The 55,948-nt window shown below is 62.7% G+C and carries 50 protein-coding genes, 1 tRNA gene and 1 pseudogene; 32 read left to right on the top strand and 20 right to left on the bottom strand.

The genetic code is table 11. From position 1 onward, the window contains the following. Positions 1–21: 21 nt before the first annotated feature. Positions 22–732 (bottom strand): GntR family transcriptional regulator, encoded by a 711-nt coding sequence (locus RMO23_RS06975; protein ID WP_405041578.1) that lies wholly within the window; start codon positions 730–732, stop codon positions 22–24. Positions 733–1,243: 511 nt separating this feature from the next. Between RMO23_RS06975 and hydA the strand changes: the two genes are divergently transcribed. The 10 genes from hydA to RMO23_RS06925 are packed head-to-tail and all read left to right on the top strand — an operon-like array spanning position 1,244 to position 11,329. After that, positions 1,244–2,695 (top strand): dihydropyrimidinase, encoded by a 1,452-nt coding sequence (gene hydA / locus RMO23_RS06970; protein WP_309679833.1) that lies wholly within the window; start codon positions 1,244–1,246, stop codon positions 2,693–2,695. Next, the gene (locus tag RMO23_RS06965; protein WP_309679831.1) at positions 2,692–3,438 is read left to right on the top strand and encodes an aspartate/glutamate racemase family protein; all 747 of its coding nucleotides are present in this window, start codon (positions 2,692–2,694) and stop codon (positions 3,436–3,438) included. Before hydA ends, RMO23_RS06965 begins: the two co-directional genes overlap by 4 nt. 53 nt (positions 3,439–3,491) lie before the next feature. Continuing rightward, complete coding sequence (locus RMO23_RS06960; RefSeq protein WP_309679829.1) at positions 3,492–4,502, top strand: TRAP transporter substrate-binding protein; 1,011 nt, start codon at positions 3,492–3,494, stop codon at positions 4,500–4,502. 29 nt (positions 4,503–4,531) lie between these two features. Then, positions 4,532–5,056 carry a TRAP transporter small permease gene (locus RMO23_RS06955; protein WP_309679827.1) on the top strand — a complete coding sequence of 175 codons (525 nt, stop codon included), beginning with the start codon at positions 4,532–4,534 and terminating at the stop codon, positions 5,054–5,056. After that, positions 5,053–6,333, top strand: coding sequence for a TRAP transporter large permease (locus tag RMO23_RS06950; RefSeq protein ID WP_309679825.1), 1,281 nt, complete (start codon positions 5,053–5,055; stop codon positions 6,331–6,333). The genes RMO23_RS06955 and RMO23_RS06950 overlap by 4 nt, the downstream gene beginning before the upstream one ends. A 16-nt stretch (positions 6,334–6,349) precedes the next feature. After that, positions 6,350–6,907, top strand: coding sequence for a nucleoside deaminase (locus RMO23_RS06945; protein WP_309679823.1), 558 nt, complete (start codon positions 6,350–6,352; stop codon positions 6,905–6,907). Further along, positions 6,900–7,973: a TRAP transporter substrate-binding protein gene (locus tag RMO23_RS06940; RefSeq protein WP_309679821.1), complete on the top strand. Its 1,074-nt coding sequence runs from the start codon at positions 6,900–6,902 to the stop codon at positions 7,971–7,973. The genes RMO23_RS06945 and RMO23_RS06940 overlap by 8 nt, the downstream gene beginning before the upstream one ends. Then, positions 7,970–8,620, top strand: a complete 651-nt coding sequence (locus RMO23_RS06935) for a TRAP transporter small permease (protein ID WP_309679819.1) — start codon at positions 7,970–7,972, stop codon at positions 8,618–8,620. The genes RMO23_RS06940 and RMO23_RS06935 overlap by 4 nt, the downstream gene beginning before the upstream one ends. Then, complete coding sequence (locus tag RMO23_RS06930) at positions 8,617–9,909, top strand: TRAP transporter large permease subunit (RefSeq protein ID WP_309679817.1); 1,293 nt, start codon at positions 8,617–8,619, stop codon at positions 9,907–9,909. The genes RMO23_RS06935 and RMO23_RS06930 overlap by 4 nt, the downstream gene beginning before the upstream one ends. Positions 9,910–9,919: 10 nt before the next feature. Next, the gene (locus RMO23_RS06925) at positions 9,920–11,329 is read left to right on the top strand and encodes an amidase (RefSeq protein WP_309679816.1); all 1,410 of its coding nucleotides are present in this window, start codon (positions 9,920–9,922) and stop codon (positions 11,327–11,329) included. 155 nt (positions 11,330–11,484) lie between these two features. Here RMO23_RS06925 and RMO23_RS06920 read toward each other — a convergent pair whose 3' ends face one another. The 3 genes from RMO23_RS06920 to RMO23_RS06910 form a co-directional block, all read right to left on the bottom strand. Further along, on the bottom strand, positions 11,485–12,255 hold the full coding sequence (locus RMO23_RS06920; RefSeq protein WP_309679814.1) for a fumarylacetoacetate hydrolase family protein: 771 nt from the start codon (positions 12,253–12,255) through the stop codon (positions 11,485–11,487). Positions 12,256–12,430: 175 nt separating this feature from the next. Beyond that, a complete protein-coding gene (locus RMO23_RS06915) occupies positions 12,431–13,195 on the bottom strand; it encodes an ATP-binding cassette domain-containing protein (protein WP_309679811.1) in 765 nt (254 codons plus the stop codon). Continuing rightward, positions 13,192–14,151: a tripartite tricarboxylate transporter substrate binding protein gene (locus RMO23_RS06910; protein WP_309679809.1), complete on the bottom strand. Its 960-nt coding sequence runs from the start codon at positions 14,149–14,151 to the stop codon at positions 13,192–13,194. Before RMO23_RS06910 ends, RMO23_RS06915 begins: the two co-directional genes overlap by 4 nt. 83 nt (positions 14,152–14,234) lie before the next feature. Between RMO23_RS06910 and RMO23_RS06905 the strand changes: the two genes are divergently transcribed. The 7 genes from RMO23_RS06905 to RMO23_RS06875 all read left to right on the top strand — a co-directional run bounded on the left by RMO23_RS06905 (position 14,235) and on the right by RMO23_RS06875 (position 21,390). Beyond that, the gene (locus tag RMO23_RS06905; RefSeq protein ID WP_309679807.1) at positions 14,235–15,497 is read left to right on the top strand and encodes a beta-propeller fold lactonase family protein; all 1,263 of its coding nucleotides are present in this window, start codon (positions 14,235–14,237) and stop codon (positions 15,495–15,497) included. 23 nt (positions 15,498–15,520) lie between these two features. Beyond that, entirely contained in the window at positions 15,521–16,708 is a 1,188-nt protein-coding gene (locus tag RMO23_RS06900; RefSeq protein WP_309679805.1) for a branched-chain amino acid ABC transporter substrate-binding protein, read from the top strand. Further along, entirely contained in the window at positions 16,690–17,526 is an 837-nt protein-coding gene (locus tag RMO23_RS06895; protein WP_309679803.1) for an ABC transporter permease, read from the top strand. Before RMO23_RS06900 ends, RMO23_RS06895 begins: the two co-directional genes overlap by 19 nt. Before the next feature lie 283 nt (positions 17,527–17,809). Then, complete coding sequence (locus tag RMO23_RS06890) at positions 17,810–19,528, top strand: PQQ-dependent methanol/ethanol family dehydrogenase (protein WP_309679801.1); 1,719 nt, start codon at positions 17,810–17,812, stop codon at positions 19,526–19,528. A gap of 140 nt (positions 19,529–19,668) precedes the next feature. Continuing rightward, the gene (locus RMO23_RS06885) at positions 19,669–20,001 is read left to right on the top strand and encodes a c-type cytochrome (RefSeq protein WP_309679799.1); all 333 of its coding nucleotides are present in this window, start codon (positions 19,669–19,671) and stop codon (positions 19,999–20,001) included. Beyond that, positions 19,998–20,552, top strand: a complete 555-nt coding sequence (locus RMO23_RS06880) for a hypothetical protein (protein ID WP_309679797.1) — start codon at positions 19,998–20,000, stop codon at positions 20,550–20,552. The genes RMO23_RS06885 and RMO23_RS06880 overlap by 4 nt, the downstream gene beginning before the upstream one ends. A 13-nt stretch (positions 20,553–20,565) precedes the next feature. Continuing rightward, positions 20,566–21,390 (top strand): tetratricopeptide repeat protein, encoded by an 825-nt coding sequence (locus RMO23_RS06875; RefSeq protein WP_309679795.1) that lies wholly within the window; start codon positions 20,566–20,568, stop codon positions 21,388–21,390. A 96-nt stretch (positions 21,391–21,486) separates the two neighbouring features. Here the strand turns inward: RMO23_RS06875 and pqqE are convergent, their stop codons facing one another. From pqqE to pqqA, 5 genes are all read right to left on the bottom strand, one after another. Continuing rightward, positions 21,487–22,626: a pyrroloquinoline quinone biosynthesis protein PqqE gene (pqqE, locus tag RMO23_RS06870; protein ID WP_309679793.1), complete on the bottom strand. Its 1,140-nt coding sequence runs from the start codon at positions 22,624–22,626 to the stop codon at positions 21,487–21,489. Further along, entirely contained in the window at positions 22,619–22,912 is a 294-nt protein-coding gene (gene pqqD, locus RMO23_RS06865) for a pyrroloquinoline quinone biosynthesis peptide chaperone PqqD (RefSeq protein ID WP_405041577.1), read from the bottom strand. The genes pqqE and pqqD overlap by 8 nt, the downstream gene beginning before the upstream one ends. A 59-nt stretch (positions 22,913–22,971) precedes the next feature. After that, positions 22,972–23,742, bottom strand: coding sequence for a pyrroloquinoline-quinone synthase PqqC (pqqC, locus tag RMO23_RS06860; RefSeq protein WP_309679789.1), 771 nt, complete (start codon positions 23,740–23,742; stop codon positions 22,972–22,974). Positions 23,743–23,763: 21 nt separating this feature from the next. Next, positions 23,764–24,681 (bottom strand): pyrroloquinoline quinone biosynthesis protein PqqB, encoded by a 918-nt coding sequence (gene pqqB, locus RMO23_RS06855; RefSeq protein WP_309679787.1) that lies wholly within the window; start codon positions 24,679–24,681, stop codon positions 23,764–23,766. A gap of 112 nt (positions 24,682–24,793) precedes the next feature. Beyond that, positions 24,794–24,868 (bottom strand): pyrroloquinoline quinone precursor peptide PqqA, encoded by a 75-nt coding sequence (gene pqqA, locus RMO23_RS06850; RefSeq protein ID WP_068167214.1) that lies wholly within the window; start codon positions 24,866–24,868, stop codon positions 24,794–24,796. Between the two features lie 90 nt (positions 24,869–24,958). Here pqqA and RMO23_RS06845 point away from each other — a divergent pair, with 90 nt between their 5' ends. Next, a complete protein-coding gene (locus tag RMO23_RS06845) occupies positions 24,959–26,086 on the top strand; it encodes an alpha/beta fold hydrolase (RefSeq protein ID WP_309679785.1) in 1,128 nt (375 codons plus the stop codon). An 85-nt stretch (positions 26,087–26,171) separates the two neighbouring features. On the opposite strand, the gene RMO23_RS06840 is transcribed toward RMO23_RS06845, so the two are convergent. Continuing rightward, complete coding sequence (locus RMO23_RS06840) at positions 26,172–28,211, bottom strand: sigma-54-dependent Fis family transcriptional regulator (protein WP_309679783.1); 2,040 nt, start codon at positions 28,209–28,211, stop codon at positions 26,172–26,174. Positions 28,212–28,604: 393 nt separating this feature from the next. On the opposite strand from RMO23_RS06840, the gene pedF reads away from it, so the two are divergent. After that, on the top strand, positions 28,605–29,099 hold the full coding sequence (gene pedF / locus RMO23_RS06835; RefSeq protein ID WP_309679781.1) for a cytochrome c-550 PedF: 495 nt from the start codon (positions 28,605–28,607) through the stop codon (positions 29,097–29,099). A 75-nt stretch (positions 29,100–29,174) separates the two neighbouring features. Beyond that, positions 29,175–30,086: a transporter substrate-binding domain-containing protein gene (locus tag RMO23_RS06830; protein WP_309679779.1), complete on the top strand. Its 912-nt coding sequence runs from the start codon at positions 29,175–29,177 to the stop codon at positions 30,084–30,086. Between the two features lie 105 nt (positions 30,087–30,191). Here the strand turns inward: RMO23_RS06830 and RMO23_RS06825 are convergent, their stop codons facing one another. The 4 genes from RMO23_RS06825 to RMO23_RS06810 form a co-directional block, all read right to left on the bottom strand. After that, on the bottom strand, positions 30,192–30,590 hold the full coding sequence (locus tag RMO23_RS06825) for a DUF779 domain-containing protein (RefSeq protein WP_309679778.1): 399 nt from the start codon (positions 30,588–30,590) through the stop codon (positions 30,192–30,194). An 83-nt stretch (positions 30,591–30,673) separates the two neighbouring features. Continuing rightward, positions 30,674–32,194: an aldehyde dehydrogenase family protein gene (locus tag RMO23_RS06820; protein ID WP_309679776.1), complete on the bottom strand. Its 1,521-nt coding sequence runs from the start codon at positions 32,192–32,194 to the stop codon at positions 30,674–30,676. Positions 32,195–32,688: 494 nt separating this feature from the next. Further along, the gene (locus RMO23_RS06815; RefSeq protein ID WP_309679774.1) at positions 32,689–33,696 is read right to left on the bottom strand and encodes an FAD:protein FMN transferase; all 1,008 of its coding nucleotides are present in this window, start codon (positions 33,694–33,696) and stop codon (positions 32,689–32,691) included. Then, a complete protein-coding gene (locus tag RMO23_RS06810) occupies positions 33,693–35,777 on the bottom strand; it encodes a 4Fe-4S binding protein (RefSeq protein WP_309679862.1) in 2,085 nt (694 codons plus the stop codon). The genes RMO23_RS06815 and RMO23_RS06810 overlap by 4 nt, the downstream gene beginning before the upstream one ends. A gap of 616 nt (positions 35,778–36,393) precedes the next feature. Between RMO23_RS06810 and RMO23_RS06805 the strand changes: the two genes are divergently transcribed. Further along, positions 36,394–36,469 (top strand) — tRNA-Arg (locus tag RMO23_RS06805). Positions 36,470–36,502: 33 nt separating this feature from the next. Here the strand turns inward: RMO23_RS06805 and RMO23_RS06800 are convergent. The 3 genes and pseudogenes from RMO23_RS06800 to RMO23_RS06790 all read right to left on the bottom strand — a co-directional run. Beyond that, a pseudogene (locus RMO23_RS06800) lies at positions 36,503–37,802 on the bottom strand (GMC family oxidoreductase); the annotation flags it as partial. Between the two features lie 17 nt (positions 37,803–37,819). Continuing rightward, positions 37,820–39,262, bottom strand: a complete 1,443-nt coding sequence (locus RMO23_RS06795) for an FAD-dependent oxidoreductase (RefSeq protein WP_309679772.1) — start codon at positions 39,260–39,262, stop codon at positions 37,820–37,822. 26 nt (positions 39,263–39,288) lie between these two features. Next, positions 39,289–39,690 carry a nuclear transport factor 2 family protein gene (locus RMO23_RS06790; RefSeq protein ID WP_309679770.1) on the bottom strand — a complete coding sequence of 134 codons (402 nt, stop codon included), beginning with the start codon at positions 39,688–39,690 and terminating at the stop codon, positions 39,289–39,291. A 120-nt stretch (positions 39,691–39,810) separates the two neighbouring features. Here RMO23_RS06790 and RMO23_RS06785 point away from each other — a divergent pair, with 120 nt between their 5' ends. From RMO23_RS06785 to RMO23_RS06770, 4 genes are all read left to right on the top strand, one after another. Then, positions 39,811–41,349, top strand: a complete 1,539-nt coding sequence (locus tag RMO23_RS06785; RefSeq protein WP_309679768.1) for a PLP-dependent aminotransferase family protein — start codon at positions 39,811–39,813, stop codon at positions 41,347–41,349. Between the two features lie 239 nt (positions 41,350–41,588). Further along, a complete protein-coding gene (tauA, locus tag RMO23_RS06780; protein WP_309679766.1) occupies positions 41,589–42,590 on the top strand; it encodes a taurine ABC transporter substrate-binding protein in 1,002 nt (333 codons plus the stop codon). An 81-nt stretch (positions 42,591–42,671) separates the two neighbouring features. Continuing rightward, positions 42,672–43,460: an ATP-binding cassette domain-containing protein gene (locus RMO23_RS06775; RefSeq protein ID WP_309679764.1), complete on the top strand. Its 789-nt coding sequence runs from the start codon at positions 42,672–42,674 to the stop codon at positions 43,458–43,460. Continuing rightward, positions 43,453–44,277: an ABC transporter permease subunit gene (locus RMO23_RS06770; protein ID WP_309679762.1), complete on the top strand. Its 825-nt coding sequence runs from the start codon at positions 43,453–43,455 to the stop codon at positions 44,275–44,277. The genes RMO23_RS06775 and RMO23_RS06770 overlap by 8 nt, the downstream gene beginning before the upstream one ends. Positions 44,278–44,576: 299 nt before the next feature. On the opposite strand, the gene RMO23_RS06765 is transcribed toward RMO23_RS06770, so the two are convergent. Genes RMO23_RS06765 through RMO23_RS06755 form a run of 3 tightly spaced genes read right to left on the bottom strand, consistent with a single transcriptional unit; the run spans position 44,577 to position 48,134 of the window. Continuing rightward, on the bottom strand, positions 44,577–46,304 hold the full coding sequence (locus RMO23_RS06765) for a cobaltochelatase CobT-related protein (protein WP_309679761.1): 1,728 nt from the start codon (positions 46,302–46,304) through the stop codon (positions 44,577–44,579). Positions 46,305–46,308: 4 nt separating this feature from the next. Then, positions 46,309–47,289, bottom strand: coding sequence for an AAA family ATPase (locus RMO23_RS06760; protein ID WP_309679758.1), 981 nt, complete (start codon positions 47,287–47,289; stop codon positions 46,309–46,311). A gap of 26 nt (positions 47,290–47,315) precedes the next feature. Continuing rightward, complete coding sequence (locus tag RMO23_RS06755) at positions 47,316–48,134, bottom strand: IclR family transcriptional regulator (protein ID WP_309679757.1); 819 nt, start codon at positions 48,132–48,134, stop codon at positions 47,316–47,318. A gap of 169 nt (positions 48,135–48,303) precedes the next feature. Between RMO23_RS06755 and xsc the strand changes: the two genes are divergently transcribed. The 7 genes from xsc (at position 48,304) to RMO23_RS06720 (ending at position 55,842) form a co-directional block, all read left to right on the top strand. Then, the gene (gene xsc / locus RMO23_RS06750; protein ID WP_309679755.1) at positions 48,304–50,130 is read left to right on the top strand and encodes a sulfoacetaldehyde acetyltransferase; all 1,827 of its coding nucleotides are present in this window, start codon (positions 48,304–48,306) and stop codon (positions 50,128–50,130) included. Between the two features lie 62 nt (positions 50,131–50,192). Continuing rightward, positions 50,193–51,179 carry a bifunctional enoyl-CoA hydratase/phosphate acetyltransferase gene (locus tag RMO23_RS06745; protein WP_309679753.1) on the top strand — a complete coding sequence of 329 codons (987 nt, stop codon included), beginning with the start codon at positions 50,193–50,195 and terminating at the stop codon, positions 51,177–51,179. Positions 51,180–51,214: 35 nt separating this feature from the next. Continuing rightward, positions 51,215–52,231: a putative sulfate exporter family transporter gene (locus tag RMO23_RS06740; RefSeq protein WP_309679860.1), complete on the top strand. Its 1,017-nt coding sequence runs from the start codon at positions 51,215–51,217 to the stop codon at positions 52,229–52,231. Between the two features lie 82 nt (positions 52,232–52,313). Further along, on the top strand, positions 52,314–53,543 hold the full coding sequence (locus tag RMO23_RS06735) for a sulfite oxidase (RefSeq protein WP_309679751.1): 1,230 nt from the start codon (positions 52,314–52,316) through the stop codon (positions 53,541–53,543). 37 nt (positions 53,544–53,580) lie between these two features. After that, positions 53,581–53,940: a cytochrome c gene (locus RMO23_RS06730; RefSeq protein WP_309679748.1), complete on the top strand. Its 360-nt coding sequence runs from the start codon at positions 53,581–53,583 to the stop codon at positions 53,938–53,940. A 217-nt stretch (positions 53,941–54,157) separates the two neighbouring features. Further along, on the top strand, positions 54,158–55,255 hold the full coding sequence (locus RMO23_RS06725) for a 3'-5' exonuclease (RefSeq protein ID WP_309679746.1): 1,098 nt from the start codon (positions 54,158–54,160) through the stop codon (positions 55,253–55,255). A gap of 299 nt (positions 55,256–55,554) precedes the next feature. Then, positions 55,555–55,842 (top strand): hypothetical protein, encoded by a 288-nt coding sequence (locus RMO23_RS06720; RefSeq protein WP_309679744.1) that lies wholly within the window; start codon positions 55,555–55,557, stop codon positions 55,840–55,842. The last annotated feature ends 106 nt before the right edge of the window (positions 55,843–55,948 follow it).

Genomic DNA, 55,948 nt, shown 5'->3' with positions numbered 1-55,948 from the left:
CAACGCGTGGCTGTATGGCGCTCAGAGTCCGAATAGAGCTTCCAGATCGACCTCTTCGGTCGAGCTGTCGAGCTTGAGGCTGCTTTCGATGTGGTCCAGGTGCGCCAGCATCAGGCGCTCGGCGCGCGCGGTGTCGCGTTTCGCGATGGCATCAATGATCTCGGAGTGCTCGTCGGCGCGGCAACTGGAGGCCGTCGGGGCGTCGTACAGAATGATGATCAGGCAGGTCAGCGTCGACAACTCGCGCATGCTGCGCGCCAGTGCGGCGTTGCCGGCCAGCACGCCGACCAATTGGTGGAACTCGCCGGAGAGACGGACCACCGCGCGCTTGTCGTCGCGCCGCCGCGCATCGAGTTCGAGCTCCTGGTGCTGACGCAGGCGCGCCACTTTCTCGGAGGTCAGTGTGTGAATCAGGCGCCGCAGCAGGGCGGGCTCGATCAGGCGACGCGCCTCAAACACATCAATTGCCTGCTCCGGCGAGGGCTTGGCGACAAAAGCGCCGCGTTGCGGGTAGAGGTTGACGATCTGCTCGTGCGCCAGCCGCGCCAGCACTTCGCGCACCCGCGCCCGGCTGACGCCAAAGATATTGGCCAGACGGTCTTCCCCGAGCTTGGTGCCCGGATGCAGCCGATGTTCGACGATGGCGCCGTAGATTCGCTCGTAAATGTCGTCGTTTGCCGTTTCGCGCTCTAGGCGCACCTCGGGGGGGGAGTTTCGCGCGGTGCGGGGCATGGCTGACTGTGTGAGGTTTGGCAAGGGGTCAATGGGCGCCGGCTTGCCTGAACAGTGGCCGGCATCCGGGTGCCCGGTCACCGAGTTGCAGCGGCAGGCCATTCTATCAAGCGGTTCCGGGTCAGCTTGCATGCCCAGCGCGGCTTCGAGCGCGGGACTGGAAGAAGGCGTCAAAACGCCGAGGCCGGCAGGTTCAATCATGGCATGTTCCTCACGAAAGCGTGATCAAGGGGCTAGGGCACGCGGCGTCTGCACTCCGCTTATTCCGAACTTTATCGCATAAGTGTCGACATTAGTGTAAACACTACTGTCGTCAATATCTGAATGAGAGACATTATGGCTACGGAGCGAAAGCTTGTGAATATGGCAGGCCCGAAATTTGCTGAACGAAGGCTGTTCCCGATAGGAAAACGACGATGCATCAAAACAAAAACTCGATACAAGTGTCAACAAGCATGTATGCATTAAAAATGACAACAAATCCCCGAACTGGTGCGCAGCAGGAGGGCGCATGAGCCGGGCACCACTGGATCTCGTCATCCGCCATGCGCGTGTAGCGACCGCCAGCGATAGCTTCAGCGCTGACATCGGTATCAGCGGCGGGCGCATCGTTCAACTGGGGGCGAATCTGGAGCGCGGGCAGCGGGAAATTGATGCCGCCGGTCGCGTGGTCACGCCCGGTGGGGTCGACGCGCATTGCCATCTCGACCAGCCGATGGCGCCGCCGGTGCGCATGGCCGACAACTTCGACACCGGCACGCGCGCTGCGGCCTGCGGCGGCACCACCACCGTGATTCCGTTCGCCGCGCAGGAAAAGGGCCAGTCGCTGCGCGCCGCCGTGGCCGACTACCACCAGCGGGCCGAGGGCCGCGCGCACATCGACTACGCCTTCCACCTGATCGTCAGCGACCCGACGCCGCAGGTGCTGAATGTGGAACTGCCGGCGCTGATCGCCGAGGGCTACAGCTCGTTCAAGATCTACATGACCTACGACGACCTGAAGCTCGACGATGGCCAGATCCTCGACGTGCTCGACGTGCTCGACGTGCTCGACGTGGCACGCGCCCACGGTGCCATGGCCATGGTGCATGCCGAGAACGCCGATTGCATCGAATGGCTGACCAAGAAGCTGGAGGCCGCCGGCCGTACCGCGCCGCGCTTTCATGCGCACAGCCGCCCGATGCTGGTCGAGCGCGAGGCGACGCAGCGTGCGATTGCGCTGTCGCAACTGGTCGACGTGCCCATTCTGATCGTGCATGTGTCGGGCCGCGAGGCGGTCGAGCAGATCCGCTGGGCGCGCGGCCAGGGCCTCAAGGTGTTTGCCGAAACCTGCCCGCAGTACCTGTTCCTGACCGCCGAGGACCTTGGCATCGATGACAGCTATAAGGGCGCGCACTGCGTCTGCAGCCCGCCGCCGCGCGACAAGGCGAATCAGGAGGTGATCTGGGACGGCCTCAACGACGGCCTGTTCACTGTGTTCTCGTCCGACCACGCGCCGTTCAACCTCGACGGCAGCGAAGGCAAGAAGCCCGGTGGCAAGGAAGTTGCGTTTCGCCATATCCCGAACGGCATCGCCGGCATCGAGACGCGCATGGCGCTGCTGTACTCCGAAGGGGTGCTGGCCGGGCGTATCACGCTCGAAAAGTTCGTCGAACTGACCGCCACCAACCCGGCCAAGGCCTACGGCCTGCACCCGCGCAAGGGCAGCCTGGCCATCGGCTCCGATGCCGACCTGGTGATCTGGGATGAGCGCGAGTTTGTGCTGCGCAACACGCAGCTGCACCATGCCGTGGACCACACGCCCTACGAAGGCATGACCTTGAAAGCCTGGCCCGGCCTGACGCTGTCGCGTGGCGAGGTGGTGTGGGATGGCCGTGAATTCCACGGCCGCGCCGGCCGTGGCCGTTTCCTGCCCAGCGGTGCGCCCTCGCTGCTGCCGCGCCAACCCGGAAGGCCCGCATGAAGCTGCTGCTCATCAATCCCAATATCTCGGACAGCGTGTCCGAGCTGATCCGCAGCGAGGCGCTGCGCAGTGCTTCGCCCGGCACCGAGATCGAGGTGCTGACGGCGCCCTTCGGCGTGGCCTACATCGAAACCCGTTTCGAGGCGCTGATCGGCGCCTACGCGGCGGCCCAGCTCGCGGCCGAACACCATGCACGTTTCGATGCGGTGGTGGTGGCGGCCTTCGGCGACCCGGGGCTCACCGGCTTGCGCGAAGCCTTGCCGGTGCCGGTGACCGGCCTTACCGAAGCGGCGCTGGCCAGCGCCTGTTTGCTGGGTCACCGCATCTCCATCATTGCCATCTCGCAGCGCATCCAGGCCTGGTACCGCGAAGTCGTCGAGTCTTATGGCCTGGGCTCGCGGCTGGCCAGCATACACGCGCTGGACCGGCCGCTGGCCAGCATCGGCCAGGTGCAGGACGAACACGCGCAGCAACTGAAGGCACTGGCAGAGCGCGCCGTCGATGAAGATGGCGCCGACGTCATCGTGCTGGCCGGTGCGCCGCTGGCCGGGCTGGCGCGTGCGCTCAAGGGGCAGCTGCCGGTGCCGGTGGTCGATGGCGTCTCCAGCGCGGTGCGCCATGCCGAGACGCTGGCCGCGCTGCAACCAGGCACCGCTCGCCGCGGCAGTTTCGCAGCGCCGCCGGTCAAGCCGAACCGCGGCTTGCCGCCCGCCATCGCGCGACTGCTTGACCGCATCGCCTGAACTTCTGCCCGCCAACTTTCATTCCAAAACTTCCAACCTTACGAAAGACCACCATGGCCCATCGCTCTATATCTCCCTTGATCTCCCGCCTGCTTGCCGCTGCGGCTTTGACCTTCGCTGCAGCCGCGGTGCCCGCCTTCGCGCAGCAAAAGCTGCAGATCGCCGGCAATTTCGCTTCCGAGCACCCGAGCAGCGTGGCTGTGGACCAGGTTTTCAAAAAGGAGGTCGCGCGCCTGACCAACAACCAGCTGCAGGTAGATGTTTTTCCGGCCATGCAACTCGGCGGTGCCAAGGAAAATGTCGACGCAGTGCGGTCTGGAACACTGGCCTTGACCTGGGTTGGCGGAGCTTTCCTGTCGCGCATCGCACCGGAGCTGGAGGCGGTCAGTCTGCCCTTTGTCTTTAGAAACCGCGAGACGGCGTTTCGCGTCATCGACGGCCCGGTCGGCGCGGCCATCGACAAAAAGCTGCAGGACAAGGGCTTTCTCACCCTTGGCTGGATGGAGCTCGGCGCGCGTCACATCACCAACAGCCGGGGTCCGATCAAGAGCATGGCGGACCTGAAGGGACTGAAACTGCGCCTGCAACCCAACGAAACGCATCTGGCCACCTTCCGCGCGCTGGGTGCCAATCCGGTGGCGATGGACGTCAAGGAGCTGTATTCGGCGCTCGAGCAGCGGGTGGTCGATGCCCAGGAAAATCCGTACACGGTGATCAGCGCCAGCCGCTACAGCGAGGTGCAAAAGCAGCTGAGCAACTCCAGCCATTTTTTCGATTTCATCGCCGTGGTGGCGAGCAAGAAGGCTTTCGAGCAGCTCAAGCCGGAGTACCAGAAGGCGGTGCGTGAGGCGATGACCTCGACCATCGCCTTCCAGCGCAAGCTCGCCATCGAAAGCGAGGCCAAGGCCCTGGCCGACCTGAAGACCCGGATGACGCTGACCGAAATTCCGCCCGGGGCCATCGAGGAGATGCGCAAGGCCACGGCCCCGGTGATCGAGGACGTCAAGAAGCGTGCCGGGGCCGATCTGGTGAACCAGGTGCTCGCTGAAGCGGCCAAGCGCTGATTCGCGGCATGCAAAGCAGGAGCCCCGAGATGAATGCACAAACAATGACCGCCGAGCGCCCGCTGCTGTGGCCAGACCGCGCGCTGCGCGGGCTGGACCAGCTGGTCACTGGCGCGCTGCTGGCCGCAGTGGCCGCGATGGTGGGCGTGGTGTCGGCGCAGGTGGCGCTGCGCTATGGCTTTAACCGTTCAATTGACTGGGCCGACGAGATCGGCCGGCTGGCTTTTGTCTGGTCGATCTTCCTGGCTATTCCACTGGGTGTGCGCCAGGGTGCGCACATCGGTATCGACGTTCTGGCCGACAAGCTGCCCGAAAACTGGCGCGACGCGCTCAAGCGTTCTGGTGCCGCGCTGTGCGCCCTGATGATGGCAGCCATCGCCTGGGCCGCGCTCGGTGTCGCGCGCGAGCAATGGGACGAGCTGATGGCCACTGTCGACTGGAGCGTGGGCTGGTTCATTGTGCCGGTGGGTATCGGTGCGCTGCTGTCCGCCCTGCACCTGCTTCGCATTGTTGTCGTCGGTCCACCGGCTACGCAGCCGGGAGGTGCCGAATGAGCGCGCTGGTGGTTGTCGGATTCATGGCGCTGGCCCTGCTGGGTCTGCCGATCGCGTTTTCGATGGGCGTTGCCTCGCTGGTCGCCTTGTGGCTGAGCGGGGTTGATCTGTCCATGGTGCCGCAGCGCATGATGCACTCGGTCAATTCGTTTCCGCTGATGTCGATTCCGTTCTTCATGCTCGCGGGCGAGCTGATGATCAAGGCCGGCATCGTGGAGCGGCTGATCGCGCTGGCCAACACGCTGGTTGGCCGGGTGCGCGGCGGCATGGCGCATGTCACGATGCTGGCGGGCGCCGGCCTGGCCACGGTCTCCGGAGCGGCTGTGTCGGACGCGAGCGCACTGTCGTCGATTCTTGCGCCCTCGCTGACCAAGATCTACGACAAGGGCTTTGCCGCCGCCATCGTTTCTGCCGCGGCCAACCTGGGGCCCATCATTCCCCCGTCGGGCGCGATGATCGTCTATGCCTTCATGGCCGGCTCGTCGGTGTCTGTGGGCGGCATGTTCATGGCCGGCGTGGTGCCGGGATTGATCATTACCTTTGGGTTCATCGGGCTGTGCTCATGGATTTGCACCCGGCGCGGCTGGGCCGTCACCGGCGAACCGTTCCGAATTGCCACGGTGCTGGCCGAACTGCGCCGCTCGCTGATTGTGCTGGCCATGCCGGTGCTGGTGATAGGCGGCATCGTCGGCGGCGCCTTCACCGCCACCGAGGGCTCGGCCATCGCGGTCGTGTACTCCATGCTGCTCGGCTTCTTCGTGACCCGAACGCTCAAGCTGGCTGACCTGCCGGGGCTGGTGGTGCGCGCGGCGATCACCTCGGCCGTGGTCGGCGCGCTGATCGCCTTTGCCTCCATCATCACCTACCTGATGACGGTCGACTTGCTGCCGCAAACGCTGTCGACGCTGCTGCGTGCGCTGACTACCGATCCGCTGATCTACATGGCGCTGGTCGCGCTGCTGCTGTTCGTGGTCGGCATGTTTCTCGAGTCGAACGCGGCCTACATCATGCTGGTGCCGCTGCTGCATCCGATCGCGCTGCAGTACGGCATCGACCCGCTGCACTTCGGCTTCCTGTTCGTGCTCAACCTCGTGATCGGCATGCTGACGCCGCCGGTCGGCGTGGTGCTGTTCGTCGTCTCCGGCGTCACCGGCGTGCGCATGCGCGAACTGGTCGCGAACGTCTGGCCTTTCATCGCGCTGATGTATGCGGTGCTCGTGCTGTGCATGCTGGTGCCGCCCATCGTCACCGCGCTGCCGCATGCGCTTGGCTACTGATCCCGGGTGGCCCAAGATGTCCGAAGCCGCATTGACCGACCAATATTTCATGGACCAGGTGCTGGAACACTGCGAGGTGGCGCTCTATCGGGGCGACTGCCCGGTGGCGGCGCTCGTGGTGTGCGATGGCGAGGTCGTTGGTGTCGGTTCGAACCGGGTTGCGACCCGCCACGACGCGACCGCCCACGCCGAGACCGAGGCGATTCGCGACGCCTGCGCGCAACTTCGTACCAGTCGTCTTGAGGGCTGCACCCTGTATTCGGCGATGGAGCCGTGCCCGATGTGCTGCTGGGCGCTCAAGGAGGCCGGCATCGCCCGCCTCGTGCTGGGCGCCAGGCACGCGGGCATGCATCGCACCGACTATGGCGACTACGCGGTCGAGAACCTGCTCGGCATGACGCGTGCGTCGCTCGATATTACCGCTGGCGTGCGGGGTGCCGAGTGCGAGGCCATGCGCAGGCGCTGGTCCCGCTGGACCGAGCCCGGCCCGCCCGTTAATCCCGAGCCCAAATCTACTCACAGTTTCTCCCGTTCCCCCGACCAACCCACCTCACAGGAGCATCTCCATGACTAAACCCACCCTTTCCCGTTCACGGCTGGGACGCTTGCTGGCCGCCGCTGCCATCACCACTGGCGTCTTGTTTTCGGGCCCTGTTCTCGCGCAGGACCGACTCAAGTTCAAAATCATCGGCCAGCCGCTGGCTACCGGCCTGATCCAGAAAAACAAGGAACAACCGTTTTTCGAAAACTTCGCGGCCAAAACCGGCCTGCCCATCGATGCCGACTACAAGCCCATGGACACGCTGGGCATCAAGGACACCGAGCAGCTGCGCGTGATGAAGGCCGGCCTGTTCGACATCGTGTCGCTGCGCGTCTCGCAAAACTCGCGTGACGAGCCCACCATCCTCGGCCTGGACCTGGTCGGCGCCAGTCCTGACTACGCCACCGGCCGCAAGGTCGCCAAAGCCTACTTCGATACCGCCGACCAGCGCCTGCAAAAGCAGTTCAACGTCAAACTGCTCGGCGTCTGGCCGTTCGGCCCGCAGATCCTGTTCTGCGCAAAGCCGATTACCAAGCTGGCCGATGTGAAGGGGCTGAAGGTCCGTGTCTACGACCAGAATCTGGCCAAGTTCATCGAGATGGTGGGCGGCACGCCGGTGCCGGTCTCGTTTGCCGACACCCACCAGTCGCTGTCGCTGGGCGTGGTCGATTGCGCCATCACCGGCCCGAGCTCGGCCAACTCCGCCGGCTGGCCCGAGGTGACGACACACCAGTTGCCGCTCGGTTTTCAGATGGCGCTCAATGGTTATGCGATTTCGATGAAAGCCTGGAACCAGCTCAAGCCCGACCAGCAGGTCAAACTCAAGGCCGCCTTCGATACCCTGACCGACGACATCTGGAAATACTCGGAAGAGTTGTTCCTGGACGCGCTGAACTGCAACGCCGGCAAGGAATCCTGCACCACCGGCAAGAAGTTCAAGCTCATCAACGTGGCCGTAACGCCGGCTGACGGCGAGCTGGTACGTGGTGCCGTCAGCAAGGTCAGCCTGCCGGTCTGGGCCGAGGTCTGTGACAAGTCCAACCCGGGTTGCTCGCAAAAATGGAGCAGCACGGTGGGCCCGGTGCTGGGGCTGAAATGAGCGATAGCATCATCATCAACCGGGGCCGGCCTGCGGCGGCCCCCATCCCGAAGGGTGTCGCCATGAAGGACCACATCGAGAATGTGCTGGCCACGGTGTTCGGCGGCATCTTTTTGCTGCTGGCCTGCGTCGTTGCGGTCGAGACCGTCTCGCGCAAGGTGTTCAACGTGTCGCTGCAAGGGGCTGACGAGCTCGGCGGTTACGCGCTGGCCGTTGGCTCGACCATTGCCTTCAGCCTGGCGCTGATGGGCCGCAACCACATTCGGGTGGATGTGTTCCACGAGCGGTTTCCGCGCGCCATGCAGGCCTTCCTGAACTGGTTCTCCATCGTCACGCTGGCTTCCTTCGGGACCTTCGTGGCCTGGATCGCGACCAAGGTCATCACCGATACCCTGCAGTACGGCAGCACCGCGCAGACGCCCTGGGCGACGCCGCTGATCTGGCCGCAGGCCGTCTGGTACGCCGGGCTGGTGATTTTTGCGCTGGTGGCCATGGGTTATGCCCTGCGCGCCAGCTGGCTGCTGGTGACGAAGCGTGTCGACACGCTGAACCACGACTTTCACCCGAAGAGCGCCAAGGAAGAGCTGAAGGAAGAACTCGACGACCTGGCCCAGCGCCAGTCCGTTGAACAAGGAGCACAAGCATGAGCATAGGATTATTCGGACTCGCCTTCGTCGTGATGCTGGGCATGATGCTGGTCGGCATCCCGATCGCCGTGTCCATGGCGGCGGTGGGCATCGTTGGCGGCATCGCCGCCTATGGCATGCCCTTCATGGACTCGATCGCGCCCGTGGTCTGGGGCGTGCACAACGAGAGCCTGCTGACCTCGATTCCGCTGTTCATTCTGCTCGGTGAGCTGTTGCTGCGTTCGGGGATTGCCGACCGCATGTACATCGCCCTGTCGGCCTGGCTCGGGCGCCTGCCCGGCGGGCTGCTGCACACCAACATCGGCAGCTGTGCGCTGTTTGCCGCCACCTCGGGCTCGTCAGTGGCGACTGCAGCCACGGTCGGCACGGTCGCGTTGCCCTCGTTGCAAAAACGAGGCTACCCGATGCGCGCCTCGCTCGGCTCGCTGGCGGCCGGTGGCACCTTGGGCATCCTGATTCCGCCCAGCGTGAACATGATCGTCTACGGCTCGCTGACCAACAACTCGATCGGCAAGCTGTTCATCGCCGGCATCATCCCTGGCCTGTTGCTGACGGGTTGCTTCATGCTCTACATCGCCGTGTCGGCGCTGATGGGTGGCAACGCCATGCGCGAGCCCAAGGTGCCGATGGCCGAGAAGCTGCGCTCGCTGGTGCACCTGGTGCCGCCCATGGTGGTGTTCGGCATCGTGATGGGCAGCCTTTATTTCGGCATCGCCACCACCACGGAAAGCGCGGCCCTGGGTGTGATCGCGGCGCTGGGCTTCGTCGTGCACTCGGGCAAGATGAGCCGCGAGCTGCTGCGCACCTGCTTCATCTCCACGGCGCGCGTCAGCGGCATGATCCTGCTGATCATGACGGCGGCCTTTATCCTCAACCTGACCATCAGCCTGACCGGCGTGGCCGAGGCCATGACCAAGTGGGTGGCCGGACTGGGCCTGTCGGCGACCGGGCTGATCCTGGCGCTGATCGTGTTCTACCTGATCCTCGGCATGTTCATGGATGTGCTGTCGATGCAGGTGGCGACCATCCCGATTACCTACCCGATCGCAACGGCGCTGGGCGTGGACCCGATCTGGTTTGGCATCTTCATCGTGCTGATGTGCGAGCTCGGACTGATCACGCCGCCGGTGGGTATGAACCTGTTCGTGGTGCATGGCATCCGGCCCGACAAGGGCGGCATCGAGGACGCGATCTGGGGCGCCTTGCCTTACGCGGCCATCATGATCCTGTTCACCTTGCTGATCATGGCGATCCCGCAAATCGTGACCTGGCTACCAGCACACATGTGAGGCCCATGCCATGACTGAATCTTCTGAACTCTGGCGCCTTTCCGCCGTGGAGCTGCGGCGCCGCTTTCGCGAGCGCTCGTTGACGCCACTGGCGGTGGCGCAGGTCTGCCTGGCGCGGCTGGAAGCCGTGAACCCGCGGCTGAACGCGGTGATTGCACGGCGTGACGCGCGCTTTATGGAAGAGGCGCTTGCTTCCACGGAACGCCATGCGCGCGGTCAGCCGCTGTCCGCGCTCGACGGCATTCCGATCACGGTTAAAGACAGTTTGTTCACCGCAGATCAGCCGACGACCTGGGGAACGCCGGCCCTGCGGCACTACCAGAGCCAGCACGACGAACTGGCGGTGGCCCGCGCGCGCGCGGCCGGTGCGCTCATCATCGGCAAGACCAACGTGCCCGAGTTCGCCCTGGAGGGCTACACGGCCAACCCGCTGTTCGGCGTCACCCGCAATCCCTGGCAGCCGCAGCTCACCCCCGGTGGTTCCAGTGGCGGCGCCGTGGCGGCGGTGGCCAGCGGTATCGCGCCGCTGGCGATTGGGCAGGACGGCGGCGGCTCCATTCGGCGGCCGGCCTCGCACGCCGGCCTGGTCGGCCTCAAGCCTTCCCTGAGCGCGGTGCCGCGGCAACATGTGTTGCCCAGCCTGCTGCTGGACTTCGAAGTCATTGGCCCGCTCGCACGCACGGTGGCCGATGCACGCGTGCTGTTCGATGTCATGAGGGGCCCTTCGCCGGTTGACCGGTTGTCACTGGCCGCCGCACAAGCCACGACGCAGCCGCGGCGCACCGCCCCCTTGCGCGTGCTCTATGTGGAGCGCCTCGGCCCCGCACCGCTGGATTCGCAGGTGGCGGGAAGTGTGGCTAGCGCGGTGCAGAAGATCGCAGCACTGGGGCACCAGGTCGATGCAGGTCCGCTGCCTCTGGACCTGGACTTCTTCGCCGATGCGTGGCCGCAGGTCGGCCAAATCGGCCTGGCCCGGATGTTTGAAGCCCACCCTGAGTGGGCGGCACAGGCGTCGCAGAAATACCGGGACATGGCGGCCAACGGGCGGCGCCTGCCGGCGGCTCGGCTATGGCAGATTCTGGAGCGGGTCGCGCAGTTGCGGCGTGACACCGTGAAGCTGTTTGAAGCGGTGGATGTCATCGTGATGCCGTCCGCAGCCGCGCTTCCCTGGGCGGCCGAACTGGCTTACCCGACCCATATCGACGGCCAGGAGGTGGGTCCTCGTGGTCACGCCATCTACACCGGCTGGGTCAACGCCGCGGGCCTGCCGGGTCTGGCCTTGCCCTGCGAGCCATCGCGCGAGGGTCTGCCTATCGGTCTGCAAATGATTGGCGCTTACGGTACTGACGATATGCTGCTTGAGCTTGGTGCAGACTACGAGGCCGTTCATCCTTGGAGCGACCGCTGGCCTGCTCTGTGAGTCTGCGGATCAAGAGGAAAGGGCGGCAAACGCGACCGGGCGCGAGGGCGCTGCGGCAACCCCCGCAGCAGCTCTGACGGTTCAGCATGCAGGCAACGGCTGGCGGGGCTACGCGCCCTGGTTGTCCGAGCGAGGCACCACCTGTATTCAGAGACCTAGAGCTGAACTGTCGCTTCGCCCAGGCCCTCGAAACGTGCCAGCACCCGCTCGCCCTGCGCGGCGGGCAGCATGCCACACCAGGTGCCGGTGGTCACGACAGTGCCAGCGGGCACTGTTTGTCCATCGCGGGTGGCATGTTGCAGCCACGCCGGCAATACCCAGGTCGGGTCGCCCATGGAATGGGTTCCGCGCCATTCAACCGCAGGTCGTGAGCCGATCTGAACCGTGCATGACTGAGCTTTCCAGTCGCGCTGGGCAAAGGCAATCCAATTGCCCAGCACGAGGGCTCCATGGGATTGCAGGTCAGCCAGTTTTAAAAGGGCTGGCGCGTCCACGGACTGGTGCCAACGCGAATCCACCAGTTCAATGGAAACCGTCATCGCGTCGACCAGCGCGATCGCTTGCTCGTGGCTCAACGCCGCGGCCTCGGCTGCAGTGACCGGCTTGCCAAGGCGCAAGGCGACTTCCGCTTCGATCAAACATATGTTGAACGGCCATGCGCCAGCCTGGGCAGGGCTGCGCCAGATTCCTTCAGGGGGCAGCGCTGCATGGGTGGCCAGCGCATCTCTCGAAGGCCCGCCGGTCTTCCAGAAGACAGGAAAAGGAGCGTTCGGTCCCTGCATTGCCTCCGCGACCAAGGCCTGTACCGCATAGGCGTCTTCCGGCGCAGCCAGCTGATCGGCAAATGGCCGTGCATCAATAGGGCGGTTTTGGCGCCGTGCATCCAGAATGGCCTGGGCGACTGCGCTAGCGTTTTGCGAAGACATGGGGTGGTTTGTCGAAGTGGATTGTCGGCCTATTGTCGCCATGCAAGCGCCACTGTCGATGGGCGCAGTACTCATAACAGTTGTGACTAATTTGCCATCAACTGGTCTTCAAAAGCAAGAATATTGATGGACGCTAGCTGGATCCGAGAGTCAGACTTCGGAATATCTTCCCTCGTCAATCATCAGACAGTTGCCCGGTAAATGCAGCCCTGATGCCGTCAAATTGCAAGGTGCCGTTCTTCAAAACCAGCAGACGGTCTGACACATCAATTTCTTCCATCAGGTGAGTCGCCCACAGCACTGCTACCTGGCTTTCCGTGACCAGTTTTCGCACGCCCTGAAGCAGTTGCAGGCGCGAGCCGGGGTCAAGGCCCACGGTGGCTTCATCCATCAGCAAAACACGGGGCCGGTGCAGAAGCGCCCGAACCAGTTCGACCTTGCGGCGAGTGCCGCCCGAGAGGCTGCGTACTGTGGCGCCGACCTGACCCGTCAGACGCATCTGCGCGAGGCCCTCTGCAATTCTTTCCCGTGCGTCGCCGCGCGGCAGGCCGTGCAGGTCGGTGTGGAAAAGGAGGTTGGCCTGCACCGACAAGTCAAGGTCCAGAGCGGTTTGCTGGAACACCACGCCGAGACCGGCTAGCGCCGCGCTGGCATGGGTACGCATGTTGTGGCCGAGGACCTCAATATCGCCACGGTCGGGGCTGAATAGCCCGGTCAGCAATTGCATCAGCGTCGATTTGCCCGAACCATTGGGACCTAGCAGGGCGACCATTTCGCCCGGGAAGAGGGTCAGGCTGAGTCCGGTCAATGCAGGCTTCCCGGCATACGATTTGTGGAGATCGCGCGCCCGCAGTACCGGTGCGTCGGCGTGTTTTGCCTCGAGCTGAGTTGATTGGCTAACGGAGTCGTCGATAACGTCGCGGATGTGCGTGGCAGTCATGTGGCGGGCGCGGTCAGGAGTTTCATGCGACGCAGCAAGATTTTTTCATGCCCCACAGTTTGCAGTACGGCACGCTTGTAAGCGTCGGTATCGAGATAGTCGAGATGCTGGTCGTACCGGGCCAGCGCTGCGGTATGCCGTTCGCTGTGCATGGCCTTGTAAAACGCGTCATGCAGCCGCTTGATGATGGCGGGAGGCGTGCCGCGGGGCGCAGCCAGGCCCCAGGGCGATGAATAGACGGATTGAGTCAATCCCAACTCGCGCAGGGTAGGCACGTCGGGCCAGCGCTTGCTTCGCTCGGCGCTGAAGATCGCCAGCAGCCGCATCTGCCCCCTGTCAAGCCAGGGTGCAAAGCCGGTTGAGTTGACGCCAGCCATGAGTTGCCCGGAGGCCACCGCCAGCATCTGGTCGGCTGTGCCCTTGTAGGGCACGTGAACATACTCAATGCCCTGCTTTAGCAGTATTTCCTCCATGGCCAGGTGCGCGGTGGTGCCAATGCCGGTTGAGCCCATCAGCAGTTTGCCGGGGTTCAGGCGCGCCCAGTCCAGCAACTCGGTCACAGCGCTCCACGGGCTGTTGGCTGGTATGAGCAAGCCGAACGTGGTACCCGAGACTTGCACGATGGGGGCAAGGTCTTTGACCGGGTCCCAGGGTACGGCGTTCATCAGGGCATGGCGAAATACCGTGATGGGCAACTGGCCCAGGGTGTAACCGTCAGGCTCGGCCGACTTCAGCGCAGGCGCTACCAATGTACCGGCGGCGCCTGGCCGGTTCAAGACGATGATACGCTGGCCCAGCAGCGGCTCGGCCTCTTCACACAGAACGCGCAGTGTGAGGTCGGTAGCGCCGCCCGCCGGCCAAGGTACGATCAGTTGCAGCGGTTTGGCGGGCCAGCCGGCGGGCAGCGCGGGCAACAGGTTCGGTACGGCGGAATGGCTGGCCCTGGCCAGATTCAAGGCTGCGGGACCGAGCAGGCCTGCCGCGAGATTCTGGCCTAGCCATTGCCGCCGATTAAGGCACTGCGGGTGGTCCGGCCTATGTGATCGATCAGCACCTTCAGCTTCAATGTGCACGCTTGGCGATGGTGACAGAGGCATGGTTTCAGTCGGTGGGGTTTTGGAAACTGAAGCACTTTGCAGCAGTAGCCACCGTAGAAGCAAAAACAGTGCCGTTTTGTCCGGCACTGTTTTTGCTTAATGTGTCGTTGCAAAACAAAAACTCGGGTTTTGCCCTTACCGGAGACATAGCGTTGACCAATTCAAAGCCTTTCGATTCCTGCGGCGCTCCCCCCCGGGGTCTTCTTATGCGAAATGCCCTCGCAGTGCAGGGACTGCTGCTGGCGATTGGCCTGTTGGGCGGGTGTCCGGCGAGCGCACAGGCTCCGCGCCCGGCGCTCATCGCTAACCGCGTGTATGTTTCCAGTGAAAAAGACAACAGCATTTACGTCTTCGATACGCAGGGTATGCGCGTCGGGGTCATTGAGGTGTGCAAGCGTCCGCGCCACATGATGTTCAGCCCCGATCATCGGCAAATTTATGTGTCCTGCGGAGATAGCAACCAGCTTGGCCTGGTCGATGTCGCCGGATCCAGAATGACAGGAACGATGGCGTTCGGCGACAGCCCGGAGATATTTGACCTGAGTCCTGACGGCAAGACTGCTTACGTCTCGATCGAGGATGAAAATGTGATGGCTGCTTATGACCTGCAAAGCAAATCCAGACTGTTCGAAGTCAAGACCGGGGGCGAGCCTGAGGGCGTCTTGGTCATGCCCGACGGCAAGCGCGCCTACGTCGCTTCCGAGGTAGCCAATGTGGTTCACCTCGTCGATCTGTTGGGGCGCAAGGTGGTAAAAAACATTCGGGTCGGCAATCGGCCGCGCCGTTTTGTGCTGGCTGACGGTGGCAAGGAGCTGTGGGTGAGCAACGAGCTGGGCTCGAGTGTGACAGTCTTGAGCACTGAGGACCACGGCGTCAGGCACACGCTGGAATTCAAGATCAAGGGCATGCGCGCCAGTGACATCACCCCGGTAGGCATGGTGCTGAGCCCCGACGGCAGGACGGTTTGGGTCGGGCTGGGTAAGGCCAACCACGTGGCCGAGGTAGACCGTGCCACGCGCCAGGTGCGCAATACCATTCTGGTGGGCAAGAGGGCCTGGGGCCTGACGCTGCACCCGGACGGCAAAACGCTTTACGTCGCCAATAGCCAGTCGGACGACCTTACACTGATTGATACGGCCAGCGCCAAGGCCGTCCGCACGGTGGCGGTGGGACGGGTGCCGCATACGGTGCTGGTACAGCCCTGATGTCCCTTCGATCTGCTCCCCTGGTGACTGCGCTGCTTGCGGCGCTAGTTTTTGTCACGGGGCTGCTGCCGGTCATGGCAGCGGCTGCCACTGTCACTGTTACGGTAGCCGTGATGGGCCTGTCGGACGATACGCGCTACGCGTCGCGGCGGCTTGAGCAGGCCTTTCCCGGCCATCCGCACGGGCGCGCGCTCGATGCGGCGCGGCTCGCCGCTGACGAGGCCGCCGTGGAGCTTGAGGTGCTGGGCGTGGAGCTGAAGATTCGGGAAGTGCAAGTGGCCGATGCGCAGGGGCTGCCGGCGGCGCTGGTGCAACTCAAGGCCGCTGGCGTGCATCACGTGCTGGCCGACCTTCCCGCCCCGGCATTGCGCCTGCTGGTGCAGTTGTCACCCACTGCGCTCGGCGGCGCCATGGTGATCAACGTCGGCCTGGATGACGACGCCCTGCGCGGCGAGCAGTGCGCAGCCCATTTGCTGCACACCTCGCCCAGCCGGCAGATGCACAGCGACGCGCTGGCCCAGTACCTGGCCGCGCGCAACTGGCGCAAGCTCTTGCTGTTGCAGGGGCCGCTGCCACAAGATGATTTGCAGGCCCAGGCCTTGAGCCGGTCAGCGCAGCGCTACGGCCTGAAAATTGTTCAGACCCGGTCCTTCAAGATGAGTACCGACCCGCGCGAGCGCGATCTTGCCAACACGCGTTTGCTGACTGGCGACCGCGAGCATGAAGTGATTGCCGTGGCCGACAGCATGGGCGAATTCGCGCGTACCTTGCCCTACGCCACGCAGTGGCCGCGCCCGGTGGCGGGCAGTAGCGGTTTAATGGCGCTGGCCTGGCACCCGCAATGGGAGCGCCATGGCGGGCCGCAGTTGTCTCGCCGCTTCTTCAAGCTGGCCCGGCGGCCCATGCAGGGGCAGGACTGGGCGGCCTGGGCGGCCGTCAAAGCGGTGGTGGCCGTCCTGGCGGATGACCCCAAGGCGGGCATGGCGCAGCAGATCAAGCGCCTGCGCAGCGGCGGCATCTATGTGGATGGCGCCAAGGGGCCACGCCTGTCGTTCCGGCCTTGGGACGGGCAGTTGCGCCAACCACTGTTTTTGACGCACGGTGACGGCGTGGTGGGCGTCGCGCCGCTGGAGGGCGTGCTGCACCCCACCGAGGTGTTGGACACACTGGGCATGGATGAGAAGGAATCTGCATGCAAACAGCGCCCCTGAGTACGGCGCCCGCCCATCTGCCGCACCTGGCGCGGGCATTGCGCGCCGTGGTCGGCCGAGAGATCAACAGGTTTTTGCGCCAGCCCTCACGGCTGGCTTCAGCACTGGTGCGGCCGCTGTTATGGTTTGTGGTGTTTTCGGCGGGCTTTCACAACGTGTTTGGCGTGTCCATCGTGCCGCCTTACGAGACTTACGTCGAATATCAGGTGTACATGGTGCCGGGCCTGATGGCCATGGTGGCCCTTTTCAACGGCATGCAGAGCTCGCTTTCCATGGTGTATGACCGCGAGATGGGTGTCATGCGGCTTTTGCTCACTGCGCCCTTGCCGCGCGGCTGGCTGCTGGCTTTCAAGTTGCTGGCGGGCACCTGCCTTTCAGTATTGCAAATGGCGGTGTTCCTAATGATTGCGCTGGCCTTTGGCGTGACGCTGGCGTGGCAGCATCTGCCGCTTCTGCTGTTGGCGATGGTGAGCGGTGCCACGCTGCTCGCCGCGCTGGGTTTGATGCTTTCTGTCTACATCAAGCAACTCGAAAACTTTGCCGGCACCATGAATTTCGTGATCTTTCCCATGTTTTTCATCAGCCCGGCGCTGTATCCACTCTGGAAACTCGAGGAATCAGGCGCTTGGTGGCTGCTCAAGCTAGCCCAGTTCAACCCGTTTACCCATGTGGTTGAGGTGTTGCGTTTTGCCATGTACGGGCAGGTCAACGGCCTGTCGTGGGTCGTAGTGCTGGCCGGAAGCGCTTCTTTCTTTGCGCTGGCTTGGTGGGGCTATGACCCACAGCGCGGCTGGATCAAGCAGCGCGGTGCGGCCTGAAGCCGGATCCAGCGCTTTCCTTGCCACAGGAACGCTGGCGAGGTGCTTCATTTCTGAACACTGTGACACGACCCGGCTGTTGCAAATGAGCACGTGGCCTGATGCTGGAGCAGTTCAGGTGGCCGATCTGGAAGCTGAATCATGCGCACGCAGTCGCGAAAAAGGATGGCACAGAAGTTGCCCTAACTGCTTTGTGATTCCGAACCACGTGGGCTCGGGATCATGACCACCGTGCATGCAGCACGGCCGGCATTCAGCTCACAACGATTCAGGAGACTAAAACGTGAAACGACAACTTCTCAGCATTCTGGTCTTGGTGGCTACCGCTCACGTCGGCGCGCAAGTGACCGACGCGATGATAGGCAGCGACGCCACCTCCACCAACAACGTGCTGTCCTGGGGCATGGGAACTCAGGGCCAGCGTCACTCGCCATTGTCTGACATCAACCCCAAAACCATCAGCCGCCTGGTGCCCGTGTGGTCCATGTCGTTTGGCGGCGAAAAGCAGCGCGGCCAGGAATCGCAGCCGCTGGTGCATAACGGCAAGATGTTTGTCACGGCGTCGTACTCGCGTATTTTTGCGCTCGACGCCAAGACCGGCGAAAAACTCTGGAAGTATGAGCACCGCCTGCCTGAAGGCATCATGCCCTGCTGCGACGTGGTCAACCGCGGCGCTGCGCTTTATGACAACCTAGTGATCTTCGGCACGCTGGACGCGCAGCTGATCGCGCTCGACCAGACTACCGGCAAGATTGTTTGGCGCGAGAAGATTGACGACTACAGTGCGGGCTATAGCTACACCGCCGCGCCGCTGATTGCCGAAGGCTTGCTGCTCACGGGTCTGTCGGGGGGCGAGTTTGGCGTCGTCGGCCGTGTCGAAGCACGTGACCCGAAAACCGGCAAGATGGTCTGGTCACGTCCGGTGGTTGAAGGCCATATGGGCTACCTCAACGGCAAGGAAAACGGCATCACCGGAACCACCAACGCCAGCTGGCCAGGCGAGACCTGGAAAACCGGTGGCGCCTCGCCATGGCTGGGCGGCACCTATGATGCCAAGACCGGCCTGGCTTACTTCGGCACCGGCAACCCGGGCCCCTGGAACAGTCATGTCCGCAAGGGCGACAACCTGTACTCGACCTCCACCGTGGCGCTCGACGTCAAGACGGGGAAGATTGTCTGGCACTACCAGAACACACCGAACGACGGCTGGGACTACGACGGTGTCAATGAGTTCATCACCTTTGATATGGACGGCAAGCGCATGGGAGCAAAGGCCGACCGCAACGGTTTCTTTTACGTGAACGACGCGACCACCGGCAAGCTGGTCAATGCGTTTCCGTTCGTCAAGAAGGTCACGTGGGCCACGAGCATCGACCTGAACACGGGCCGTCCAAACTTCGTGGCGGACAACCGTCCTGGCGACCCAACGGCGGCCGGCGGCGACGGCCTGAAGGGCAAGTCAACTTTCTCGGCACCTGGCTTCCTCGGCGGCAAAAATCAGCAGCCTATGGCCTATAGCCCGAAAACCGGTCTTTTCTACGTGCCCACCAACGAGTGGGGTATGGAAATCTGGAACGAGCCGATCAGCTACAAGAAGGGCGCAGCTTACTTAGGCGCGGGGTTCACGATCAAGCCGCTCTTTGACGACCATATCGGCTCGCTGCGCGCGATTGATCCGAAGACCGGCAAAGTGGCCTGGGAAGTCAAGAACGTCGCACCGCTGTGGGGTGGCGTCATGACCACGGCTGATCTGGTGTTCTGGGGCACGCCCGAAGGTTTCCTGAAAGCCGCTGATGCCAAGACCGGCAAGGTGGTCTGGCAGTTCCAGACTGGTTCGGGTGTGGTTGCTCCTCCGATTACCTGGAAAGAAGGCGGCGACCAGTACATCAGCGTGGTGTCCGGCTGGGGCGGCGCCGTGCCTCTGTGGGGTGGTGAGGTGGCCAAGAAGGTCAACTTCCTTGAGCAGGGCGGCGCTGTCTGGACCTTCAAGCTGGCGAAGTAATAGCCGCAAGTCCCCTGGTGCGCGCACCCTTGTGTGCGTGCCGGGGAGGTGGATCTGCGCCAGTGCATCCCACGGTGCCGGGCGCATATCCGATCCTTTGATTCGTGATTTTGATCGGATTTTTCCGAGGATGACCTGACATGCGAACCTTTTTGATTGTTGGCCTCGTATTTTTCAGCGCCGGCTGCCTGGCCCAGGCCGGTAAGGGCATTGACGTCGCTGCGGCCACCGAACTGGCCAAGGCCAGCGGCTGCTATTCGTGCCATGCGACCGCCGAGAAAGTGGTGGGTCCGGCCTTCATTGACGTCGCTGCCAAGTACAAGGATGAAAAAGACGCTGCGGCAGCTTTGGCCCAGTCCATCCAGAATGGCTCCAAAGGCAAGTGGGGACGCATTCCCATGCCGGCACATCCAAGCCTCAGTGCGGCGGATATCAAGACCCTCTCGACCTGGGTGCTCACGGTCAAGCCATGACCGCATGGTGTGCCGTCGTGCTGGCTTTTTTGCTGAGCGTAGGCAGTGCCAAGGCCTTTGACTTCTCCGGAAACAAGTCATTGATCGCCGTGACCCGGGACGGTGGGCGTACACGCATTGGAAGCGTGTCGTTCGTTCCCGCCATGGCTGGTAGCGCGAGCTTTCGGGTGCAGATGGATTACAGCGTGATGCGCGACTACTTTCTTTCCATGAAGGAGTTCAAGTGCTTGCCATCGGCAGTAGAGGTCACTTGTCATGTGGCCTACCCCTACCGCCAGCCGGCCACTGCAAGCGCCTCGGATCCGGCGTGGCTGGAGCACAACTTGCTGTTTCTCTACAAGCAACCCGCCGATTTCGGTGCGAAGCTCTGGAACGGCCTCATCTTCAGTTTCAGCGTCACTCCCAACGCTTTGGTTGGTAGACCCCAGGCAGTGGACCTCAATCTCGTCAGCGCACCGCCCGACAAGCTGGACAGCCCGCCCTTTGGCCCGATGGACCGCAACGACGTTGCGCCGGGCGAGCGCTGGCTGAGCGAGCTGCGCATTGAGTAGAAACGCCTTTTTCATGAAGCCGCAACATGCTTGGCCGATGGTCGCCCTGCTGGCGCTGGGCAGCAGCATCCGTGCACAAGACAGCGACCGCAGCGATTGGCTGCGCAACCCGGCCATGGGCAATTACAAAGCCTATGCCGAGTTCAAGATGGCCCACTACGCGGCGGCCCGTGCGGTCTGGGAAACGCTGGCCGGTGTCGGCAACGGCGACGCCCTGTTCAACCTCGGCATCCTGGCGGAAGACGGCCTGGGCGAGCCGCGCGACATGGCCAGGGCCGAAGCCCTGTATACCAGCGCCGCGCAGGCAGGCAATTTCAAGGCCCGCTATCGCCTGGGCATGTTGTACAGCGCTGGCAGCTTGCTGCCCCAAGACACAGCTAAAGCCCGTATTTACCTGACTTTGGCCGCACAGGATGGCGACAAGGAAGCGCTGGCCATGCTCGCTGGGCTGGACCAGCCCGGGCGCACGCGCTCATCGTTTGAGGAGGCCGAGTGGCTGGGCGCGAGCGGCCAGCACGGTGAAGCGGCCGCCTTGTACCGCCAGCTTGCAGCGGCCGGAGATCAGCGTGCGCAGACCCGGCTGGCATGGATGCATGAAGCGGGTCAGGGTGTTTCGCGCGATTTGCAAGAAGCCGCACGACGCTTCGAAATTGCCGCCGTCGCAGGGGAGGCAGAAGCGCAGTACGCGCTGGCAGTGATGATGCGAACCGGCAGGGGCCGAGAAAAGGACTTGGCCGAAAGCGAGGTGTGGCTTCAGCGGGCGGCCGATCAGCGCTATCCGGCGGCCGTGGCGGCATTGAAATCAAACCGCAGCGCCGCAACGGACGGAGTCCGGTAAAGCCTTCGTTCGGTAGTCGAAACTTGCTCTCACGGCAAGGCCTGGACAGCGCCGAAGGATTCCCGCTTTCGCAGGAATCCTTGCCAGAATCCGGGTTCAATCTTGCGGATGCAGGGCCCGCGAAGCCGCATCAGTCCTGAACACGATGGGCTGCTCACGCCGGCTGGGCGCCTGTCTCACCAACTGCACCACTTTGTCATGGTGCGGTGACTTGCTGCACACCGGGTCAGCTTGCGCCGCATCGCCGGTAATCTGGAAAGCCTGGCAGCGGCAGCCTCCGAAATCCTTGTGGCGCTCGTCGCAGTCGCGGCAGGGCGGCTTCATCCACGCTTCGCCGCGGTAGGCTTTGAAAGCCTGGCTGTGCGCCCAGATCTCGCCCAGCGACTGGTCCTGCACGCGGGGCAGCTGCAGGCCCGGCAGGTTGCGAGCGTTGTGGCAGGGCAGCACCACACCGTCGGGCGCCACCGCCAGAAACACCGAGCCCCAGCCGTTCATGCAGGCTTTCGGCCGTTCCTCGAAATAGTCGGGCACGACAAACAGAATGCGGCAGTGGGCGCCGATCTGCGCGCGGTAGCGCTGCACCACCGCCTCGGCTTCGATCAGCTGTTCGTGGGTGGGCATGAGCTGGTCGCGGTTGGTCCAGGCCCAGCCGTAGTACTGCGTGTTGGCCAGCTCAAGAAATTCGGCGTCCAGCGCTATCGCCATCTCGATGATCTTGTCCACGTGCGGCAGGTTATGTCGGTGCAGCACGCAGTTGAGCACCATGGGCCAGTCGTGCTGCTTGATCAGGCGTGCCACGCGCTGCTTGAGTTCGAAGGTTTTGGTGTGGCTGAGGAAATCGTTGAGCTCACGGGTGGAATCCTGAAACGACAACTGGATATGATCCAGCCCGGCGTCTTTCAGTCGCACGGCGCGAGCTTCGGTAAAGCCGACGCCCGAGGTGATCAGGTTGGTGTAAAAACCGAGGTGGCGCGCCTCCTGCACCAGTTCTTCGAGGTCTTCCCGAAGCAGCGGCTCGCCGCCTGAAAAACCCAGTTGCGCCGCACCCAGCGCGCGCGCCTGGCGCATCACATCGACCCACTGAGCCGTCGTCATTTCGGCCTGCAGCCGCGCATGCTGGGTGGGGTTGTAGCAAAAGACGCAGTGCAGCGGACAGCGGTAAGTCAGTTCGGCCAGCAGCCACAGCGGCGGCGCTAGGGTTCCCGCCGGCTTTTCAGTGGGGGACACTTCAGGCAATCCAGCCTCGGCGCATGCTTTCCTGCAGCATGGCCCGCACCTGCGGCGCTATGCCTTGGGTTGCAAACAGGATTTCGAGGTCGGCAACGATGGTCTCGATACTGCGCTCACCATTGCAGCGGCGCAAAATTTCCGCGGAGCTTTGGTTGAGCTGAACCATGCCTTCCGGGTACAGCAGCACCCAGGCGGTCTGCACCTGCTCGTACTGCAGCCGATAGAGACGCGAGAGCTTGGGGCGCTCTGGCAGGGCGACTTCTGAGGAGGTATTGGTCGAGGCAGCATGCATCGCGGGCGTTTCAGTTTCAGTCACGAGGGATGGGCTTGAGGTGGGTGCAGAGGAGGCATTCATGACAGTCCTTTCGGTGTACGGTCAGGGTCAAGGCAGACTTTTTCGATCGCGTCGAGCATGGTCCACAAAATGTCCAGCTTGAACTGCAGGATATCCAGTGCCCGATGCTGGGCCTCGCGCGTCGTGAAGTGGTCAAGCGTCACTTGCAGCCCGTGCGCAACGTCCCGGCCAGCCAGCGGTATGCGGCTTCTGAAATAGGCCAGTCCTTCGGGCTCTATCCAGGGGTAATGCATCGGCCAGCTGGCCAGGCGGTCCTTGTGGATTTGCGGCGCAAACATTTCGGTCAGTGAAGAACAGACGGCTTCCTGCCATGGCGCCTTTGAAGCGAAGTTGACATAGGCATCACAGGCAAAACGCACGGCGGGTGCCACGCCCCGCAGCGACCATAGTTCTTCATGCGGAATGCCCACCGCTTCGCCAAGCCGCGTCCAGGCTTGCATGCCGCCCGCTGCCGAGCCCTGGTAGTCGCCGTAACCGTCGTGATCAAGAATCCGCTCGATCCACAGGCGTCGGTGCGTCCGGTCGGGCATATTGGCAAGGATGGCTGCATCCTTGCGCGGAATGCAGATCTGGTAGTAGTAGCGGTTGCGTACCCAATGGCGAATCTCTTCGGGCGAGCAGGCGCCGCTGTTCATGCGTACGTTGAAGGGATGATGGATGTGGTACCCCGCGCCGCGCGCGTTCAGCTGGGCTTCAAACTCCTGCCGGGTCCAGGGCGCATTGCCAGCGTTGGCGCTGTCTTCCCTTGGGGTATGGGCTATTTCCATAAGTGAGGTTCCGCCACGGCGTCAGAAAAACAGGTCCATGCCGTCCCATGCGACTTCAATGCCGCGCCCGGCAAGCAGGGCGCGCTCGGCTGAGTCTTCCCGCAGTATGGGGTTGGTGTTGTTGATGTGAATCAGGATTTTCCGAACGCCCGCAGGCAGGCGGTCAAGATGGGCAATCATGCCCAGTGGACCACTTTGCGGCAGATGCCCCATGTCAGTGGCGGTTTTTTTCGACAGACCGAAGCGCTGCATTTCATCATCGCTCCAGAAGGTGCCGTCGACCAGGACGATCTGGCAGGTCGCCATCAGTTCCATCAGGAAGGGTGTGACTTCACCGAGGCCGGGCGCGTAGAAAACGCGCGTTTGGCTCGCCGGGTTTTCAATGACGAGGCCAATGTTGTCGCCGGGGCGCGGGTGGTTGCGAAAGGCGGAATACGGCGGCGGCTTGGACGAGAGCACCACGGGACGCACTTGCAGGCCAGGCAGTCCGGGCACGTCTTGCAGTCCGCCATCGGGTTGCAGCGGCAGGGCTTTGACGCCGCAGTAATGCGACAGGACGCGGGTAATGGGAAAGCCCTCCTCCAGGTCGGACAATACTTCGGGCGTGGCCAGCAAGGGCAGGGGCGAGTGACGCTCGCGCAGCATGAGCAGGCCGGTCACGTGATCAATCTGTGCGTCCATCAGGAGCACGGCCGCAATAGCGCTGTCGCGCACGGCGCGGGCGGGCTGCAGTTCGGGATTGGCGCGAATCTGGGTCAGGACATCCGGGGAGGCGTTGACCAGTAGCCAGTCTTGGCCGTTGTCCGTCACGGCAATGGACGACTGGGTTCGGGGCTGGGCCGCGATGCTGCTGCGCCGGAATCCATCGCAGTTGGGGCAGTTGCAGTTCCATTGCGGAAAACCACCGCCTGCCGCTGAGCCGAGAACGCGTAGTTGCATGGGGTCCGGTTTTCTACGAGGTATTGAAGGGTGCAGTAGGCCGTCAAGGCCATAATCAAAGGCAAGCAGCCGGCGCACGCGAAGGTCGCTTGCACCGGCTGCCAGGTGCGGCTTAGCGGTTGGCGATGTACATCGTAATTTCGAAGCCGAAACGCAGGTCAGTAAAAGCAGGTGTGGTCCATTGCATGGTTATCTCCAGTGGTTGGCATGAATTGTGATGACGGATCTGTTCATCGCCGAAGCAACTACGGACCCGTCTTAACCTAATGCAAATTCAATGCCACGCGGTTCTGGCACCGGCGGGCCGATCATGAGTGCCGCGCCGGGCAAGGTTTGGGGCCCACCGCGCTATGTCGCGACGGCGCGCGGCGCGCGCATGGCTTTTCGGGAATGTGGGCCTCCTGGGGCCACCGACTGCTGGCTGGTGTTGCATGGTGGTCCCGGGGGGTCAAGCCAGCCGGGCATGCTCCAGCCTATGCAGCTGGACCGCCAGCGCGTGGTGCTGCCAGATCAGCGTGGAGCAGGCCAATCGCGCCCCAAGGCCCGGTTGGCCGGCAATCACACGGATCAGCTGGTGGCCGACCTTGAACGCTTGCGGCAGAACCTGGGTATTGAAAGCTGGGCTGTTTTGGCTGGTTCGTGGGGTACTGTGGTGGCCTTGCGCTATGCCCAGGCGCACCCCAGCCGGGTCAGGCGACTGGTACTGCGCGGCGCTTTTGCCTTGAAACGGGCTGAGATATTCGGTCTGCTCAGGCCTCATCCGCAACGCGACCGGGCGATTTCACAAGACCGTTATTGGCCCCGTGCCCCTTTTGCCGGCGGTTCGCGAGTGCTCGCACGGCTGGAACAGGTGCTTCAATCTGGAACACTCCCTGTTGCAGCAAGACACGTGGGCAGGTGCTGGAATCTGCTTGAACAGCGCTCGGCATTGCGGGGGCTGTGGCGCAGCCTGATTCATTCTGCCTTACCGCTCAATCAGGCGCCCGGACTGGCAACTGGCGCGCACCGCCAGGCCTGGACGCAGATCAGACGGCAGCAGCGGCGCGCCTTGGCAGGGCTTAAGCAGGCTCGGACCCGCGCCGCAGACCGCCGCGGCTGGCAAAAATTTCGTATCCAGGCGCACTATCTTCGACACAGGGGTTTCGTATCGGCGGGCGGGCTGGCGGCGGCGGTGCACAGCTTGGCTCTCAACGGAATTCCGGTAGATTGGGTCCATGGCCGGTTTGACGCGGTGTGCCTTCCAGCCAACAGCCGACGCTGGTGGGCGCAACAGGAGGCGCTCGCACCAGACCTGGCCCGAAGCCACTGGCCGCAGGCCGGGCATTTGTCGGGCGAGCCGGGCATGCGCGAGGCTCTGACGAGGGTGGTTCGGGTCGCCCGAAGAGCGCCCCGGAGCGGTTCTTGAGCCGGAACCGCATGCCTAGGGGAAATCCGTATCACCGTTATCCCTGCGAGGCGGCGGCGGAAATCGACACCCTGGCGGCGTGTTCTCAGTTCCAGACGTCGCTCGGCAACTGGTCTTTTTTACGGTAGATCGTGTTGCGCGAAACCCCTAGCGCCTTGGCAGCCGCCGAGACGTTGCCTTGGTGCTGTCGCAACATCTGCGCCATCGCCGACAGCGTCACATCGTGCAAACTGTTTCGGCCGGGGTCACTTGCCTGCCTTTCCGCGGCAGAGGGTTGCAGATCTGCGCTGGAGCGGGTCGTGGATCCGGCCCAGGCGCCGGCGCCAGTCCGCTGGCCTACTTCTTCCAGAAAGTCATCGGGCAGGTGGCTACGCTCTATGACGCCTTGGCAGCCGACCATGACCACGGCGGTTCGCAGCAGGTTATGCAGCTGACGGAAGTTGCCTGGCCAGTGGTAAGAGCGGAACAGGGCGAGCACTTCGGCGGACAGAACGATTTGCGTCGTCTTGTCGCAGAGATTGCCGATGATCTTGGTGACAACCAGTTCGAAGTCGGTACGCTCACGCAGGGCCGGCAGGCGCACCACGAGTCCGTTAAGGCGGTAGTAGAGGTCTTCCCTGAATTCGCCGCGGGCGATCATGTCCTTCAAGCTTTTGTTGGTGGCGCAGACGATGGAAATATCGACCTCGACCTCCCTGCCGGCGCCCAGCGGGCTCACGCGGCGATCTTGCAACACGCGCAGCAGGCGTGCTTGCAGATGCTTGGGCATGTCGCCGATCTCGTCGAGAAAAAGGGTACCCCCGCTGGCCTGCTGGATTTTCCCGATAGCGCCCTTTTTGCGTGCACCGGTGAAGGCGCCGTCTTCATAGCCAAAGAGCTCGGACTCGATCAGGGTTTCAGGAATAGACGCGCAGTTGACCGAGACAAAGGGTCTACCGGCCCGGTCAGAGTCACCGTGAATAGCCTGCGCCATCAGGTCTTTGCCGGTGCCGGTTTCGCCCAGTATCATGATAGGAATATCGCGTCCACGCACCATGCGCAGTTTCTGGATTACTGCGGAAATCTGCGGGTCGCCAGTGTCGAGGTAGCGCAGGGTCGACAGCTGTAGCCTGCGCGCAGCTGTACCTTCGCTGCTGGCCTGTATGGGCTGCGCTGCCGTTGGCGTGGGCTCCTGCGCGGGTCCGCTGTCATGGCCTGGAAACCACTGGCCGCCGGGTTTCATCTTGACGCGGCATGACACCGTGACCCCGTTGTGCAAGCACAGCGAATGCAGCCGCGGCACGCCGCCAGTGCAAAGCTCGTAAAGGCGTGACATCGGAATACCAAAGAGCGACGAAAACGTATGCACCTTCAAACCGTTGTGCGACAGACCGAGCTGGAATTGGGCGCTGCGGTTGGCTGACAGGAAACGGCCGTCAGCGGAAAACACGATAATCCCCTCGACCAGAGTGCCAATGAATTCGGGCCGGCTATGGAAGTGCAAACGGACGGCCTTGGGGAATATGTCGGCGAACATGTGGTTCTCGACCATTTGCGCCGACATGCGCACCAAGGCCATGGTGTGCTGATGAAAACTGCGGTGGTCGCCCGTCACGTCGAGCGCGCCGATCAGCTGCCCGTAAGGATCAGAAATGGGCGCGCATGAGCAGGCGAGAAACTTGTTGGAACTCATGAAGTGGTCGCTGCCGAGCACAGTGATTGCCTGCTCTTCCTTCAACGCCGTGCCAATGGCGTTGGTGCCCTTGCTTTTTTCGGACCAATCCACGCCGGGTGCGAGGGCGACCCGCGAGGCCTTTTCAAGAAAATCGCTGTCTCCCAGCGAGTGAAGAACCAGCCCGTTGGCTGAGGTCAAAACGACCATGCTGTGCGTGTTGACGATCTGCTCGTACAGGGTCTCCATGGCGGGGGCCGCATGCTGCAACAAAAAACGGTTTTCCTCAAGCGAGTGGGTCAGCACAACGCGGCCGGGGGAAGAAAAATCAGGTTTGTCTGAGCTTTCAATGCCGTAGGCATTCGAGCGCTGATGTGACTTTGAAATGAGTCTTCGTTGCCGTTCGTCCTCAATTTCGTACGCCTGAGTAAGACCTGCCCGGACGGGCGAATGGGTGGCGGCTTGTGTGCTCATGCTGTCTCCACGAGATGTCGTTTTACATAGAAGCGAGGGACTGCGGCCTGACCGGAAGCTGCTCGGTCCTCATTTGGCGTGACTCGAAATTCTCAAGGTATTTCTGCATGGTGACGAGAATCACGCTGATGTCATTTTTGAGCACAAGCAGAAGGTGAACAATGGCATAAACCCTTGAAACTAATAGCTTTTTTGCTATGTCTGCCATGCCCGAGGAGCGAAAAAAGTGTTCCAATTTGGGACAAAATCGATCGGATGAGGGAGCTTGAACAGGTTGGCTAGCCTGCCGTCATCAGGCACGCCAGAGGAGAAACGAGACACCTGTCACACTCAGAAATTTTGGCGCGCAAATTGCTTTTAGTGAACCGTACCCTTACTTGGAGCAAGCTTCACATGAAAGTTTTTTCATTCTCATTTCTCTGGCGGTTTGGTTCAGGGCTGGTAATTGCCGCCTCGTCGGGACTGCTGACAAGTGCCGCAATGGCGCATGGCGACGTGACCCCGCAGGCAGTCGATACCAAGACGCTCCCCCAACTGGGCGACAAATGGGTCAACGCCAATCCCTACAGCACCGGACCGGGTAACAAGGAGGCGCTTCGCATCGGCACTTCGGCTTATAACCAGAACTGCGCGCGTTGCCACGGGCTGGAGGCGATTTCGGGTGGAATGTCGCCCGACCTGCGCAAACTCGACAGCGAATGCACGGGATTGGCCGACGCGGCCAAAAAATCTGCCTGCTTCAAGGAAATGGATGAGTTCTACTTGGCCACGGTGCGGCGTGGCCGGGTGCGTGACGGTCGCGTTTACATGCCGCCTTTTGAGGGCACGCTCTCGCAGGAAGCGATCTGGTCTATCCGTACCTATCTGGAAACGCGTCGAGAGCCTTGAGGTGCACGTCGGGGCCAAAAAACCCCTGACAATGGACAGCATCCTTCGTCACCCTTTTCAAACCAGATCGCCGCCATGTCCCTTTCGACCGACTTCTCTCGCACGGACCCTGGCCACGATGATCTACATCGCCGGGGGCTCAATCGCCGGGGCAGCCTTGCACTGCTCCTGTCCCTTGGCCTGCCGCTGGCGCAGGCGCAAACAGAACTAACAGACCTGGCTCGCATTCGGGCCAACGGCGTGCTCAAAGTGGCGGTATACAAGGACAACCCGCCGTTTTCAGATGGTCCCGCCAACGACATGCAGGGGCTTGATGTCGCTCTTGCAGGCGCGTTGGCCAAGCAGCTCAATCTCAAGCTCGCACTGCTGCCGTTTGATGCCGGCGAAAACATGAATGATGACTTGCGCAATATGGTCTGGCGCGGTCACTACCTGGGCTATGGTCCGGCCGACATCATGCTGCATGTGCCTGTCGATAAATACCTGATACAGGAAAACCGGCAAGCGCTGATTTTTGCGCCATATATGCGTCAGGTGCAGGTGCTACTGCATGACAAGCGTACGTTGCCGCAGGTCGATGGCCCCGATGATCTGAAAGGCCATGCTCTTGCAGCCGAGCGCGGCACCGGTGCAGCCAGCGTGTTGATGGGACACGGTGGCGGCATGCTGCGGTCGCAAGTCAAGCTTTACCACTCAGGTATTGAAGCTGCGAGCGCCGTGGTCAGAGGTGAGGTAGCGGCGGCTTATGTGCTGAGATCGCAGGCCGAGGCGGCTCTGGCGATACTCAAGCCTGCCTCTACCAGCCTCACCCTGACCAGTATGTCGCTGGCTGGTTCGCCCGCCAACGGCTGGCCGTTGGGGCTTGCCATCAAGGCCGGCAACAAGGAGCTGGGCCAGGCCATCGAAATCGCGCTCAAGGAGTTGCGAATCAGCGGGGAAATGCTGGCGATTTTCAAGCAGCAGGGCATGACTCTGACGGCGCCCTGAGTTGGGCAGGCGCAATCCATCACTTGGGCTGAGTTCGCGGTCGCAAGGCGATCGATTTTCATCCGGGAAATGGTGGAGCCAAGCGGGTGCCGGTGATCTCTGGTTTTATTCCACACGTGTAGCAGAGACTGCTTCATCAGCAGCGTCCTGCTGCTCGAGCTCTTTCAATTCCTCCTTGGTGAATACGCGTGACCGGGTGTGGAAGGCCTTGCCCTCTGGCCCTTCCAGCGAGAAGGTGCCGCCGTGGCCGTCGATCACGTCGATGATTAGCTGCGTGTGCATCCAATACTGGTATTGAGATTTGCCGATATAAAACTTTGCGCCTCCGATCTCGCCGAGAAAAACATCGCCAGCGCCAATGGTGATCTCACCCGGCAGATAGCAGTTGGCCGCGCTGTTGTCGCAGCAGCCGCCGGACTGGTGAAACATGACCGTGCCGTGTTTCTCGCGCAGGAACTCGACCAGCTCGAGTGCCGCCGGAGTGGCAATGACTTTTTCAACCATGTTCAAGTCTCCAGATAAAAATGGGAAAGGGGAACGGTTGCCCGTCCCCCAAGACCTTGTTCAACCTAACCAGAACCAGTCGATCAAAAGAATCCGAGCTTCTGTTCGCTGTAGCTGACCAGAAGATTCTTGGTTTGCTGGTAGTGGTCTAGCATCATTTTGTGGTTCTCGCGGCCAATGCCGGATTCCTTGTAACCACCGAAAGCCGCGTGTGCCGGATAGGCGTGATAGCAGTTGGTCCACACACGGCCTGCCTTGATGGCGCGGCCCATGCGGTAAGCCAGGTTGCCGTTGCGGCTCCATACACCCGCGCCCAAGCCGTAGAGCGTGTCGTTGGCAATCTCCAGGGCTTCTGCCTCGTCCTTGAAGGTGGTGACGGCCAGTACCGGGCCAAAGATCTCTTCCTGAAAAATGCGCATCTTGTTGTGGCCCTTGAACATCGTGGGCTGCACGTAATAGCCACCGTCGAACTCGCCGCCTATCTGGGCTTGCGTGCCGCCGATCAGTACTTCCGCGCCCTCCTGGCGACCCAAATCGAGATAAGACATGATTTTGGTGAGCTGCTCCTTCGAAGCCTGTGCGCCCATCATGGTGTCTGTGTCCAGCGGGTTACCCATTTTGATGGCGGCAACGCGCTTGATCACGCGCGCCATGAATTTGTCATAGATCGACTCCTGGATCAGTGCGCGTGAAGGGCAGGTGCAAACCTCGCCCTGGTTGAATGCGAACAGGACCAGACCTTCGATGGCCTTGTCGAGGTAGGCGTCGTCCTTGTCCATGACATCCGCAAAGAAAATGTTGGGTGACTTGCCGCCGAGTTCCAGCGTGGCAGGAATCAGGTTGTTGGCCGCGGCCTGCGCGATTACTCGGCCGGTGGAGGTGGATCCGGTAAAGGCAATCTTTGCAATGCGCTTGCTGGTCGCTAGCGGCATGCCGGCTTCACGGCCGTAGCCGTTGACGATATTGAGCACGCCGGCGGGCAGCAGGTCGGCAATCAGCTCAGCCACCAGCAGCAGGCTGACGGGTGTGGACTCGGCGGGCTTGAGGACCACGCAGTTGCCAGCGGCAAGGGCAGGGGCAAGTTTCCAGGCCGCCATAAGGATGGGGAAGTTCCAGGGAATGATCTGGCCGATCACGCCGAGCGGCTCCTGCATGTGATACGCCACCGTGTTCTCGTCGATCTCGCTGACGCCGCCTTCCTGAGCACGAATGCAGCCCGCGAAGTAGCGAAAGTGGTCAATGGCCAGCGGAATGTCCGCGTTGAGGGTCTCGCGGATCGGTTTGCCGTTGTCAACCGTTTCAGCCCAGGCGAGCAGCTCCAGGTTGGCTTCCATCCGGTCAGCGATCTTGAGCAGCACATTGGCGCGGTCGCCGGCTGGCGTGCGCCCCCACTTGTCGGCGGCCGCGTGTGCCGCATCAAGTGCGAGCTCAATGTCTTCTGCGCTCGAGCGCGCTACTTGTGTGTACGGTTTGCCATTGACGGGGCTGATCACATCGAAATAGCTACCCTTGGCCGGAACGACCCATTGGCCGCCAATGAAGTTGTCGTAACGGGTCTTGTAGGTGTATTTGGCGTCTGGAGCGCCGGGTGCTGCGTAGATCATCGGTTTCCTCTTTGGGTCAATTGGTGAAAGTTTCCCTTGCGGGCGTTGTTTTCTATCAAGGACCGTGCCAGAACGAAAATTAATCGCGGCTAGCAATGGGTTTGCTGCAGGTCTGATGATTGCTCTGCGATGTGGCATCGTTGCGATGGCCTCCCGAACTGGTGCTCAAGTTCCATGCAACGCTCTGCCCTGAGACAGCTGTCACAAAAGAGAACATCAGCGAATCGCTGTTGCCACGTGCCTGGCCAAAGGTCAGGTCAGATGCCGGCGCTGACGCCAAAGCCGGCGGCACGCGTCTCACCACCGTCGTTGCTGGGGCATCTTGGCCAACGCCAGGACAAGTCTATTTAGTCGAGGCACCAAGCACTCGCTCTGATCTGCGAGGAAGGGGCTGTATCTCTGGGCCCTACCTGCGGCTTCGAACCAAAAACCAAGGATCACCGCGCGGTGACTCCTGCTTTTGCGCCGTAAGCTGGGCGTTGGACCAGGCGGGTTCAGCCTTGTCGCTGTAGGTGCAGGCCTGGCGTTGCGGTCCAGTTGCCATTTTTTGCCACCACCAGCACATCCACCTGCCATTGGTGCGCCATGCGAAGAGCTTCCTCGCGCCCCGCGACAAACATGACCTTGGTGAGGGCGTCCGCCATCGCGCAACTGGGCGCAGCCACAGTGACGCTGGCGAGCCCAGGAGGCGAGTAACCGGTGTGCGGATCGAAGATGTGGTGATGGCGACGGTCCTGGCTAAAGCTGCACTCGTTGTCGGCAGAAACCGCAATGCTGCGGCCGTCCATTGCCAATCGCGTTATCAGGGCCTGCTCTTGACGCGGATCGGCCAGCCCGAGCAACCAGTTGCGTGCCGGGTCGGGACGACCCAGTGAGGTCCACTCGCCGGTATTGATCAATGCATGCCTAACGCCGTGCTCTCGCAGTGTCTGGCGCACCAGGTCAGCCGCGAACCCCTGGGCAATGCCATTGAGTGTGATGGCCATTTCGGGGCGGCGCAGTCGAATGGTGTCGCTAGAGACTATCAAGTCCTGCCATCCCACCGCCTGCTTCGCCTTCTCAATGTCAGCCGGAGAAGGCAGCGCGTCTCGTCGCGCCGCGGCATCGAACACAGCCCAGAGCGGCTGAACGGTGACGTCAAACGCGCCGCCGCTTTTTGCTGAGATCGTCTGCGCCAGCTGCAGGATTCTGACCAGATCGGGATGAGGTCGCTCCAGCACGCCATCCCGGTTGAGGCGGCTCAGGGCGCTGTCGGGGTCAAACAGGCTCATCTGGTCTTCAACATGCCGGATGGTAGCGACCGCTGCATCAAGGGCGCGCTCGGCCTGCTCAGCGCTGCTATGCGCTACTCGCAAGGACAGTACAGAGCCAAAACCCGTCAGCGAGCGGTCTTTCCATTGCAGTGGCTCGGCCTGTTCCGGGGCCATGCCTGTGTCGCCTGACATGCCTGGTTTCATCGCATACATGCCGATGGCCGTGGCCAGAAAATGACGACGTTTCATTTGAGGGGCCTCCCCAGAATTTTCCCGCTGCCGTCCATCAGCACAATCGGGATAACGACGGATCTATTGTTGTCGGTGGACGAGCCGCTCGACTTGCGGCTCTGCAGAATCAGCGGTACGCAAAGTTCTTCGTTGGTGTAAATCGCGACACAATCCATGCACTGAAAGCACTCGTCGTAATCAATCTCGCCGGTTTTCTGGATGGCTTGGTAGCCGCACTCGCTGCGGCAGCGTTGGCAGGGCTGCCCACATTCGCTGCGCCGGGCAATCCAGTCGAAGCGGCGCAGGCGACCGAGAATGGCCATCCCCGCGCCGAGCGGGCACAGGTAGCGGCAGTAGCTCTTGTAAAAAAACGCACTCAACAGAACCAGGCCACCGGCCCACAGCACGAAAGGCCACGCGCGGTCGAACACCAGCGTGATGCTGGTTTTGAAGGGCTCGACTTCGGCCATTCGGTCGGTCCAAGGCACCGAAAAACATGCGACCAAAACAATGGCGCCAAGCACCACGTACTTCAGTTTCTTCAGTAGCGCGTCAATCCGGTCCGGCACATGGACTTGTCGCAAACCCAGGGCATTGGCCAGTTTGCTCACGAGTTCCTGCAAGGCGCCGAAGGGGCAAAGCCAGCCGCAAAAGGTACCTCGCCCCCAGATAAAAAAGGTGATGGCAACTGCGCACCACAAAACCACAGTCATCGGGTCGTACATGAAGAAGCCGAGGCTCTGGCCGGCAATCAGAGCCTGCATGAGCGCAGTGATGTTGACAATCGACAGCTGGCCCTGTGCATACCATCCAATGAAGCAAAGCGTGAACAAAAGGTAGCCGGTTCGAAAGAAGGCCAGCCTGTTCTTGCTCCGTGATATCCAGCTCTGGTCGCCCAGCGCCCAAGCCAGAAACGCCAGGGCGCCGAGCAGGATCATCAGCTCACTGCTACGGGATTTCCAGGTCGAGTGCCATGTCTTGTCATCGGCGCTGGGCGACTCAAAATATTCCGTGGGCAGCGTCGTGCCAAAAGAGAAGTCCTTGCTTACCCGCTCGGGATAAATCATGCCCTTGCTGCGCGTCACGCGAAGGTTGAACGCCAGCGGCTGGGCCGGGTCCAGTCCAGCCGGTGCAATGACCCGGAAAACACGCCATTCGGCGCCCTGCAGCGAGGCTGGCAGCTGCAGGCTGGTGTCAAGATCGAGATCTCGAATCTCAATCGGCAAGCCCTCTTGCTGCAGCGAGAGCCGGTCTGGGACGGAGCCACGCACAAAGTCGTCACTCAGGAAGGAGTATCGGCCCTTGCCGACCAGCAGCAAGGCATGGTCGCCGGGGTCGAGGCGCCGCTGCAAAACTTTCCAGCCCTCGGCGGTGAGCAAGTTGCGGCCCACGGCCGGAACCGATAGGTAAGCCACATGCAGGTCCATAAAAGTTTCATCTGGCGCTCTGGTTGCCTGCTCGTCTTGCCCCCCGCCTACGGTTCCAGCAAACACCCGCTCAATATCACGGTTGCTGAATGTCTTGCGGGCTATGAGGCCCGCGTCCACCAGGTCGGTCCAGCTCATGATTTCATGGACCTCGGGGCGGATACGCGCCACCAACTCGGGATCCCGCCCGTTGGCATAGCCCAGCTTGGCCCTGGCGACCTTGAGCGATGCTGCCAGCAGGCTTTGGTTCAGGATGCGCACTGAAGCAGTGGCCTTTGCAACGCCGTCGATATATACATTGGCGCTTCCGGCCTTACCCCCGGTGTTGAGGTTGGAGCCGATCTTGATGCTCTGCATCAAGGACAGTCCCTTGTACTGGTCGACAAAACGCAGCAAAGGCCCCTCCCCCAGACCATCCAGGAACACTGGCTCGTGGTGCGACAGCACGCGCACATTCGTGAACTCGCCCCTGGAATCCAGTGCAACCAGCAAATTGAAAGGCGTGCCCGAAAATCCCGGAATGGCCGCCAGATCAATCGACTCGAACACATAGGCAATGATCGGTGTCGCCGTGCCGTCCTGCTTCAGGATCGGCCAGACCGGAAGCTTGCGGTCCTTTTCGCCCACGATGAGGGGTGCCGGAAAGGCCTTTAGCATGGCCTCGCGCGTCATCACGCCGGCGTGCGATGGCAGTGTTGCAGTGACCATCTGCAGCCCAAAAAACAGATGCGCAGCGAGGGCCAAAAGCCGGGCGATGCTGGCCAGTTTGGAGGCAGCGATCATGAGCTCGCGTTTTGCGCCGGCCGATGACGCCATAAAAAAAGGCCGCGCTGCGTTTTAGTTTCACCGCCTGAAGCCATCCGATGTCTCCGTCCAGGACTATTTATCTTGATGCGACCCTCTAGTCCGCTGGGGCCGACATCTGCAGTTCATTTGGAGCCCGCTTTGAAGGCAAATCTCATGCCATTGGTTCAGCCTCTCTGGCTCGGATAAATCGATTTTCCGTCTGCTATCAGCGTTGACTTCCGCCGGGTGCGAACCAGACAACCGCAGGCCCTCAAATTTTGGGGCAAAGGCGTACCTGTGTTGCGTGCGCCAGATCGAGGAAGTGTGTAAATGCTGAGCAACTGTTCAAGAAATCTGTTCCATTTCGGGACTTTCTTGCGTGTTGGTTGGTTAGTCGGTCCGGAGAGACTCTGTTGGGCATTAAACCTTCAACTATCCACTTGGGGATTCTGTAGCGGGTTCGGTCTGTGCGAAAATACTGGCTCTTGCAAAATTCAGCATTGCGGCTGTAGCTCAGTGGATAGAGTATTGGCCTCCGAAGCCAAGGGTCGTGGGTTCGATCCCCGCCAGCCGCACCATCATCGGGCATCGCCCACCGCCTGGTTTTTTGATCAGGCGCGCCCACTGTGAGCTGCGTCTTCACGGATCATGTCTACCGTTTTCTCGACCAGCATCACGGCCGGTGCGTTGGTGTTGCCGGATACCAGGGTTGGCATGACCGAGCAGTCGATGACGCGCAGACCGGCAACGCCCTTGACGCACAGTCGGGAGTCCACCACCCCGAGCGGGTCGATACCCATGCGGCGGATACCGCTCGGATGAAAAATCGTGGCGCCGTGGTTTCGGCAGAACTCCAGCAGATCCGTGTCGCTGGCGGCGTCCGGGCCTGGCTTGACCTCGCGCAGCACATAAAGCCGCATTGCGCCGGATGCGGCAATGGCCCGTGCAGCCTTGATGCCGGCCACCGCCGTGCGGCGATCCAGATCGGTGGACAGGTAGTTGGGCTGGATCTCGGGCGGCTCAAATGGGTCGCGCGAGCGCATGCGGATGTGGCCACGTGAAACTGGATGTCGAGTGTTTGCGCCTCTTGCGGCAGGGTGCGCATGAAGCCTCCGCCCTGGTTGATGCCTACCGCCAGCGGGCCGCTGCGATGCAGCAACCATTGCATTCCAAGCCTGAACTGGCCCCACCATGAATTGATCTGGTCATTGGTGGTGATCGGCCGGGTGCATTCGTAGCCAAGCCGGATCTGTAGATGGTCCTGCAGGTTTTCGCCGACGCCCGGTGCGTCCCCCACGACCTTTACGCCGTGCCGGTCCAGAAGCGAGCGCGGGCCAATGCCGGAGAGCTGCAGCAACTGCGGCGACTGGATGGAGCCGGCCGACAGCAACACCTCGGCGCTGCAGCGGGCGGTTTTCAGCCTCCCATCCTGGCGGTACTGTGTTCCCACGACGCGTTGCCCCTCGAACAGCAACCGGGTAGCCAGGGCGTCAGTCTGGATACGTAGACTGGGTCGGCGCCGCGCCGGGCCGAGGTGGTAGGCCTTGGCGGTGCTGCAGCGCCGGCCCCTGGCGGTGGTGAGTTGGTAGTTACCGGCGCCTTCCTGTTGCGCGCCGTTGAAATCGTCGGTGCGTCTGACGCTGCCGGGCCTATCGGTGCGCCGCCCTGAATAAAGGCTTCGATCAGTTCGTGACGGGCGTCGATGTCAGGGATCTGGAGCGGGCCATCGCAACCGTGGTAGGGCGCTGCGCCGCGCTGGGCTCCTGCCGACTTGATGAAGTAGGGCAGCACGTTCTCGTAAGCCCAGCCGGCGTTGCCAAGCGCGGCCCAATGGTCGTAGTCCTCGCGCTGGCCCCGGATGTAGATCAGGCCATTGATCGAGCTGGAACCGCCCGGCGTCTTGCCGCGCGGCGCCGCTCCGACCGGCTTCAGAGCTTCTCGTCGCGTAGCCAATACCACTTGTACAAAAACCGCTGACCAAAGCGGCGAAACGGCGCGAAGTTCTCCGACCGCACCAGGCCAAACATGTTGGGGTACTCAAGCGGCGTGGTGTAGATCGGCAAATTGAACACTTCGCGGCCGTTGTCCTTGCCGGCCACGCGTTCCGCGATGCGCTTTCCGGCCCAAGTCGAAAACGACACGCCGTTGCCGCCGTAGCCCACGGCGTACCAGACGCTTTGCGCCGGGTCGGGCCGGGTGATGCGCGGCATCATGTCATGGCTCACATCGACCCAACCCCACCAGGAGTAGTCGATCTTGATGTCGGTCAGTGGCGGAAACTTGCGCGCGATGGCATCGGTCAGCAGTTTGAGATGTGCCGGGTCTTCGGCGTCGGCGCCGGTGACGGAACTGCGGCTGCCCAACTGCAGCCGGTTGCCTTCAAGCAACCGGTAGTAAAAGCGCAGGGTGCGGGTATCGGTCAGAAAGGTCCGCGACCTGAAATTGGTGGCGGCCAGTTCGGCATCGGTCAGCGGCCGCGTCACCACGGAGTTGGACAGGATGGGCATCAATTTGTTTTTGACCAGCGGATTCAGGCCCTGCCCGGTGTAGCCGCCGGTGCACACCACAACGCGCTTGGCGCGCACCGTACCGCCCGGCGTTTGCAGGTGGTGAATGCCGTTGAGAGTGGTCCAGCCCTGCACCGGGCTGCCGGGGTGCACCTTGGCGCCCAGTGCCCGGGCTTTGCGGATCAGGCCAAAGGTGAATTTCAGCGGGTGAATGCCAACCCCTTCGGGTTCCAGCATCGCGCCCACGGTTTCGCGTTCGTCGCAGTAGTCGCGCCGCACTTCCTCGGCGCTCAGCATGCGGGTGTCGTAGCCAAACGTTTCGCGTTTCAGGCGGGTTTCATTGCGCAGGTAGTCCAGTTTTTCAGGGCGATGGGCGACGTAGAGGTGGCCGCCATCGAACGCCTCGCAATCGATTCCGGTCGTCAGTTGCTTGAAATTCTCGAATCCGGTGCGGATTTCAGTGTCGAGCTTTTTGGCAACGTCCAGGCCCCAGCGCTCTATCCATTGCGATCGCGAAAGCCGGCCGCTGGCATTTTGCCCCTGGCCCCCGCTACGGCTGGAGCAGCCCCAGGCCGACACATTCGCTTCCAGCACCAGTGCCCGGATACCGTGCTCCTGGGCCAGGTAGAGCGCGGTCGAGATGCCGGTGGAGCCAGAGCCAATGATCACCACATCGGCATCGGTGTCCTGCATGATCGGGCCGTCGTCATCAGGCGGCGTGCCTGCGCTGGCAACCCAGTAGGTGGGTGCGTAAGCTCTGCCAACGCCCGGGTCGGGCGCCACCAAGGGGTCGTATTGCGGGTCGTAAGGCCGTTGCGAGGGCGTGGCCAATGACGTGAAATTAAGGTCGGGTAGGGCAGCCATGGAGGATTCTCCGGAAGAAAAGGGGGTTACTTAGTCGCGGGCAGGTTGGGGCGCGCCTTGCGGAAGGCCTTCTTGCTCTGGATCTTTCCATCCCTGAAGGCGAACACATCGACGCCATCGGTCTCGATCCGACTCCCGTCGGCGGCGGTACCGGTGAAGGTCCACTGGGAAACGCCGAAGTCGCCCTGCACGAAGTGCTGGCCATTGAGCCACTTGGCGTCAGGCACCGCCTGCCAGGCGCCGGCAAAGGCGCGGCGAACGGCTTCGGCGCCGGTGTGGCGGGTGCCGCAGGCGTCCGGGCCGGCTGCCGTTTCAAAGACACAGTCGTCAGTCATGAACGACATCAGGGCTTCGATGTCGTGCTGGTTCCAGGCGGCGCTGAAGGCGGCCAGGGTTGCTTCAGTAACGGGGGGCAGGTGCGTGGTCAAGGTGAACTCCGGACGGTTGAATGTGGATGCATCGAGCGTAGAGAGTTTGGCCCAAGCCTGATAGAGCCAGATGGGCTGATTCGCCCACGCCAGAAAAGCAGCGGCCTATACTGGTAAACCATGAAGCCAGATGCTCACCGTACCAAAGACATCCAGTGGGAAAGTCTCTTTGAGTTGCCTGACCAGCCGGCCTTGCCCCTGCAGCGGCGCCTGCGCCTGGCGGTGGTGCAGGCCATCATGGACGGACGGCTTTCTCTGGGGGCGCCGCTGCCTTCGTCGCGCGAACTGGCCCATGTGCTGGGCCTGAGCCGCAATACCGTCACCGCTGCCTATGAGCAATTGGTGGACGAGGGTTTTCTGGAATCACGCCCGCGCAGCGGCGTGTTCGTCACGATGAATGCCCGTTCAAACGACGCGCAGGAGCCCGACCCGCTGGTCGGCAGCCACGGCGCATCGGGATTCCCGCCGGACTGGTCAAAGCGGGTGCTGCGTTCTTTGTCCAAGGAGCGGACGCTGTCCAAACCGGACAAGTGGCGTTCTTATCCCTACCCCTTTATTTACGGCACCTACGACCCCCAGCTTTTCCCGACCGAGGCCTTTCGCGAGTGCTGTGTGCGCAGCCTCGCGCGCTCGCACCTGCCGCACTGGACACCGGACTTCGAGGTGGACGACGTCCCGGACCTGATTGACCAGATCCGCCTGCGGCTGTTGCCCAAACGCGGCGTATTTGCCTTGAAGGAAGACATTCTGGTCACGCTGGGCGCGCAGCACGCCTATTACCTGCTGGCCGAGGCCTTGTTTGACGAGGGCCAGCGCGTGGGCCTGGAAGAGCCCGGTCATCCACATGCGCGCAACAGTTTTTCCCTGCGCAAGCCAAAGTGGGTGCAGGCGCCGGTTGACGACCAGGGTGTGGTGGTCGACGCACTGCCGCCGGTTGACTACCTGTTCGTGACGCCGTCGCACCAGAGTCCGACCACCGCCACCATGAGCCTGGAACGCCGGCAACTCTTGCTTCGCCAGGCCGAACAGCAGGACTTTGTGGTGATAGAAGATGATTACGAGGCCGAAAACCTGTATGAAGGCGCACCCCTGCCGGCCCTCAAAAGCATGGACAAGACCGGGCGTGTCATCTACGTGGGTTCGGTCTCCAAAAGCCTGTCGCCGTCACTTCGGCTGGGTTTCATCGTCGCGCCACGCGCCCTGATTGCAGAATTGCGCGGCTTGCGCCATGCCATGCTGCGCCATCCGAGTGCCTTTTTGCAGCATGCCTACGCCCTGTTTCTGTCGCAGGGTCATCATGATGCGCACGCGCGGCGCGTCAACCACGCCATGCAGGAGCGGCTGTCGCTGGTGGCGCTGGCATTGCAGGAATACCTGCCCGATTTCGAGTTCAACCTGCCCTCGGGCGGGGCGTCGGTGTGGGTGCGGGCGCCGGCCTGGGTGGATTCGGGCGAGCTGGAATTGATGGCGCGCAACCATGGTGTTTTGATCGAAGCGGGGGATGTGTTTTTTGTCAGGCCGCCTTACCCCTGCCCATTCTTTCGCCTGCGGCTTTCTTCGATTGCCGCGGAGAAAATTTCCGAGGGCATCAAGGCTTTGAAAATGGCCGTGGATGAGCTGGCCCAGGCCCGCGGCGTGTCCAGAGTACCCCTGGCGTAAAAGCGTTGATGAAAATGCGCTGATTCGACCCGGCGGCGGTGTCTTCGCCGCATTGATTTTCCAGTCTTCCGGTGCTCCAATGAGTGCTGATTCAAGGGTAAATACTTAGCTCTTGGCTCCACAAGTAAATTGGGGCTGGCGCTTACCGGCGACGCTGGTTGCGCGCAAAGTCGGGGTCACCATGCGGCGGGCTTAGCGCCACCTGGAATTTCGATTTTTTACCTTCATAGGAGACACCCATGACAATCCAGAAACACTTTCCAAAATGGTTTGCTGTGGCCGCCCTCACGCTGGCTGCCAATGCTTTCGCCCAGACCAAGGAAGTGACCTTCGCGCACCAGGACATGCTGGTGCCGCTGCGCACGGTGATGGAATCGGGCGAGCTTGAAAAAACCACTGGATACAAGATCAACTGGCGCATGTTCGGCGGTGGTGGCGATGTGATTCGCGCCATGGCTTCGGGCGACGTGCAGATTGGTGAGGCAGGTTCCAGCCCCATCACCGCCGCCGTCAGCCAGGGGCAGGATATTCGGGTATTTTGGGTACTTGACGACATCTCGGATGCCGAGGCGCTGATTTCGCGCAACGGTACCGGCATCAACAGCATGAAAGACCTGAAAGGCAAGAAAGTGGCCACGCCGTTCGTGTCAACGGCGCACTACCAATTGATGGTCGGCATGAAGCTCGACGGCGTGGATCCCAAGGGCGTCAATGTGATGAATATGCGCCCGCCCGAGATCGCCGCGGCTTGGGAGCGTGGCGATATCGATGCCGCCTTCATCTGGGATCCGGTGCTGAGCAAGCTCAAGACCAGCGGCAAGACAATCGCGACCTCCGGCACCATCGGCAAGAAGGGCTTTCCCACTTTTGACGGCCTGGTGGTCGATGCCAAATGGGCAGAGAAAAACGAGGCCTTCATGGTGGCTCTGGTGAAAGCCCTTGCCAAGGCAGATGAGGACTACCGCGCCAATGCCGCCAAGTGGACGTCCGACTCATCGCAGGTCAAGGCCGTGGCCAAGTGGACCAAGGCCGACGCCAAGGATGTGCCGCCATCCATGGCGCTCTACAAGTTCCCGAACCTGCAGGAGCAGGCCTCGGCGACCTGGCTGGGCGGTGGCGTTGCCAAGGCGCTCTCCGATACCGCCGTGTTCCTGAAAGAGCAGGGCCGTGTCCAGGAGGTCAAGCCCAGCTATGGCAGCTTTGTCACCACCACCTACGTGCAGAAAGCCATGGCCAAGTAAGCAGGCGGCGCTCTCGTACCTGACTTGAACGGGCCTCGCGTCACGATGCGAGGTTCAACTGAAATTTTGGAGGACGGCGTCATGCCTACATTGGATATTCGAGACCTCACGGTCAACTACGCGATCAAGGGCGGCATGCTGCAGGCCCTCGCGCCGGTCAACCTGAAGATGCATGATGGCGACTTCGTCGTTGCCCTGGGTGCGTCTGGTTGCGGTAAGACAACGCTGCTGAACAGCATCGCCGGTTTTTTGCCACCGTCGAGTGGCGAGATCCTGCTCGATGGAAAGCCAGTCGTCGGCCCCGGCGCCGACCGCGGCGTCGTGTTCCAGAAACATGCCTTGATGCCCTGGTTGACGGTGCGCGACAACGTGGCCCTGGGCCTTCGCCTCAACGGTGTCTCCAGGGCTGAGCGTGACCAGGTCGCCCAAGAAAAACTTGGCCTGGTTGGACTCGAAAAATATGCCGACCGGGCGGTCTATGAGCTTTCGGGCGGCATGCAGCAGCGCGTCGGGATTGCCCGGGCACTGGCCAGCGATCCTGCCGTGCTGCTGATGGACGAACCGATGGGTGCGCTGGATGCCTTCACCCGCGAACAGGTGCAGGAAATCCTGCTGCGCGCCTGGGTCAAGTCCAACAAGATGGTGTTTTTCATTACCCACTCGGTGGAAGAGGCGCTGTTCCTCGCCACGCGCCTGATTGTGATGAGCCCCAGCCCGGGGCGCATTTCGCATGTCTACGAGGACGTGCCGTTTTCGCGCCAGTTCCTGAGCCACGGCGATGCGCGCCGGGTCAAGTCAGAGCCCGAGTTCATTCGCATGCGCGAAGAGGTGCTCTCCATCATTCACCACCGGGAGGCCGCTCATGTCTAACAATCCACCCGCCGTGCCGGCGTTAAAAACCAGCAAGTTCAAGGTCCCCGGCGAGGGCAGCAGCGCCACCATCAGCGTGGTGACCGTCTGCGCGTTGATCGCGATCTGGTTTGCCGTCACCAACCTGGGGCTGATCAAGCCCTTGTTCCTGCCAAGCCCCCAGGCGGTCTTTCAGCAGTTCTATGAATACGTCACGGGACAGGCCAATGACAAGCCGCTGTGGCAGCATTTCGTGGCCAGCGTGCTGCGCGTGTCCATCGCCTTCTGGATGGCCTTCCTGGTAGCGGTGCCGATTGGTATTGCCATGGGCATGTCGCGCGTGATGCGCGGCATCTTTGACCCTCCACTGGAGTTTTACCGACCCTTGCCGCCGCTGGCGTATCTGCCTCTGATCATCATCTGGTTCGGCATTGACGAGCTGCCCAAGGTGCTGCTGATTTTCCTGAGCTGCTTCGCACCGCTGGCTCTGGCTGCCCGCTCCGGCATGCGCAGCGCCTCACAGGAACAGATCAACGCGGCGTACTCGATGGGCGCCAGCTACTGGCAGGTGATCCGGCATGTGGTTTTGCCCTCGGCCCTGCCTGACATCCTGATTGGCATGCGGATCGCGATTGGTTTCGGCTGGACCACGCTGGTGGCGGCTGAAATGGTGGCGGCCAATGTGGGACTGGGACAGATGGTGCTCAATGCATCCAACTTCCTGCGCACCGACATCGTCATCATGGGCATTATCGTGATCGGTGTGGTTGCCTACATGTTTGACTTGCTGATGCGCTGGGTCGAACACAAGCTGGTGCCCTGGAAGGGCCGCATGTAAGCCGGATGCGCCTGATCGGACTGGTCCGGTAAGTTCCGGGCCGGACCAGGAAGTCATTCATGTGCATCAGGCACCAAATCAAGCGGGCTGCGGCCCGCTTGTCTTTTGGCGGGCTGAGTCACTGTGTTGACGGAAACGATTTGACCTTGGATGCGCTGTTTGCCCCCTGCCTTGCCTGCCGGCCTGCTGCTGGACAACCTGTTTGTCGTGGGGCTGGCGGTATTCATTCTGGAAGTACTGGCCATCATAGGCCCGCTGCCCGCAATGGTGCGGCGTGTGGACCGGCGGCCCTGCAGCCTTCAACGCCGCAAGCTGCTGGCGATCATGGCGACAATGTCGCGAAACACGGTGTTGGTGACCGAAGCCGACAGGTCCAGCGCCGCGCAATGGCGGTAGTAGGGGCTCAGATCCAGCCCCACACCGACGCCGCAAATGGCCACTTGCCCTTCTTGTTCACGGCGGGCCACGACCTGGCACAAATGGTGGTCAAGGTACTGCGCGCCATTGGCCAGGCCGGTGGCGCTGTCGGTGGGGCAACCGTCCGACACGACAATCAGGATGCGGCGGTCTTCATCCCGGCCCAGCATGCGCTCACAAGCCCAGTCCACCGCCTCGCCGTCGATGCCTTCCCGGAACAAGTCCGCCTTGAGCAGCGCGGCAATGTCGCTCCGTGCGCTGCGCCAAGTCGTGTCAGCGTCCTTGAACACCATGTGGCACAGCTCATTGAGGCGGCCCGGGCGGGGCGTTTGCCCGGCGCGTATCCAGTCGCGTCTGGCCCGTCCACCGTTCCAGGCGCCGGTGGTAAAGCCCAGCACCTCACTGGCGACGCCGACCTGGTCGAGCGCGCGCACAAAGACGTCGACCAGCATCGCGACCGATTCGATGTGCTCCCGCATGGAGCCGGAACAGTCGATCAGAAAGCTGACCTGGTAATTGGCCAGCGGCTCCTGCCGTTCAACGCGAAAAAGCCGGCGCTCGGCAGGCGAGACGATCAGGCGCGCCAGTAGCCGGCCGTCGATATGCCCCTCTTCCTGGTCCCCTTCCCAGCCGTCGCGCGTGGGTGCGGCCAGCAAGGCCTTGAGATCCCGCGCCAGGCGCGAAACATGGATGCCCTGCCCGGCAATGCGCTGGTCCAGTCGTTCGCGAAATTCACGCAGCAGCGCCGGGCGAACCTTGGAGGCCGCGCGGATCTCGCTGTCGTAAGCGCTGCTGAAGATGCGGTAATCCGCTTCAGACCCTTCCAGCCCGCGCTTGCTGCCGGCGCCGGCGGTCGCAATGGCGTCGCCATCATCGGCCTCAAAATCCATCCACAGGCTGAACCGGGACAGTTTTCCGTCGACTTCCTCGTCGGCGCCCTCCTTCGATTCCTCGCCGCTTTCATCCACGCCCTGAAGCAGGCTGGCCACCGTCTGCGCAATGGCCAGTGCATGCGGCGCATAGTCTGGCTGGGAGTCTTTTGAACGGCGCAGCTCCACCAGCGCATGGCCCAAGGCGGGCGCGATGGCCATGCGCGTGGCCTCAATCAGGTCTTCGGTCGCCTCGACCACCGGCTGGGCCGTCACCCGCGCCCGGCACATTTGCGCCACCGTGTAAATCAGGATGCCCCTGGCGGTTTCGGTCATGCCGCTGTGGTGAAACGCCAGCGACCATTGTTCGAACCGGTGCCGCAGGTTGAACACCATTCCCGGCATGTCGGCGGGCGCCAGCGCCTCGACCCGAAACTGTTCCAGCAACTCGAACAACATGCGGGGCAAGGGCTCCGCCGGACACAGGCTGCGGTGCAGACCGGCGTCTGAGTGCCTCAGGCGCAGCGCGACCGCATCGGCGGCGCCGCGAAAGGATCCGAAGTCATCGGTCTGCGGCGAGGGGCGCAGGTGAGGGGCAAATGGCGGCAAGGCCTGCCGGCCGCGAAACAGGCGCTGGCCGCGAAAGTGCAGGTCCGCATCGCCACACAGGGCGCGAATCGACGCCGCGCACAGCTCCTCGACTTTCTGCTGATGCCGGGTCGCCGCCTGGGTGCTGACCATGGGCTCACCCGTGCTGGGTGGTCAGCTGGTAAGACTCGTCCAGCTCCCGGTTGAAGCAGCGCTGAAAGTATTCTGCCACCACCGGGCGTTCGGCCTCATCGCACTTGTTGACGAACGACAGGCGAAACGCCAGCGCCGGATCGCGGAAGATATCCACGTTTTCGGCCCAGGTGATGACGGTGCGGGGAGACATCAGGGTCGACAGATCGCCGACCCTGAAGCCCTTGCGCGTCAGGTCGGCCACCGCCACCATCGAGTCAACCATGGCGCGTCCGGTCTCGTTGGCAAACTGGGGCACCCGGGCCTGCACGATGGCGATTTCCTCATCGCGCGGCAGGTAGTTCAGCGCCGCCACAATGTTCCACCGGTCAATCTGTGCATGGTTGAGTCGCTGCGCCCCGTGGTACAGGCCGTTCAGATTGCCCAGGCCCACGGTGTTGGCGGTGGCGAACAGGCGAAAATAGGGGTGCGGCCTGAGCACCCGGTTTTGGTCCATCAGGGTGAATTTGCCGTCACGCTCAAGCAGGCGCTGGATCACGAACATCACATCGGGGCGGCCGGCATCGTATTCGTCAAAAATCAGCGCGACGGGACGTTGCAGCGCCCACGGCACGATGCCTTCCTGGAATTCGGTGACCTGCAGGCCATCGCGCAGCGCCACGGCGTCCTTGCCCACCAGGTCAAGCCGGCTGATGTGGCCGTCGAGGTTGACGCGCACGCAGGGCCAGTTCAGCCGCGCGGCCACCTGTTCGATGTGCGTGGATTTGCCCGTGCCATGCAGCCCCTGCACCAGTACCCGGCGGTCGCGGCTAAAGCCCGCCAGCAGTGCCAGCGTGACCGCCGGATTGAAGCGGTAGGCCGGGTCGACATCGGGCACATGTTCATCGCGTTCGGTGAACGCCGGCACCAGCAGTTCGGTGTCGATGCCGAAAACCTCGCGCACCGAAATCATGCGGTCAGGGTGAATGCCGGTCAGATCCGTCATGGTGGGCTCCATTGCTTGTGCGGGCTTCAGGCGCTCGCCTGGGTGGTGGGTGCCGCATCGGTTTCGATGCGGCTCAGGGCTTCGGCAGCGCGTTGCAGCGCAGGCAGCAGATGCAGGGCCTTGTCGGCCGTCAGCCGCATGATGGGGGCCTGTACCGCCACGCACAAATTGGAGCGTCCGCTAGCACTCGGCACCAGCGTGGCGACGCACAGCAGGCCCGGCAGAAACTCCTCGTTGTCCAGCGCGAATCCCTGGCGCTTGATTTGCCGGATTTCCTGTTCGAGCTGATCAATGTGGGTCAGGGTCTTGGCGGTGTAGGCTTCAAGCGGCGCGTGCGCCAGCAGGCGCTGGCGCTGTGACGGTGTCATTTCAGACAGAAACACCTTGCCACTGGCCGAGCAGTGAACCGGTACCCGTGAGCCCGGGTGCAGGTAAAAGCGCAACGGTGCGGCGGTTTCCACCCGGTCCAGGTAGACCACTTCGCTGCCGCTGAGCGCAGTGAGGTTGCAGCTTTCTCCCACTTCGGCGACCAGATGACGCAGCACGGCATGCCGCGCGCCATGGGAGATGTCGTTGAGCAAGAGGTTCTCGGCCAGCTTGCGCAAGCGCACGCCGGTTCCGTAAAACCGTCCGTCCACGCTGCGTTCCAGCAAGCCGGCGCTCTCGAGCTGCTGCAGCATGCGGTGCAGGGTGGGCTTGGGAATGCGGGTTTCTTCCGTCAGCCCCTGCAGCGAGAAAAACTGGTCTTTGGAGGCAATCACCTCCAGCAACGCAAACAGTCTCATCGTCGGCGTGTCGCCGTTGACTTCAACCGGGTCAGATTTGAGGGTGGGCACACTTTGCATGGATGAATGATAGCCGTATTCCATAAATTGTGCATAAATGTTCTATTTATTGAGATTTTTGTTGACGAGTTTGTGAGTGGCGTATATATTTCATAAAAATTCCGATATTCAGAACGAAGCGTATCGAATTTTTGATTTCAACCACCATGACAGACCACAGGAGACCGTAATGAAGCAGCCCAAGCCCGATTCCCAAGCCGTCCGCACCGTTGTCAGTGGCGTTCAGAAAATGACGCCCTCTGAAGCCTTTGTCGAAACCATGGTCGCCAATGGCGTGACCGAAATGTTCGGCATCATGGGGTCCGCCTTCATGGATGCCATGGACATCTTTGCCCCCGCCGGCATCCGCCTGATTCCGGTCGTGCACGAGCAGGGCGCCGGCCACATGGCTGACGGCTATGCCCGCGTCAGCGGCCGCCACGGCGTGGTCATTGGCCAGAACGGCCCCGGCATCAGCAACTGCGTCACGGCCATTGCGGCCGCTTACTGGGCGCACAGCCCGGTCGTGATGATCACGCCCGAAACCGGCACCACCGGCATGGGTCTGGGCGGCTTCCAGGAAGCCAACCAGCTGCCGATGTTCCAGGAGTTCACCAAGTACCAGGGCCATGTCACCCACCCCAAGCGCATGGCCGAATACACGGCGCGCTGCTTTGACCGCGCCATTTCCGACAACGGCCCGACCCAGCTCAACATTCCGCGCGACTACTTCTACGGCGAAATCGAGTGCGAGATTCCCAAGCCGATGCGGGTCGAGCGCGGCGCCGGCGGCGAGGAATCCCTGAACGCGGCCGCCGAACTGCTGGCCACGGCCAAGTTTCCGGTGATCCTGTCCGGCGGCGGTGTCGTCATGGGCGATGCGGTGGAGGAGTGCAAGGCCCTGGCCGAGCGCCTGGGCGCACCGGTCGTCAATGGCTACCTGCGCAATGACTCGTTCCCGGCCAGCCACCCCCTGTGGGCCGGTCCTCTCGGTTACCAGGGCTCCAAGGCCGCGATGAAACTGATTGCCCAGGCTGACGTGGTGATCGCGCTCGGCTCGCGCATGGGCCCCTTCGGCACCTTGCCACAGCATGGCATGGACTACTGGCCCAAGACCGCCAAGATCATTCAGGTCGAAGCCGACCACACCAACCTGGGCCTGGTCAAGAAAATCTCCGTCGGTATCTGTGGCGATGCCAAAGCCGCCGCCGCGGAACTGACCAAGCGCCTGGTGGGCAAAACCCTGGTCTGTGATGCCACCAAGGCCGAACGCGCCGTCAAGATCAAGGCCGAAAAAGACGCCTGGGAAAAGGAGCTTGACGCCTGGACGCACGAAAAAGACCCGTACAGCCTGGACATGATCGAGGAAAACGCCAAGGAAAAGACCTTCAATGGCGGCGAGTACCTGCATCCCCGCCAGGTGCTGCGCGAACTGGAAAAAGCCATGCCCAAGCGGGCCATGGTTTCCACCGACATTGGCAACATCAACTCGGTGGCCAACAGCTACCTGCGTTTCGATGAGCCGCGCAGCTTCTTCGCGCCCATGAGCTTTGGCAACTGCGGTTACGCGCTGCCCACCATCATCGGCGCCAAGCTGGCCGCCATGGATCGTCCTGCCATCGCCTATGCCGGTGACGGCGCCTGGGGCATGAGCATGGTCGAGATCATGACCGCCGTGCGCCACGACATTCCGGTGACGGCCGTGGTGTTCCACAACCGCCAGTGGGGCGCCGAGAAGAAGAACCAGGTTGACTTCTATAACCGCCGCTTCGTGGCGGGCGAGCTGGAAAGCGAAAGCTTTGCCGCCATCGCCCAGGCCATGGGGGCCGAGGCCATCGTGGTCGACAAACTCGAGGACGTCGGTGCCGCGCTCAAGAAAGCGGTCGACATGCAGATGAACGAAGGCAAGACCTGCGTCATCGAGATCATGTGCACGCGCGAGCTGGGTGACCCGTTCCGCCGTGACGCGCTGGCCAAGCCCGTGCGCTTCCTCGAGAAGTACAAAGACTACGTCTGAGTCGCAACGGCGCTGCGGTGTTCATGCCGCAGCGCCCCTGTCCATCTTCACCGGGATTCCCCATGGCACCCAATGACTTTGCGCCTGCCGCCGGCAGCGCGCTGCACGCGACCGCGCCGTCGCACCCGCATCTGCTGGCGCTGGTCGAGCAGGCCCGGGCTCGCGGCCCGCTGGCGGTCGCCGTCGCTTACCCCTGTGACCGCTCTTCGCTCACTGCTGTTACCGAGGCGGCGCACGCAGGCCTGATGACACCGCTTCTGGTCGGGCCGCGCGCGCGCATCGAGGCGGTGGCTGCAGAAGCCGGGCTGGATATTGGCGGCTTCACGCTGCATGACACCGCCGATGACTCGCGCGTTGCGGCGGCGCTGGCCGCCACGCTGTGCCGCGATGGTCACGCCGCCGCCCTGATGAAAGGCAGTTTGCACAGCGATGAACTGCTGGCCGCCGCCGTGACGCGTGACGCGGGCCTGCGAACCGGCCGGCGCGCCAGCCATGTTTTTGTGCTTGATGTGCCCGGCTACCTGCGGCCCTTGCTGCTCACCGACTGCGTGGTCAACATTGCGCCAACCCTGGTGGAAAAACGCGATATTGCCCAGAACGCGATCGACTTTGCCCAGGCCCTGGGCATCGCCACCCCGCACGTGGCCATTTTGTCGGCGGTGGAAACCGTCAATCCCGGCATCCCCAGCACGCTGGATGCTGCGGCGCTGTGCAAGATGGCCGACCGCGGCCAGATTGTGGGCGGCGTCCTCGACGGCCCGCTGGCCTTCGACAACGCGATCTCGGCAGAGTCGGCCCACAACAAGGGCATCGTGTCGCCCGTGGCGGGCCGGCCCGACATGCTGCTGGTGCCCAGTCTGGAAGCCGGCAACATGCTTTACAAACAACTGGTTTACATGGCGGGGGCCGAATGCGCCGGGCTGGTGCTCGGCATGCGGGTGCCGATTGTGCTGACCAGCCGGTCCGACTCGGTCGCCAGCCGCATTGCATCCTGTGCGCTGGCGGTCTTGATGCACGCGCGTACGGCAAACGCGGGGCAAACGCCATGAGCGCAGCCCCTGACGCCCCAAAAACCGTCGCACCCATGATTTCTCCCAATTCGCGCCTGCAGCAGCTGCAGCACTTTGTTCCGGGCGCTGCCCTGTCCGCCGTCATCGCGATGGCCGCCACCCTGGTGTCCAAGCTGCACGGCGGGCCGCAACTGCTGTATGCGCTGTTCTTTGGGGTTGCCTTTCACTACCTCAGCCACGACGCCAAGACCCGGCCCGGCATCGAGTTCTGCTCCCGCACGGTATTGCGCCTGGGCGTCGGCCTGCTCGGCGCGCGTATCACGGCCAGCCAGATTGCCGGCCTGGGCTGGAGCACGGCGGCCATCGTCATCACGGCGGTCGTGACCACGCTGCTGTGCGGCGTGTTGTTGGGGCGGCGACTGGGCATGAATCGTGCCGAAAGTGTGTTGTCCGGCGGTTCGGTCGCGATTTGCGGCGCCTCGGCCGCGCTGGCGATCTCCGCAGTGTTGCCGCGCAACAAGGAAAGTGAGCGCTTCACCCTGATGGTAGTGGTGACCGTGACGGTGCTGTCCACCCTGGCCATGGTGATTTACCCGCTGATCGCCAAGCTGCTGCACCTGCCGCCCGAGCTGGCCGGCCTGTTTCTGGGCGGCACGATTCATGACGTGGCCCAGGTGGTCGGCGCGGGCTATATGCTGAACCCGGAAACCGGCGACTACGCGACCATCGTCAAGCTGTTTCGCGTGTCCATGCTGGCCGTGGTCGTGGTCGTGGTGTCCAGTCTGTTCAAGCGGCAGCGCGAGCAGCATGAAGAGGCCTCGGCCGCCGCCAAACAACCCCTGGTGCCCTGGTTTCTGTGGGTGTTCGTCGCCCTGGTGATCATCAACTCCATGGGCGGTGTGCCCACCGTTGTGCAAACCGGCCTCAATGACGTCTCGCGTGCCTGCCTGGTCGTCGCCATCGCCGCGCTGGGCATGAAGACCTCCTTCATGCAACTGGCCCGTGCCGGCTGGCGTCCTTTCATGCTGCTGCTGGTCGAGACGCTGTGGATGGCCGCGTTTGTGCTGGCCGCCATCCTGTTGCGCCACTGAAAACGATAGCCCGCCCCGATTTTTTCACGCACACTCTAATCGACAAGCCGTATCAACTCTGACCTTTAACGGAGACAACAGCATGAATCAACACGATCCGCTCCCACTGCCCGCATCCGCATTGCGTGCCCCGCTCAGCCGCCGCCACCTGCTGGCGGGCAGCGCCAACGCCCTGGCGGCCCTGGGCCTTGCCAGCTGGAGTAGCGGCGCCGCGGCCCAGGCCAAGCCACTGCCGGCCTACGTGGCCTGGAAAGACGCCGGCAGCACGATTGTGCACAGCGCGACCACCATAGAAACCAGGCGCAGCGCCTTCGGCACCAGCGTCATCACGCCGGCCGAGCAACTCTATATCCGCAACAACCTGCCTGCGCCCGATGCCTCCATCGTGGCCGACCGCGATGCCTGGGAGATCAGCATCGAAGGCGTCGGCAATCCGCGCAAGCTGACCCTGCGCGAGCTCAAAACCCTGGGCCTTGAAACCGTGGCCATGGTGCTGCAGTGCTCGGGCAACGGCCGCGGCTTTTTCCCCAGCAAACCGAGTGGCACGCCCTGGACCGTTGGCGCGGCCGGCTGCGTGGTCTGGAGCGGCGTGCCGGTGCGCGCGGTGGCCGAGGCGCTGGGCGGCCTGGAGGGCGGCATGCGCTTCATGACCGGCACCGGCGGCGAAAAGCTGCCCGAAGGACTCGATCCGAAAAGCATCGTCGTCGAGCGCTCGGTTCCCGCCTCGGCCATGGCCGACGCGATGCTGGCCTGGGAGATGAATGGCGCCGCGATTCCGCTCGCGCACGGCGGGCCGCTGCGCCTTATCGTGCCCGGCTATACCGGCGTCAACAACATCAAGTACATCAAGCGGCTGGCGTTCACGGCGCAGGAAACCGACGCCAAGATCATGTCGCACGGTTACCGCATTTCGCCACCCGGTGTTCAGGGTGATCCGAACCAGCCTTCGGTGCAGGAAATGACGGTCAAGTCCTGGATCAATTCACCCAGCCCCGACAGCGCGGCGCTGGGCAAAGGGCGGGTGCAGATCCATGGTGTTGCTTTTGGTGGCCTGCATGCGGTCAGGCGCGTTGAAGTCTCGGTTGACGGCGGCAAGACCTGGGCCGACGCCCGGTTGGTGGGCCCGGACCTGGGCAAATATGCCTGGCGCCAGTTTGTGCTGGAGACCCGGCTCCCCGCCGGGCAGCATGTGCTGGCCAGCCGCGCCACCGACGCCATGGGCAATGTCCAGCCGCAGCAACGCCTGGAAAATGCCGCCGGTTACAACAACACCAGCTGGGCCGACCACGCGGTGGCCGTCAAGGTCGCCTGAGACGTCCATCCACTTCACGCCCGAAACGAGACCCATGATGCCGAAATTTTCATCCTTTAGCGCAAGCCGCTTCAGCCTGGCCGCGCTGGCTGGCCTGGCGGCCTTCACCGCCTCGCCGGCCAGCGCGCAAGACGATGCTGCCCAGCTGGCACTGGGCAAGAAACTGTTCATGCAGGCCGCCGTGCCCGCTTGCGCGGTCTGTCACACCCTGAAGGACGCGGGGGCCAGCGGCGCCATCGGCCCGGTGCTGGACGAGCTCAAACCCGACGCCCAGCGCGTTGCCAAGGCGCTTCGCAACGGCATTGGCCAGATGCCTTCCTACAAGGCCAGCCTCAGCGAGGACCAGATCCTGGCCCTGTCGCAGTACGTGGCCACGGCCAGCGGCGCCGCGCGGTAAGCAGGCGGGCGCGCCGCCGCCTTCGCCCTTGTCACGGCCCGCCCGAGGGGCCGCAATACGGGTGCTTCGTGAGGGTTTACCGCAATAGTCGAAAATACGCCTATTTCGGACAGACAGACCGCCTTGTCTTTCCGGCTGGACCTTTCTGTCTTGCCGTCAAAGATGCCAGGGGCCGTTGGCCCTGGCAAGTCTGCCGCCCGCGCAAGGAAGCTACCTCATGACCACCGTACAACTGGGCTTTGGCTTTGACGAGCCCGCCCTGACGCCGCCCGCCGCCAAGCCCAAGGCGCGCAGGGCGGTCGCCGCCTGGCCCGCGCCCGTCTCCGCGCCGTCCAGGGTATCCACGCCAGCACCCGCACCGGCAGTGGCTTCCCCGGTCCCTGTGCCCGCGACTTTCCCGGCGGTGCTGGAGGGCATGGCCTGCGCGCTCGAACAGCACCCCGACTACCGGGTGCTCAGGCGTTTGCCGGTACAGACCCAATTCGCCGCTGCTTTGGCGGGCTCCGTCACGCGCGTACTCATTCTGGACACCGAAACCACCGGACTGGACGCGGCCCGTGACAAGGTCATTGAAATGGCCCTGGTGCGCGTTGATGTGGACACGCAAACCGGGCAGCCGGTGGGCACGGCGCAGGTCTACGACGGCTTGCAGGACCCCGGCATGCCGATCCCGAAAATCGCGCGTGACATCACCGGCATCACCGACGCCATGGTCAGCGGCCAGCAACTCGACCAGGTGCGCATTGCCAGCCTGCTGGACGGGGTTGATCTGGTGATTGCCCACAACGCCGGCTTTGACCGCCCGTTTGTCGAGGCCTGCCTGCCGCGGGCGGCCGGGCTGGACTGGGCCTGCTCGTTTGCCGACATTGACTGGAGCGCCGCCGGACGAGGCTCGGCCAAGCTCAGTGCGCTGGCGGCCGATCTGGGCTGGTTTTACGACGCGCACCGGGCTGAAATGGACTGCCACGCGCTGTTAAAGGTATTGATGGCCGAAGTGCCCGGCCTGGGGCAAAGCGGGCTGGCGCGCCTGATCGCCGGCGCCCAGGCCCCCAGCTACCGGCTGCAGGCCACCGGTGCCCCGTTCGACGCTAAGGACCAGCTCAAAAGCCGCGGCTACCGCTGGGATGCCACCGCCAAGGTCTGGCACACCCGGCTGGCCGGCGACGCGGCGCTGCAGGCCGAATGTGCCTGGCTCAAGCAGGCGGTGTACGGCGGGCGCGCGGCCAGGCTGCAGTGGGAGCGGCATGATGCCAGTAGCCGGTATTCCAGCCGGGGCGGCACGCTCGGCTGGGTGCAATTGCAGGACCTGTCCTGAGCGCACCAAAGCTGCGGTCTTCAATGGAACATTGCGACCCGATGAGGGTCGAAGGCTGAAGTGCAGGGTATCGAGACCATCCATTTCACGGGAGCGCGCCATGCCGGGCCTCAAAACCATTTCAGCGCTTGTTGTTTGCGCGCTGTTCACCACCGCCTGTGCCGTCAGGATGGTGCAGCCCGGCATGGCGCGTGACGACGTGCTGGCGCGCTATGGCAGACCCTCGCGCGTGCTGCCGCTGGGCGAGGGAACCCGCCTGCAGTATTCCGGTCAGCCGGCCGGCCAGACCGCGGTGGGTGATGGTGGATCTGGACGCGGCCGGCAAGGTGATACGGGTGCGAGAGGTGCTGACGCTGGCCGAGTTCTCCAAAATCGAGGTGGGCAAGTGGACGCGCGCCGAGGTGGAGCGCGAATTTGGCCGACCGGCCTCGATGGACCGCGTCGCCCTGTGGCCCGGCGACATCATGACCTACCGCTGGCTTGATGGCGACATCGACAAGTTTTTCTGGGTCTATCTGGACGCCGGCAATGTGGTGCGGCGCACCGGGCAGAGCGTGGAGGAGCGGGTCAGGTTCCCGGACAACTGATTCCCGTTGGCCTTGCAAACGAGCACCTTGTTGCTTGGCCTGGCAGTCCTAGTCCCCCTCCACCGCGCGGCCGATTTCCGGCCAGCGCCGGTGCAAAAACACCCAG

The sequence above is a fragment of the Polaromonas sp. genome (genome assembly GCF_031411155.1).
GTDB lineage: Bacteria > Pseudomonadota > Gammaproteobacteria > Burkholderiales > Burkholderiaceae_C > Polaromonas.
Note: the sequence above shows the minus strand (reverse complement) of the source record. Positions and strands in the feature narration are given on the sequence as shown.

What these genes read in the sequence shown, in the direction of transcription:
- RMO23_RS06975 (WP_405041578.1), bottom strand. Translation starts at nt 732, where the DNA reads ATGCCCCGCACCGCGCGAAACTCCCCCCCCGAGGTGCGCCTAGAGCGC.
- hydA (WP_309679833.1), top strand. Translation starts at nt 1,244, where the DNA reads ATGAGCCGGGCACCACTGGATCTCGTCATCCGCCATGCGCGTGTAGCG.
- RMO23_RS06965 (WP_309679831.1), top strand. Translation starts at nt 2,692, where the DNA reads ATGAAGCTGCTGCTCATCAATCCCAATATCTCGGACAGCGTGTCCGAG.
- RMO23_RS06960 (WP_309679829.1), top strand. Translation starts at nt 3,492, where the DNA reads ATGGCCCATCGCTCTATATCTCCCTTGATCTCCCGCCTGCTTGCCGCT.
- RMO23_RS06955 (WP_309679827.1), top strand. Translation starts at nt 4,532, where the DNA reads ATGAATGCACAAACAATGACCGCCGAGCGCCCGCTGCTGTGGCCAGAC.
- RMO23_RS06950 (WP_309679825.1), top strand. Translation starts at nt 5,053, where the DNA reads ATGAGCGCGCTGGTGGTTGTCGGATTCATGGCGCTGGCCCTGCTGGGT.
- RMO23_RS06945 (WP_309679823.1), top strand. Translation starts at nt 6,350, where the DNA reads ATGTCCGAAGCCGCATTGACCGACCAATATTTCATGGACCAGGTGCTG.
- RMO23_RS06940 (WP_309679821.1), top strand. Translation starts at nt 6,900, where the DNA reads ATGACTAAACCCACCCTTTCCCGTTCACGGCTGGGACGCTTGCTGGCC.
- RMO23_RS06935 (WP_309679819.1), top strand. Translation starts at nt 7,970, where the DNA reads ATGAGCGATAGCATCATCATCAACCGGGGCCGGCCTGCGGCGGCCCCC.
- RMO23_RS06930 (WP_309679817.1), top strand. Translation starts at nt 8,617, where the DNA reads ATGAGCATAGGATTATTCGGACTCGCCTTCGTCGTGATGCTGGGCATG.
- RMO23_RS06925 (WP_309679816.1), top strand. Translation starts at nt 9,920, where the DNA reads ATGACTGAATCTTCTGAACTCTGGCGCCTTTCCGCCGTGGAGCTGCGG.
- RMO23_RS06920 (WP_309679814.1), bottom strand. Translation starts at nt 12,255, where the DNA reads ATGTCTTCGCAAAACGCTAGCGCAGTCGCCCAGGCCATTCTGGATGCA.
- RMO23_RS06915 (WP_309679811.1), bottom strand. Translation starts at nt 13,195, where the DNA reads ATGACTGCCACGCACATCCGCGACGTTATCGACGACTCCGTTAGCCAA.
- RMO23_RS06895 (WP_309679803.1), top strand. Translation starts at nt 16,690, where the DNA reads ATGCAAACAGCGCCCCTGAGTACGGCGCCCGCCCATCTGCCGCACCTG.
- RMO23_RS06885 (WP_309679799.1), top strand. Translation starts at nt 19,669, where the DNA reads ATGCGAACCTTTTTGATTGTTGGCCTCGTATTTTTCAGCGCCGGCTGC.
- RMO23_RS06880 (WP_309679797.1), top strand. Translation starts at nt 19,998, where the DNA reads ATGACCGCATGGTGTGCCGTCGTGCTGGCTTTTTTGCTGAGCGTAGGC.
- RMO23_RS06875 (WP_309679795.1), top strand. Translation starts at nt 20,566, where the DNA reads ATGAAGCCGCAACATGCTTGGCCGATGGTCGCCCTGCTGGCGCTGGGC.
- pqqD (WP_405041577.1), bottom strand. Translation starts at nt 22,912, where the DNA reads ATGCATGCTGCCTCGACCAATACCTCCTCAGAAGTCGCCCTGCCAGAG.
- pqqC (WP_309679789.1), bottom strand. Translation starts at nt 23,742, where the DNA reads ATGGAAATAGCCCATACCCCAAGGGAAGACAGCGCCAACGCTGGCAAT.
- pqqB (WP_309679787.1), bottom strand. Translation starts at nt 24,681, where the DNA reads ATGCAACTACGCGTTCTCGGCTCAGCGGCAGGCGGTGGTTTTCCGCAA.
- RMO23_RS06845 (WP_309679785.1), top strand. Translation starts at nt 24,959, where the DNA reads ATGCCACGCGGTTCTGGCACCGGCGGGCCGATCATGAGTGCCGCGCCG.
- RMO23_RS06840 (WP_309679783.1), bottom strand. Translation starts at nt 28,211, where the DNA reads ATGAGCACACAAGCCGCCACCCATTCGCCCGTCCGGGCAGGTCTTACT.
- pedF (WP_309679781.1), top strand. Translation starts at nt 28,605, where the DNA reads ATGAAAGTTTTTTCATTCTCATTTCTCTGGCGGTTTGGTTCAGGGCTG.
- RMO23_RS06830 (WP_309679779.1), top strand. Translation starts at nt 29,175, where the DNA reads ATGTCCCTTTCGACCGACTTCTCTCGCACGGACCCTGGCCACGATGAT.
- RMO23_RS06825 (WP_309679778.1), bottom strand. Translation starts at nt 30,590, where the DNA reads ATGGTTGAAAAAGTCATTGCCACTCCGGCGGCACTCGAGCTGGTCGAG.
- RMO23_RS06820 (WP_309679776.1), bottom strand. Translation starts at nt 32,194, where the DNA reads ATGATCTACGCAGCACCCGGCGCTCCAGACGCCAAATACACCTACAAG.
- RMO23_RS06815 (WP_309679774.1), bottom strand. Translation starts at nt 33,696, where the DNA reads ATGAAACGTCGTCATTTTCTGGCCACGGCCATCGGCATGTATGCGATG.
- RMO23_RS06810 (WP_309679862.1), bottom strand. Translation starts at nt 35,777, where the DNA reads ATGACGCGCGAGGCCATGCTAAAGGCCTTTCCGGCACCCCTCATCGTG.
- RMO23_RS06795 (WP_309679772.1), bottom strand. Translation starts at nt 39,262, where the DNA reads ATGGCTGCCCTACCCGACCTTAATTTCACGTCATTGGCCACGCCCTCG.
- RMO23_RS06785 (WP_309679768.1), top strand. Translation starts at nt 39,811, where the DNA reads ATGAAGCCAGATGCTCACCGTACCAAAGACATCCAGTGGGAAAGTCTC.
- tauA (WP_309679766.1), top strand. Translation starts at nt 41,589, where the DNA reads ATGACAATCCAGAAACACTTTCCAAAATGGTTTGCTGTGGCCGCCCTC.
- RMO23_RS06775 (WP_309679764.1), top strand. Translation starts at nt 42,672, where the DNA reads ATGCCTACATTGGATATTCGAGACCTCACGGTCAACTACGCGATCAAG.
- RMO23_RS06770 (WP_309679762.1), top strand. Translation starts at nt 43,453, where the DNA reads ATGTCTAACAATCCACCCGCCGTGCCGGCGTTAAAAACCAGCAAGTTC.
- RMO23_RS06765 (WP_309679761.1), bottom strand. Translation starts at nt 46,304, where the DNA reads ATGGTCAGCACCCAGGCGGCGACCCGGCATCAGCAGAAAGTCGAGGAG.
- RMO23_RS06760 (WP_309679758.1), bottom strand. Translation starts at nt 47,289, where the DNA reads ATGACGGATCTGACCGGCATTCACCCTGACCGCATGATTTCGGTGCGC.
- RMO23_RS06755 (WP_309679757.1), bottom strand. Translation starts at nt 48,134, where the DNA reads ATGCAAAGTGTGCCCACCCTCAAATCTGACCCGGTTGAAGTCAACGGC.
- xsc (WP_309679755.1), top strand. Translation starts at nt 48,304, where the DNA reads ATGAAGCAGCCCAAGCCCGATTCCCAAGCCGTCCGCACCGTTGTCAGT.
- RMO23_RS06745 (WP_309679753.1), top strand. Translation starts at nt 50,193, where the DNA reads ATGGCACCCAATGACTTTGCGCCTGCCGCCGGCAGCGCGCTGCACGCG.
- RMO23_RS06740 (WP_309679860.1), top strand. Translation starts at nt 51,215, where the DNA reads ATGATTTCTCCCAATTCGCGCCTGCAGCAGCTGCAGCACTTTGTTCCG.
- RMO23_RS06735 (WP_309679751.1), top strand. Translation starts at nt 52,314, where the DNA reads ATGAATCAACACGATCCGCTCCCACTGCCCGCATCCGCATTGCGTGCC.
- RMO23_RS06730 (WP_309679748.1), top strand. Translation starts at nt 53,581, where the DNA reads ATGCCGAAATTTTCATCCTTTAGCGCAAGCCGCTTCAGCCTGGCCGCG.
- RMO23_RS06725 (WP_309679746.1), top strand. Translation starts at nt 54,158, where the DNA reads ATGACCACCGTACAACTGGGCTTTGGCTTTGACGAGCCCGCCCTGACG.
- RMO23_RS06720 (WP_309679744.1), top strand. Translation starts at nt 55,555, where the DNA reads ATGGTGGATCTGGACGCGGCCGGCAAGGTGATACGGGTGCGAGAGGTG.